The following is a 57,671-nucleotide window of genomic DNA, read 5'->3' on the forward strand; positions in this document are numbered from 1 at the left end:
GTCAAATATGCTCAGGTTGAAGCAAGAGCTCAGAAGAAGTTTGCAGTACTTTATTAAGAAGATGCCCTGGACTTATCAGGACCGTATTTATTACTTCCGCAAGTTCAGAAAGCTCCCGAATCTGCGTGAGCCCAAGGTCTTCAACGAAAAAGTGCTGTATCGCAAGTTTATCCATGGTGATTATCAGCTGTATGCGCGCCTGTCCGATAAGTATTCGGTGCGCGACTATATTGCGGAAAAGATTGGTAATGACTATCTGATTCCGTTGCTCCACGACACCACCGATCCCACCACGTTGAATGATCTTACGCGCTGGCAGGGCACGGTTATCAAACCGAATCATGCTTCAAACATGGTAGAGATCGTGCTGGAAGAACCGGATGCGCTTCGTAAGCAGCAAATCATTCATAACTGCTATTCGTGGTTAAAAACCGATTTCGCCAACGAAGCGCGTGAGATCCACTATCGCTATATCAAGCCACGTATTCTGGTTGAGCAGTATATTGGTGACGGTAAAAGCGCGCCGGTTGATTACAAGTTTCATATGTTCAATAAGCGCGATGGCAATTTTGAGTATGTTCTTCAGGTCATCTACAACCGCTGTCAGCCTCAGCTTTCGATGAATTTTTACGTTAATAACCTCTCCGAGGCTTACCATAAAATTCGCGATACCGGCCTGGATGTTTCCCCGATCATGCCCTCACTGGAGCGGGCACTAGCCCTGAGCAAAACGCTGGCCAGTGACTTTGACTACGTGCGAGTCGACTGGTATATCCACGACCAGCACATCTATTTTGGTGAACTGACGTTTACGCCTGGCGCAGGCATGGTAACCGGACTGGATCGTGGCTTAGACAAGATGATGGGTGAAATGTGGATTCAGGAACGTCGCGGAACGCAGAGACCGGACGTTGACGTACAGGATGTCGCCATTCCTGTCATGTTGAAGAAAATTTGACTTTACACAGCAATATAAAAAACCCCGCTTTGCGGGGTTTTTTATTGGTCATTCAGGGCATTGGCCAGTTCGCAGGCGCACGGCTCATCATGTCAATGAACACTTCTTTAGAGACGCTCAAAAAATGGTGCACGTTTTCCATGCTTAGCGTGATGCCCATTAAACCGGTCACAAACCAGCACGACAGACCAACGCCCACGCCGCCACAGAGAAAGGCCATGACATGATGGCTGTCCTGGCGAAGGCGGGTTTTCAGTGTACTGGCGAAAAACATCATTACAGCGCTCAGCAATTCCCAGCGCATAACAAGAAAACTGGTGGTTAGGGTAGCCATCAATTTTGACCTCAAAATCGGAAAGGACGCCTGACTGTCTGCGAACATCACGTCGGCGGAAAAGTCTGTCAGGTGGGGCTCTTTCGTCGGCAACAAACGTCATAATGTGATGTGGGTCACATTATATCATCTGGTTCTCAATTTTTGTACAGAATTTGTTTGATTTGTCAGCGCAGTGTCAAGCCAGCGGAAGGGTAAAAAAGAGGGGATAAAGCCGTGCGCCCGATCGGGCGCACGCGGGCTGTTAATTAAGCGGACAACATTCACCCGTTGTACGCTGCGTAAAGCTGCTCATCGTTTCCCCACAGTCAAAGCTCAGCAGGCGTGGACGCTGAACCGCCTGGCGACGCATATAGTGACGATACGCCGTAGGCGTCTGGGAAAACTGGCGGCGAAAAACCCGTGAGAAGGTCTGCTGCGAATCGTAGCCATACTGCATCGCAATATCGAATACCGGACGCTGCGTCTGACGCAGGGCTTCTGCGGCCAGCGTCAGCCGGCGTTCGCGGATATAACCACCCAACGTCTGTTTCGTTACGCTACGGAACATACGTTGCAGGTGCCATTTCGAATAACCGGACTTCGCGGCCACCTCATCGATTGACAGGCTTTTATCCAGGTTCTGGTCAATCCAGTGGGTCAGTGAATGAATGATCTCTTCTTGTATCATGGCCTCATCCTTCTGGTGAATGTCCCCGTCACCGTGCATGCCGCAGTTTGTGAGGCTGATAATCAGCCTGCAGGGGGCGTGACGTCGTCAGGGCGGGTGTTGTTCTGATGGGAAAGGAGTATAATTCCTCAAGTTAACTTGAGGTAAAGTGCCAGATGAAAAAAGATCGCAATTATCCAAAACCGGTGCTGACACCGGGGGAAGTCGCGCGGCGAAGCGGCGTGGCCGTATCAGCGCTGCATTTTTATGAAAGCAAAGGGCTGATTTCCAGCACGCGCAATCCCGGCAATCAGCGGCGCTACAGCCGTGATGTCCTGCGCCGTGTGGCGATCATTAAAATCGCCCAGCGCATCGGCATTCCGCTCGCCAGCGTCAGCGACAGTCTGGAAAACATGCCTGCGGATAAACGCATGTCTGCGCAGGACTGGGGCAATCTGACGCAGCACTGGCGGGATGAACTGGATAAGCGCATCGAAACCCTGACGCGCCTGCGTAACGACCTGGATGGCTGCATTGGCTGCGGCTGTTTATCCATGCGTGACTGTCCGCTCCGTAACCCCGGTGATCGGCTGGGACAGCAGGGATCAGGTGCGGTCCTGCTGGATCCCGAGCAGGATGGTTCTCTGCACAAGGTAAAGTGACGTCTATACTGTCTGCATATTCATTCGCAGGGAATCATGATGATTACTGTTCACCATCTGGAACAATCTCGTTCGCACCGCGTACTGTGGATGCTGGAAGAGCTGGAAGTGCCTTATCAGGTTAAACGTTACCAGCGTGAAGCCTCCATGCTGGCACCGGAAGCACTGAAAAAAGTGCATCCCTTAGGCAAATCGCCGGTTATCACAGATGGCAATCGGGTGGTGGCGGAGTCCGGGGCCATACTGGAATACCTCGAAGAAAAGTACGACAGCGAGAAGCGATTACAGCTTACCGACGAAGAGGCGCGCCTCCAGGCGCGTTACTGGTTACATTACGCTGAAGGTTCCCTGATGCCGCTGCTGGTCATGAAGTTGGTGTTTGGCCGGCTGGGCAGCGCGCCCGTGCCCTGGTTGCTGCGTCCCGTGGGTGCCGCGCTGGGGAAAGGCGTACAAAAAGCCTGGCTGGACAAACAGCTCCACGTCCACAGGCAAATGATCGAAGATCATCTCTCGGCCAATCCCTGGTTTGCCGGTCAACGATTCAGCATCGCCGATGTGCAAATGAGCTTTCCTGTTCTGGCGCTGAGCCAGCGCGCCGGCTTGCACAATGCGCCCGCCACGCAAAAATGGTTAACCACCGTTCAGCAGCGCGCCGCATGGCAACGGGCCATTCAGCAGGGCGGTGAACTCACTCTGCCGGGCTGAGGCGATGCGCTCTGATGACGCCGTCCGGCGTCATCTCTCTTCCACCAACATCCTCTTTCATCGACCGGTCACGCTGCCTGCAAGAATGTTACTGGCAGGTTTCCAGCACGTTCCTGATGTTACTAACCTGATCTTTATACGCAGTAATTCCCTCTGAACGGTTGAAAAGCGGCGGTTAAAGACCGGATAATCTGCCCCCTTCAGTCTGGTGGTGCTTGTTACACCCGTTCTGCGTGGCGAAGTAAACGTTTGCCTTTTGTCGGTTGCCCGTGGGTAAAGACATATTCAGGGAATGCAGAACGGTGACCGCGTGAATTACACAATAAAAATTTTTGAGGCTTAACTATGTCAATTGAATCACGCCCGACCAGTGGAAGACTGGATGCCTGGTTCGCCATTTCGGCCCGTGGCAGCAGCGTGCGACAGGAAATCCTGGCCGGGCTGACGACCTTTCTTGCCATGGTCTATTCGGTGATCGTGGTCCCCGGTATGCTGGGTAAAGCGGGGTTCTCTCCTACGGCGGTGTTTGTTGCCACCTGCCTGGTGGCAAGCTTCGGGTCAATCCTGATAGGGCTGTGGGCCAATTTACCCATGGCGATTGGCTGTGCAATCTCGTTGACGGCCTTTACAGCGTTCAGTCTTGTACTGGGTCAGCACATCAGCGTGCCGGTCGCGCTTGGCGCTGTGTTCCTCATGGGGCTGCTGTTTACGCTGATTTCCACCACCGGGATTCGGGCCTGGATCTTACGTAATTTGCCCATGGGCGTCGCACACGGTACGGGCATCGGGATTGGCCTGTTTTTACTGCTGATTGCCGCTGACAACGTGGGGCTGGTGGTCAGAAACCCTGGCTCAGGTTTACCGGTGGCGTTGGGGCACTTTACCTCCTTCCCCGTCCTCATGTCTTTGCTGGGGCTGGCGGCGATTTTTGGTCTGGAGAAGCGCCGGGTGCCTGGCGGTATTTTGCTGACGGTCATCGTGATCTCTGCTCTCGGCCTGGCCTTCGATCCCGCCGTCCGCTGGCAAGGGCTGTTTGCGCTGCCGAGCCTGCGTGATGCGCAGGGGACATCGCTGTTTTTCAGCCTCGACATTATGGGCGCGTTGCAGCCTGCCGTCTTGCCCACCGTACTGGCGTTAGTGATGACGGCGGTATTTGATGCGACCGGCACGATTCGCGCCGTGGCCGGGCAGGCCAATTTACTCGATAAAGACGGGCAGATTATTAACGGCGGACGGGCACTGACCACGGATTCGCTGAGCAGCCTGTTTGCCGGACTGGTGGGCGCGTCGCCTGCCGCGGTATATATTGAATCGGCGGCCGGTACGGCGGCAGGCGGTAAAACCGGCCTGACGGCAATCGTCGTGGGTCTGCTGTTTCTGGTGATTCTGTTTATGTCTCCGCTGGCTTATTTGGTACCAACTTATGCGACGGCACCCGCCCTGATGTATGTCGGCCTGCTGATGCTGAGCAACGTCGCTAAAATCGACTTCGCCGACTTTGTCGATGCGATGTCGGGCCTGCTCACCGCAGTCATTATTGTCCTGACCTGTAACATTGTTACCGGCATCATGATCGGTTTTGCCACCCTGGTAGTTGGCCGACTGTTTGCCGGTGAATGGCGTAAGTTAAATATTGGCACGGTCGTGATTGCCGTTGCGCTGGTGGCTTTTTATGCCGGAGGCTGGGCGATCTGACTGTCTGACCGGACGTGCAGCCGTGCGTCCGGAATTTTCCGCTTTTTCCTCACCGAAGCACACGTAGCTTTTTCCGCGCTTGCCAGTTTGTTTTACACTTTATCTTCACGTTGATTCAAAGATAACAACCCGCCTAAGGAAAGCATGGAAATCTTTTTTACTATTTTGATCATGACGCTGGTGGTGTCGCTCTCTGGGGTCGCCGCGCGTATCTTGCCTTTTCAAATCCCGCTGCCGCTGGTGCAAATTGCCGTTGGTGCGCTGCTGGCCTGGCCCACGTTTGGGCTGCATGTGGATTTTGACCCGGAATTATTCCTCGTCCTGTTTATTCCGCCGCTGCTCTTTGCCGACGGCTGGAAAACACCGGTCAGCGAGTTTCTGCACTATGGACGGGAAATCCTTGGCCTGGCGCTGGTACTGGTGTTGATCACCGTCGTCGGTATCGGCTACCTGATTTACTGGACCGTGCCGGGCATTCCGCTTATCCCTGCGTTTGCGCTGGCCGCCGTGCTCTCACCCACCGATGCCGTGGCCCTTTCTGGTATCGTCGGTGAAGGCCGCATTCCTAAGAAAATCATGGCGATTCTGCAGGGCGAAGCCTTGATGAACGATGCCTCTGGCCTGGTTTCACTGAAGTTCGCCGTCGCGGTCGCGATGGGCACCATGGTATTTAGCTGGGGCGGTGCCAGCGTAGAGTTCCTCAAGGTGGCGCTGGGCGGCCTGGTGGCTGGGGTTGCGGTCTGCTGGCTTTACGGGAAGTCGCTACGTGTGCTGAACCGCTGGAGCGGCAGTGATGACGCAGCCACACAAATTGTTCTGCTGTTACTGCTGCCTTTCGCCTCTTATCTGATTGCTGAGCACCTCGGCGTATCCGGGATCTTAGCCGCCGTCGCGGCCGGGATGACGATTACGCGCTCTGGCATTATTCGTCAGGCACCGCTGACGATGCGCCTGCGCGCCAACAGCGTCTGGCATATGCTGGAATTTGTGTTTAACGGCATGGTGTTCCTGATGCTGGGTCTGCAACTGCCCTCTATCCTGCAAAAATCCATCGCCGAGGCCAATGCGGATCCCAATGTGGATATCTGGATGATTTTTGCCGATATCGTGCTGGTCTATGCGGCGTTAATGGTGGTGCGCTTCGGCTGGTTGTGGATTATGCAGCGCTTCAGTAAACGGTTGCTGAAAAACAAGCCGTTAGTGTTCTCCTCGTACTCACTGCGTGAACTGTTAATCGCCTCCTTTGCGGGCGTGCGCGGTGCGATTACGCTGGCCGGTGTGCTGTCGATCCCGCTGTTTCTGAGCAACGGCAATCCTTTCCCGGCCCGTTACGAACTGGTGTTTATCGCGACCGGGGTGATTCTGTTCTCCCTGCTGGTCGGCGTCATTATCCTGCCCATCCTGCTGCGCGGCGTCGAAACACTGGATAAAAATGCGCATCGCCATGAAATACAGCATGCGAAGGCGGTAATGGCGGGGGCGGCGATTGAGAGTCTGCAAAAAATGGAAGCCAGGCTCGAAAAAGAAACCGATGAAAACATCGATCCAGAGCTGCTAAAAGAGGTAAGCCTGCGCGTGACCGGGAATCTGCGCCGTCGCGCCGAGGGCAAAAATGACCTTGAACATGCCCTGTTTGCCGAAAATCTGGAGCGCCGTTTCCGTCTGACCGCGCTCCGTGCCGAGCGCGCGGAGGTCTATCACCTGCGTGCCACCAAGGCGATTTCGAACGAGACCATGCAAAAATTGCTGCACGATCTGGATCTGCTGGAAGCGCTGTTAATCGAGAAAGAGGCGTAACTCGCCGCCGCTTTCGGGCCCCGCCTGCTTCGCCGTGCGGCGGTGAGCAGGCGGGGGCATCAGACAGACAGGCGGGGTGCATCATCGGGCCAGTGGGCCCGGCAACAGGCGATCCACGCCTGCGCACTGCGCGACAGATAACTTCCTTCCCGCCAAATCAGCCCCAGATGCCACTGAAGTTCAGACGCCAGCGGCAGCCACAGTAACGACTGCTTATCTAAACGCTGACAAATGGGTTCCGGCAGAATGGCCAGGCCCATCTCTGCCTGAACCATGGCGGCCAGAAAATCCCACTGCCCGCTTCGGACGGCAATCGTGGGCGTTATTCCCTGACGCTGAAACGCCTGCATCAACTGCCGGTTCAGTGAAAATTCTTCGTTAAAGATAAGCAGCGGATGCGCCGCCAGCTCAGAGAGTGAAAGCCGGGTGCGACGTAGCCAGGGCGCCTTACGCGGCAGCAACACACAGAGCGGATGGCGCATAAGGGATAAGGTGGCGAGGGGCAGTTCGGGATCGACCGGGAGCGCCGTCAGGGCGATATCCAGTGTTCCGGTCAGCACGGCTTCCTGCACCGTCAGCCCGCCAAATTCAGCAATGTTGAGTTCCAGGCCCGGATAGCGGCGGCGAAACGCGGAGACGGAACCGGCAATCTGCATGCCCACCATTGGGGGAATACCGAGGCGCAACTGGCCGGTTTTCAGATCGTTAATATCGCCTATCTCTGCCTCAAGCTGATGAAACTCTTGCAGAATCGCCAGACCGCGTTGGTAGACCGCCTGACCGCTGTCCGTCAGATGCAGGCGGCGACCATCACGCAGGAGTAAGGCACAGCCCAGTTCCTCTTCTAACTGGCGCACCATTTTGCTGATTGTCGGCTGCGTCACGAACAACGCCTGTGCAGCCCGGGTAAAGCTTTGTTGGCGGACGACCTCGGTAAAGTAACGCAGGGCGCGAACGTCCATAACTATTCCCTTTTGGCATGATTTGGATAATTTTAATTCATTTCTTTCACCCCATACAGCAAATCTATACTGGACGCATTCATTCCAGAGGGGAAAGACAAATGGCACTGGCCTTGCGTCGCCTGAACGTCAGCCACATAAACCGGCTGAGCGTGCCGGTACAACTGGCGCTCTACATCTCGCTGTTTATCGCCAGCGAACAGTTGGTGAACTGGCTGCACTTGCCGCTGCCAGCCAACGTGGTAGGCATGCTCCTGCTGCTGTTGCTTATCGCGCTGCGTATTTTACCCCTGCGCTGGGTAAAGGCCGGGGCAAGCTGGTTGCTGGCAGAGATGCTACTGTTTTTTATCCCGGCGGTGGTTGCGGTCATCAACTACGCGGACCTGCTGCAGGTGGACGGCTGGCGAATTTTTCTGGTGATTGCGGTCAGTACCACGCTGGTGCTGGCGGCAACGGCGCTGGTTGTGGACCGGCTTTATCGGTTTGAAGTGGCGCGCGCGGCGCGTAAGAAGAACAACGATGCCTGATTTGCCGATCAGCCTCCTGTGCGCGGCCGCCACGTTAGTGATCTACTACGTGAATAAACGGCTGTATCGCCGCTGGCCAACGCTGCTGCTGATGCCGTTGATCATGACGCCCATGATTCTGGTGCTGCTGTTGCTGGTCACCCATATCAGCTGGCAAAACTACATTGCCGAAAGTCACTGGTTGCTGTGGCTGTTGGGGCCCGCCACGCTGGCGTTTGCAGTGCCCGTGTACGAAAACATGGACGTGATAAAACGCCACTGGTTATCGCTCAGCGCCGGTGTGCTGACCGCCACCACGGTATCGGTGTGCAGCTCGGTGTGGCTGGCGCGTTTGCTGAGTTTGCCCGAAAGCCTGCAACGCAGCCTGGCGGTGCGCTCCATTACCACGCCTTTTGCCCTGGCGGCCGCCAAACCCATGGGCGCACAGCCCGATCTGGTGGCGCTGTTTGTGGTCATTACTGGCGTATTTGGCATGGCGGTCGGCGACGTCCTGTTTTTACGCATTGCTATCCAGCAAAGCGTGGCGAAAGGGGCTGGATTTGGGGCCGCCTCCCACGGTGCGGGCACCGCGCGGGCTTACCAGCTGGGCCAACAGGAAGGCGTCGTGTCCAGCCTGGTGATGATGTTATCCGGCGTGGTTACGGTGATTCTGGCACCGTTAATCGGGCACATTATGTGGGCACAGTAAGGCGGCAGACGGCACAACGGTGCCCGCCGTCACTGGCCAGCTGACAGACATGATTGTCATGAATGACATCACTTTTTACGTAAAGCTTTCCAAATAAAGTTGTCACCTCGTTTCAGACTGCTACCCTTGAGGCGGAATTATTGGACCCCTCATGGAGTAGAATCATGTTTAAACAACTTGTCACAGGAAGCGCGCTGAGCGTTATGTTGCTGAGCGGCGCTGCGCAGGCTATCGAAGGCAGCGTGGATGTGGGCGAGCACAGTACGAATCTCAATCTCGGACTGGGCACCACGTCACCGGGCCTGTTCCTGAATGGCAACTGGTTACGTAGCGATCATGACGGAAGCACCTACGGTGCAGGACTGGGTTACAACGTTGATGTTGGCGATTTGCGCCTGGCGCCAACCGCAAAGGCGATTTTTACCCATCCTGAAGACGGGAAAGACGGATTTGCGGTGGCGCTGGGCGGCAGCGCGCAGTACAACATCAACAGCATGTGGGGCTTATTCGGTCAGTACTATTACGCACCAGAAGGCCTGACTGACCACCTGGACAGCTATCAGGAGGCAAGCGGTGGTGTGAGCTTCACGCCTGTTTCTCTGCTTAACCTGCGCGTCGGTTATCAGTATATTGAGCTGAATAACAAAGGTGGCCGTAAAGATAACGTACTGGTCGACGGTCCGTACGTCGGCGCGTCACTGCGTTTCTGACAGCGGTCTGAGAAAAAGGGCAGCGACCTGGCGGTGGCTGCCCTTTTTTTATTGCAGGCACTACAGATTAGTGTGCTTTACCCTGCTCAATACCTGAACCCGTCTGGGAACGAATAAACTGTGCCCGGAAACGGGAGCGTTCTTCAGCACCCTGCGGTGAATGGTCGGTAATGGAAAACAGCCAGGTGCCAATAAAGGCGATGGCAATGGAGAACAGCGCCGGATATTCATAAGGGTAAATGGGGGAAGCGTGTCCCAGCACCTGTACCCAGACCGTGGGTCCCAGGATCATCAGCACCACTGCCGTGATCAGCCCCAGCCAGCCGCCCACCATCGCACCTCGTGTGGTGAGCTTTGACCAGTACATGGACAGCAGGATAATCGGGAAGTTACAGCTGGCCGCGATCGAGAAGGCCAGTCCCACCATAAACGCGATGTTCTGCTTCTCAAACAGAATGCCCAGCGCGATGGCTACTGCGCCCAGCACCAGCACCGTAATTTTCGATACCCGAAGTTCGTCGCGCTCGCTGGCCTGGCCTTTACGGTAAACGCTGGCGTACAAATCATGCGACACCGCCGACGCGCCAGCCAGGGTCAGGCCCGCCACCACCGCCAGAATCGTGGCGAAAGCGACGGCGGAAATAAAGCCCAGGAAGGTACTGCCGCCCACGGCGTTAGCCAGATGCACTGCCGCCATATTGGTGCCGCCAATCAGCGCACCCGAAGCATCTTTAAAGGCCGGGTTAGCTCCGACCAGTAAAATGGCACCGAATCCGATGATAAAGGTCAGGAAATAGAAGTAACCCATAAAGCCGGTGGCCCAGAAAACGCTTTTACGCGCCTCTTTCGCATCGGCGACGGTAAAGAAACGCATCAGGATATGCGGTAAGCCCGCCGTTCCAAACATCAGCCCCAGCCCCAGCGACAGGGCAGAGATCGGGTCTTTAACCAGCCCGCCAGGCTGCATAATGGCCGCCCCTTTCGGATGCACTGCCATCGCCTCAGTGAACAACGTATTAAAGCTGAAGCCGGTACTTTTCATCACCATAATCGCCATAAATGAGGCACCGAACAGCAGCAGAACGGCTTTGATGATCTGGACCCAGGTCGTCGCCAGCATCCCGCCAAACAGCACGTACAGCACCATCAAAATGCCCACCAGAATGACGGCGATATGATAGTTCAGACCAAACAGTAACTGAATCAGCTTACCGGCACCGACCATCTGCGCAATCAGGTAAAGCGCAACCACCACCAGTGAGCCGCAGGCGGACAGGGTGCGAATGGGCTTTTGTTTGAGGCGGTAAGAGGCAACATCGGCAAAGGTATACCGGCCCAGATTACGCAGACGTTCGGCAATCAGGAACAGGATCATCGGCCAGCCGACCAGAAAACCGAGCGAATAGATTAAGCCGTCATAACCCGAGGTATAAACCAGCGCAGAAATCCCCAGAAAGGAGGCGGCAGACATAAAGTCACCGGCCATCGCCAGCCCATTCTGGAAGCCGGTAATATTGCCGCCCGCCGTATAATAATCGCTACGCGAGCGGGTTCGCTTTGACGCCCAGTAAGTAATACTCAGCGTCGCACCGACAAAAATGACAAACATCACAATGGCCTGATAATTAACGGCCTGCTTCTGCACCGCCCCGGTAATCGCATCGGCGGCCAGGGCGGAAAAGGGCAGGAGGGCGGCCAGCATCCACAGCATAAGACGCATCATGGTTTTACCTCGCGGAGGATAGCCTTTGTCAGGCGATCAAACTCGCCATTGGCGCGCCAGACATACACGCCGGTCAGTAAAAAGGAGATAACGATCAGGCCCACGCCAATCGGAATACCGCGCGTCACGTTGGTACCGGCATGCAGCGGCGTACCTAACCAGCCGGGAGCAAACGCAATCAGCAGAATAAAGCCGACATAGAGCACCAGCATGATTAGCGACAGCAGCAGGGCAAAGGACTGGCGCTTATGGACCAACTCCTGAAAGCGCGGATTTTTTTCAATTTGTTGGTAGATTCTTTCCTGTTCGGGCAGGGCATCGTTCATCACATTATCTCCAGAAGCTTGCAGGCGTGGACCTCACGCAACGGCGTGAATGCGTTATATTTTTTTGTGACTACAGAAACACACTACGTAGGGAAGCGGTGGCGGAAAGCCTGATGCTTTCCGCCGGCGTGGTATTACGGCAGGGTGATGGATTGTTTCTCTTCAAGCAGTTTCTCAACGACGCCAGGATCGGCCAGCGTGGAGGTATCGCCTAAATTACTGGTATCGCCTGCGGCAATCTTGCGCAGAATACGGCGCATGATTTTGCCGGAACGGGTTTTTGGCAGCGAATCCGTCCAGTGCAGTACATCAGGCGTGGCAATCGGGCCAATCTCTTTACGCACCCAGTTACGGACCTCGGTATAAAGCTCCGGTGAGGGCTCTTCCCCGTGATTCAGGGTGATATAGGCATAAATAGCCTGGCCCTTAATGCTGTGCGGAATACCTACCACGGCCGCTTCGGCAATTTTCGGATGCGACACCAGCGCGGATTCGATCTCGGCGGTGCCCAGGCGGTGCCCAGACACGTTCAGTACGTCATCCACACGGCCAGTAATCCAGTAGTAGCCGTCCTCATCACGTCGCGCGCCATCGCCGCTGAAATAGGCATTTTTAAAGGTCGAAAAGTAGGTCTGCTCGAAACGTTCATGATCGCCAAACAGCGTACGCGCCTGACCTGGCCAGGAATCCGTGATTACCAGATTACCTTCACAGGCGCCGTCCTGAGGATTGCCTTCGTTATCCACCAGGGCAGGCTGGACGCCGAAGAACGGCGTGGTCGCCGAGCCGGGTTTCAGCACGGTGGCACCCGGCAACGGCGTAATCATGAAACCGCCGGTCTCTGTCTGCCACCAGGTATCGACAATCGGACACCGGCTGTTGCCGATTTTTTTGTGATACCACTCCCAGGCTTCCGGGTTAATGGGCTCGCCCACTGAACCCATGATACGCAGGCTGCTACGGTCGGTGCCCTCAATCGCTTTATCCCCTTCCGCCATCAGCGCGCGGATAGCGGTAGGCGCGGTATACAACAGGGTCACCTTGTGCTTATCAATCACCTGGCCCATGCGGGCTGGCGTCGGCCAGTTTGGCACGCCTTCAAACATCAGCGTCGTGGCCCCACAGGCCAGGGGACCATAGAGCAGATAGCTGTGGCCGGTGACCCAGCCCACGTCCGCCGTACACCAGTAAACGTCATCCTGATGATAATCAAAGACAAATTTAAAGGTCGTGGCGGCGTAAACCAGATAGCCCCCCGTGGTATGCAGTACGCCTTTAGGCTTACCGGTTGAACCGGAGGTGTAGAGAATAAACAGTGGATCTTCGGCCTGCATTTCGGCGGCAGAGTGGTTGGTGCTGGCGTTCTGCATCAGCTCATGCCAGTGCCGATCGCGTCCTTCAACCCAGCCGACATCTTTGCCGGTACGTTGAAAGACCACCACGTTTTTCACGCTGTTCACATTGGGATTTTTTAATGCATCATCCACATTTTTCTTCAGTGGAATCGTGCGGCCCGCACGTACGCCTTCGTCGGCTGTCACAATCAATGATGCGCTGGAGTCGATCACCCGGCCCGCGACGGCTTCCGGTGAGAAGCCGCCGAAAATGACGGAGTGCACCGCCCCGATGCGAGCACAGGCCAGCATCGCGACGGCGGCCTCGGGCACCATGGGCATATAAATCGCCACGACGTCGCCTTTTTTGACGCCAAGCAGTTCCAGCACATTGGCAAAGCGGCATACATCAGCATGAAGCTGACGGAAGGTCAGGGTTTTGCTTTCACTGGCATCGTCGCCTTCCCAGATAATGGCGGGATGATCGCCCCGGGTAGCCAGATGGCGATCCAGGCAGTTGGCGGCCAGATTGAGCGTGCCGTCTTCATACCAACGAATTGAAATATTGCCTGGCGCAAATGAGGTGTTTTTGACTTTGCTGTAAGGTTTTATCCAGTCGAGGATTTTACCTTGTTCCCCCCAGAAGGTTTCTGGATCGGTAACAGACTGCTGGTACATCGCCTGATACTGTTCGGCCGTAATCAGCGCGGTTGCTGCGATATTTTCTGGAACAGGATAGTTATGATTTTGGCTCATGGCGATTCTCCTTGAAGATGTTAATCATATGTCAATCAATAGTTAAGTGAAGCAGAGCAACAAGATTTGTTTCTTTTTTGCGCCATAGATCACGCGTTAACCTTGTTGACATAAAAACGTCGCAAAAGAATGAAAAACGCGCTAACGCCATGCAAAGGATAGGGATTTAGATTGCAACATTTTGTGTCTTGCGCTGTTTAAAAAAGCAGCGAACGAACCGCGTAGTGTTTGCCCACAATCTGAATAGCTATGCGAAAAATTATCGAAAGTTTACTTTTCATAACAGCAGGTTAGGAATAAATAGCCGCATCAGCATTTTATGCTTAAGAGATGGTTAAGTTTTAATCGAAGCCACCAAGGGTTGCATTTACTGCAGCGAAAATGGTACTTATCTCGCCCCTGATAATCAGGTATCAACTCAGACCGCGTCTGAAATGGGTTTAGAAATCATCGCATCGCAATGCGGGACGCTGTCTAAAACACCCTCTACTTTACCGGGCTTTTTGCTCACTTCCCTGTGTGTATTGTCTTCTGCACCTTCGCAGTAGAGAGAAACGGGTTTTGACTGAGGAAATTACGCGTTATGAAAGGTTTTAAAATCAGCCTTGCGTGGCAGATTCTGATAGCACTGGTGCTCGGCATCATCGTGGGTGCCGTATTGCATAATCAGCCAGATGATCGTGAATGGTTAGTCAATAATATTCTCAGCCCGGCGGGCGATATCTTTATTCACCTGATAAAGATGATTGTCGTGCCTATCGTGATTTCATCCCTGATTGTCGGTATAGCCGGTGTTGGTGATGCGAAAAAGCTGGGTCGTATTGGTCTCAAAACCATTGTGTACTTTGAAGTGATTACCACCGTTGCCATTGTGGTCGGGATTACCCTGGCAAATGTGTTTAAGCCCGGCACTGGCATTGATATGTCTACGCTGGCAACGGTGGACATCTCTAAATATGAAGCCACGACGGCGCAGGTACAGGAAGGGACGCACAGTCTGGTTGCGACCATCCTTTCTTTGATCCCGCAGAACATCTTTGCCGCGATGGCGAAGGGTGAAATGCTGCCGATTATTTTCTTCTCAGTCCTGTTTGGTCTGGGGCTGTCGGCCCTGCCCTCCGAACAGCGCGATCCGCTGGTCAACCTGTTCCGCGGCGTGTCTGAAACCATGTTTAAAGTGACGCATATGATCATGCGCTACGCGCCAGTAGGCGTGTTTGCTTTGATCGCCGTGACGATTGCTAACTTTGGTTTTGCCTCGCTGTGGCCACTCGCGAAGCTGGTGTTGCTGGTCTATGTCGCTATCCTGTTCTTTGCGTTTGTGGTGCTGGGGGCGGTAGCACGCTTCTGCAAACTGCGCATTACTACGCTGATGCGCATTTTAAAAGACGAGCTGATCCTGTCCTACTCGACCTCCAGTTCTGAAACCGTGCTGCCACGCATCATGGAGAAGATGGAAGCTTACGGTGCACCAAAAGCCATCACCAGCTTCGTCGTGCCCACCGGCTACTCGTTTAACCTGGATGGTTCAACGTTATACCAAAGTATCGCCGCGATTTTCATCGCGCAGCTGTACGGTATCGACCTGTCACTGACTGATGAAATCATCCTGGTGCTGACGCTGATGGTGACCTCTAAAGGGATTGCAGGCGTGCCAGGCGTTTCGTTTGTCGTCCTGCTGGCGACGCTTGGCAGCGTCGGTATTCCGCTGGAAGGACTGGCGTTTATTGCTGGCGTTGACCGCATCATGGATATGGCCCGTACCGCGCTGAATGTCGTGGGTAACGCCCTGGCGGTGCTGGTGATTGCCCGCTGGGAAAACCAGTTCGATGCAGAGCAGGCGAAAGCGTATGAATTGCAGTTACGGACGCAAACCGCGCCTTAATGCGGATTAGCAAATCAAAGGCTCAACGATGGTTGGGCCTTTTTTTTATTCTGTCTGGCTGCACCGCTCACGGCGCCACAAAAAAGCAGCTGGAAAGGATGAATTTTTCATTCGCTGTGTTAAAAATATCCAGAATAAATTATTCCTGTGGAGAACAAGCGTGAAAATCGATCTCAGTCAGATGGTCACGGAAGGGCGCAATCCGGCCAGCCTGAATATTGACGAAATGAGCACGGAAGCGATGCTTCGCGTCATTAATGATGAAGATAAAAAAGTTGCGCTGGCCGTTGAGGCTATTGTGCCGGCTATCGCCCGCGCTGTGGATATTATCTGCGCCGCCTTTCAGGCCGGTGGGCGACTGATATACGTGGGCGCGGGCACCTCCGGCCGCCTGGGGATCCTGGATGCAAGTGAATGCCCACCAACTTTTGGCACACCGCGTGAGCAGGTAACTGGCCTGATTGCCGGGGGCCATCAGGCCATTTTGCAGGCGGTGGAAAACGCTGAAGATAATGTGGCGCAAGGCGCGCAGGATCTGAAAGACATCCACTTCAGCCAGCAGGACGTGCTGGTGGGCATCGCCGCCAGTGGACGCACGCCTTATGTTCTGGGCGCGCTCGAGTACGCCCGGCTATGTGGGGCGACGACGGTTGCGCTGACCTGTAATCCGCACAGCAAAATGGCCGACGTCGCCGATATTGCCCTGACGCCCGTGGTCGGGCCTGAAGTGGTGACGGGGTCATCACGCATGAAGGCGGGGACCGCACAGAAGCTGGTCCTGAATATGCTGACGACCGGCGCGATGATTCGTACAGGCAAAGTCTTCGGCAATCTGATGGTGGACGTTGAAGCCACCAACCAGAAGCTGGTACAGCGCCAGGTCAATATTGTGATGCAGGCTACTGATTGTGACGAAGCCTGCGCCAGTGCCGCCCTGGCGGCCTGCGGCGGGCACTGCAAAACCGCCATTCTCATGGTGCTGGCGGAACTGAGTGCTGATGAGGCAAAAACGTTGCTGACCCAACATCAGGGCTTTATTCGTCGGGCGCTACAGGCTGCGGGAGCACGCTGATGGCGGACGTGACCGATGCACTTCTGCACGCTATCGTGCAGGCAGCAGGCGGCGCAGACAATATTGCCGTTTGCGGCCATTGTATGACCCGTTTACGCCTGACGCTGAAGCAGAATCAGGCTGACATCGCCCGGCTGAAAGGTTTGCCTGGCGTGCTGGGTGTCATCAAGGGTGACGATCAACTGCAGATCGTGCTAGGTCCCGGCAAGGCGCAAACGGCGGCGGAACGGATGCATTTGCTGCTTTCACAGGGTGCACCGAATCTGCAACAGGTGGCTGCGCAACAAAAACAGCAGATAAAGGCCAGACAGACCCGCGCGGTGCATCAGTTTCTGGCACGTTTCGCCACCCTTTTCACACCGCTCATCCCCGGCTTTATCGCCGCAGGTTTACTGCTGGGATTCGCCACGCTGATTGAGCAAAGCCTGCACCTCAGCACGCCGGGCGCACATCCTGCAGGCTTACTGCAGACCGTGGCCTATATGAAAGTGTTCAGTAAAGGGTTATTCACCTTTCTCAGCATCCTGATTGGCTATAACGCGCAAAAAGCCTTTGGTGGCACCGGCGTAAACGGGGCCATTATCGCCTCGCTGTTTCTTCTGGGCTATGTGCCCGATGCGAAGGTCGGCTATTACAGCGGCATGGACAGCTTTTTTGGTCTGGCTATCGATCCGCGTGGCAACATTATCGGTGTGCTGCTGGCCGCAATGTTTGGTGGCTGGCTGGAAAGGCAGTTGCGCAAGGTCATCCCGGATAACCTGGATATGATTCTTACCGCCCTGTTAACCTTATTAATCACGGGCGCGCTGACTTATCTGCTCATCATGCCGCTCGGCGGCGAGCTGTTTAAGGGAATGTCGTGGTTGTTTATCCACCTCAATAACAACCCCTTCGGCTGCGCCCTGCTGGCTGGGCTGTTTTTGATCGCCGTGATGTTTGGCATTCATCAGGGGTTTATTCCGGTCTATTTTGCGCTGATGGAAACCCAGGGATTTAATTCACTGTTCCCTGTTCTGGCTATGGCCGGTGCCGGTCAGGTGGGGGCCGCACTGGCGCTCTGGTGTAAAGCGGAAAAAGGCGCGTTGTTGCGCACCCAGATAAAAGGCGCCATCGTGCCCGGCTTGCTGGGCGTGGGTGAACCGCTGATTTATGGCGTCACGCTACCGCGGCTCAGACCCTTTATTACGGCCTGCGGCGGCGGGGCAGTGGGCGGATTTTTTATCGGTCTGGTGGCCTGGCTGGGGCTGCCGGTCGGCATGAATACGGTGTTTGGTCCTTCGGGTCTGGTCACGCTTCCGTTAATGACCTCGCATCAGGGCATTTTTGCTGGCATGGCCGTGTACCTGGGCGGTTTGATCGTGGCCTGGGTCAGTGGCTTTGTACTGACGTGGTGGTTTGGCTTACGGGATGTCGATTTAAGCTGAATCCATAAGGAATGCGCTATTAACCCGTCAAGCGGTACGGTAAGACGTTAGTCTCACTGCGGATGTCACGCGCCGGGCGCGGGTGGGATGGTGCTGCGCGCTAATCAGTTGCGTTAAAGTAAATCGTTAAAATGTAATGGGTTAAAAATCCCCGTGAGTAAACGAAGCCGCTACTGAGCGGCTTTTTTAATGCAATAAATTAACGCGTAGCACTAAAGTGTAAATGCGCCACTGCCGAAAACATAAAAAAAGGTAAAGCTTACCTTTCACGTGCTTTCATCCATGCTTCTGGTGCAAGTCTGACTGGTACTATCAAGGACTCCTATGCGCAACAACCAACCTGTTTCTCAGCGTGAATATGTGTATGACGATCATGCCACACTGATGACAACGACCGATCTCAACAGCTATATCACCTATGCCAATGATGCATTCGTTGAAGCCAGTGGCTTTTCATCTGATGAGGTCAAAGGGCAGCCGCACAATATGGTGCGTCACCCGGATATGCCACCCGAAGCTTTTGCCGATATGTGGGCGACGTTAAAACAGGGCGAACCCTGGACAGCGCTGGTGAAAAACCGCCGTAAAAACGGGGATCACTACTGGGTGCGGGCGAACGCGATTCCGGTGGTGCGCAACGGTCAGGTGCAGGGTTATATGTCGGTGCGGACGAAGCCATCCGCCCAGGACGTGAAAGCCAGTGAAGCGCTCTACCGTGATTTTCGTGAAGGTCGCGCGCAAGGCCGCCGCTTTCACAAAGGATTAATTGTCCGCAGCGGCTGGCGTCGCCTCGGCTCGATCTTAAAAACGCTGCCACTGCGCTGGCGCATCCGTACGGCGCTGCTGGCTTTACTGCCGCTGTCCGTCGCGGGCGTCTGGGCGCTGGGAATGGCACCGCTGGCGCTGAGCGGATTTGCGGGCGGCATGGCCGTTCTGTTGCTGCTTGCCAGCCTGTGGCTGGAGCAGCAAATTTCCCGTCCTGTTGAGCGCATGTGCAAACAGGCACTGCGCGTGGCCACCGGGGCCAGTCACCAGGTGGAGCAGATGGACCGCATTGACGAGGTGGGGCTGACGTTGCGCGCCATTGGGCAGCTAGGGCTGATGTTCCGCTGGCTGGTGGACGATGTGAGTGGCCAGGCGATTAACGTGCTGAGCGCCAGTGACGCCATTGCCCGCAGTAACAATGAACTGAGCCGCCGGACCGAACAGGCCGCAGCGAACGTGCAGCAAACGGCCGCGACCATGAACGAAATGACCGCCACCGTGAAGAGTAATACGCAAACGGCCCAGGAGGTGAATTCGCTCTCCGTCAATACCAGCGATGCGGCAAGCAAAGGTGGCGAGGTGATGAAAGAGATGATGAGTATGATGGCGGATATCGCCGACAGCTCAGAACGCATTGCCAGCATCACCAGCGTAATCGACAGCATCGCGTTCCAGACCAATATTCTGGCGCTGAACGCCGCCGTTGAGGCGGCACGCGCGGGTGAGCAGGGTAAAGGCTTCGCCGTTGTGGCTGGCGAAGTACGCAGCCTTGCACAGCGCAGCGCAAAAGCCGCCAGCGAGATTAAAGCGCTGGTGGAAACCAGCGCCAGCCGGGTCAGTTCAGGCAACGAGCACGCCGGTGCTGCGGGACATACCATGCAGGATATTGTGCAGCAGGTGCAGAACGTCACTTCGCTCGTTGCCCAAATCAGCGCGGCCACGGCGGAACAGGCGACCGCGCTCAGTGAAGTCAGCACGGCGGTAGAAGATCTGGACGATATTACCCATCAAAACGCCGCCCGCGTTCAGGAAAGCGCAGAAGCGTCGGGTCGTATGACCCATCAGGCTAACCGTCTGGTGGAAGCGATCAGCGTGTTCCGCTAAGTTTTGACCGGCCTGCCACCGGATGGTGTTGTGCCATTCGGCGTGATCACGCTCTTCGCGCGCGCAGGGTGCGAACCGTGATCATGCCGTCTGGTACGGCATGATCGCTAAGAGGCTTTCCCGTCCTAATCGTCTCTTCTGCTGCCCAATTGCGTACCCTCAGCCAACATCCCATCACGGCCTGACTCGTCTCAGAGCATCACGGCGTAACGCCTGTCTTTGCCGTCTTGTGACATAACAGCATAGCGCTGGGCGAAAGTCGTCAGGCGCACAGGTAGTCATTAATACTGCCTGCTATGCAAGGTGTAGTCATTTAACCTTTCGTGTTTAAACAGCGCTAAACGTGCTTTTCATTTTCAGTTTTATTGAACGATATGAGCAAAACCCTCTGCTTTTTCTTGTGCGATATTCCTCCTATTATGCTTTCACACAAGGCATGTAGCCTTATATAAACGAAAAAGACCGAGGAATTGACCATGAAAATTATCAAAACTTTTGCTGCTTTAATCGCCCTGACTATTCTGCCTGCTGCGGCTTTTGCACAAACTGTGACGGCGACCGGCTCAACACTGGACAGCGCAGAAGCGAAAATTGCTGCTCAGGCGCAGGATGCTGGTGCTTCCTATAAGATCACCGAAGCGAACACCAACAACGGTGTGCACATGACGGCTGAGCTGTATAAATAAGCCTTGAACGTCTGTGCTGACAGGACGCCTGATGGCGTCCTGGCTCCGTTTTTAGCGCAACAGAACCTGTCACTTTACTGCCTCTACTCCGCTTTCCGGCATCATTCTGCCCCATCGGGCCTGTCTCTTTGACCAACAGATCGTTCGCTTAACCGTTCAGCCTTTGCCAGAAAAGCCCCTTGTATGCGCGCCATCATCCCTCAATGCTGCGCGTACCGGCGATAACCCGGGCGCGGATGTCGTCCTGAACGGACGTAACACTGCGGCATCATGCGCAATGAATGGCAGGAGAAGGAAAAGGAAAGTGGGGGAGACAATGCGGAATCGACCGCTGGTCGCCTGCGGCAACTACCCCAGGCGACCAGAAAGGTTATGACACCTCTTCTGAAGCGTCGTGCATCATTTCATCGTGCGGCACATCGTCCAGAATCTGTTCAAAACTGCGCAGACGTTTATAGATCGACATTAACTCGACCAGGGTGGACCACGAGGTAATGAGGTACTGGAACGATCCCCGAACCTGGTCAAACACGTTGGTGATCTGGTTCAGCAGGCCCAGCGTAATGGCACCGGCCACAATAGACGGGAACAACAGGAACAGCCCGAACACGTTATCCACCTGCAGATAAAGGATGCGGCTGATATTGAAGTAAAGATAGTGAAAATAGAGACGGAAATAGTTAATCCGCACATTGTGGAACAGCACTTTTACGGTCGGCGGCGTGGCGCGATCGGCGTGATCTTCGCCGTAAACCAGCTCTTTACGGTAAGCCGCTTCGACGCGCTGGTTACGGAACTCCAGGCCGGGAAGCTTAATGCCCACCAGCGCCAGCAGCGCCGTACCAAAGAGTGACCACAACACCGCCGCGATCACCAGCGCATAGGGGATGCTGCCCAGAATCGGGATACTTTTTACATGATGTGAAAGCGCCACCAGAACGGGTAAAAACGCCACCAGGGTCATAATGGCCTGAATGAAACTCACGCCCCAGCCTTCCAGCGTGGTAGCAAAGCGCATGGTATCTTCCTGCACACGCTGTGCCGCGCCTTCAACGTGGCGCAGGCGCTGCCAGTGATGCATATAGTAATTATTCATCGCAGTGCGCCAGCGGAATACCCAGTGGCTGATGAAAAAAGCATTCATCACGCCAATGACCACCGCAATCAACGCGATACCCAGGAAGGCGATGACCTGAGCATAAAATTCGGCAATCTGTACCGAACCGGCTTTCGTCAGCGCTTTTTGAATTAAATCGTAGAACGGGCCATACCAGGCATTGACGGCCACGCCAACCTGGACGCCAAACCAGGTCACAAAAATAATCAGCGCGGAGCCCCAGACCGACCAGCGCTGCCAGGGATGGTTATCAATGATGCGCCACGCAAGAGCGAACAGGGCAACCATCAGCCAGTAATAGCCATAGAACCATAACTCACCCGGCGCAATAAAGCGCATCACCGTCGTGGGCAGGGGCTGCCTGATGGCGGCCCGAAACGCAGGCCAGAAATGGGCCGGTAAATCGCTGGCAAAGCCAAACCAGGCAAAAATCGCCAGTAAACTCCAGATGGCCGCCGAACTGAAAAACGGCCCAGGTCGTGGAAAGAAAGACTTAAACATAGGTACTCCGCTGTTGTGTAATCGCTTTTATAACGTCTTAACGGCCATCTGTCTGTAGCCTGTTGTTTCTGAACATGACATTGACAACTTATATGTTAATGAAATTGTGCTTTTTTGTTTCCTTAAACTAAGTATTTGTCAGTAATGGTGTTACACTTAGCGCCACTGTTACCGGTAACAGCTTGTTGTACCCGAAATCCGCAAATAAAAACCACTACAACGCGCATTCACTTCTCTTTTTCGTACCGCAGTTGATGCGGTGATGAGGCAATGTCATGTCAGACCAGAAAAAGGGTCATTCACGCAGGGATTTTTTGCTGAAGACCATCACCCTGGCGCCCGCAGTGGCGGTAGGCAGCAGCGCATTGGGTGCCTTTTCTGCACCCGCTCAGGCACAGGCCGCAACGCCTGCCGAAAGCCAGGTCGCCCGAGACTATCAACCCAGTTGGTTTACTGCCGAGGAATTTGCGTTTATCAACGCTGCCGTGGCGCGGCTGATCCCCGCCGATGAACGCGGTCCGGGCGCGCTGGAAGCGGGCGTGCCGGAGTTTATCGATCGCCAGATGAATACGCCTTATGCCACCGGGGCCAACTGGTATATGCAGGGCCCCTTTAACCCGGATCTCCCCAAAGAAATGGGCTATCAGCTGCCGCTGGTACCGCAGCAGATTTACCGTCTCGGCCTGGCCGATGCCGACCAGTATAGCCGGCAGCAGTACGGTAAGGTCTTTGCCCAACTGAGCGCTGAACAGCAGGATGCGGCGCTTCAGGCGATGGAGAGCGGCAAGGCCCATTTCAGCCAGCTCCCCGCCAACGTGTTTTTCTCTTATCTCCTGCAAAACACCCGTGAAGGCTTCTTTAGCGATCCGATCCATGGTGGCAATCAGGGCATGGTGGGCTGGAAGCTCATCAACTTCCCTGGCGCCCGCGCCGATTTTATGGACTGGGTAGAGCGCGGTGAACGGTATCCGTTCCCGTCAGTGTCGATTCGTGGAGAGAGAAGCTGAGCATGGCAAATGAATTAAAGAAAGTGGATGCCGTGATTGTCGGCTTTGGCTGGGCAGGGGCCATTATGGCCAAAGAGCTGACCGAGGCCGGTCTGAATGTGCTGGCACTGGAACGCGGTCCGCATCGTGATACCTATCCCGATGGATCCTATCCACAGTCGATTGATGAACTGACCTATAACATCCGAAAAAAGCTGTTCCAGGATCTGTCCAAAAGCACCGTCACTATCCGTCATGATGCGTCACAGACTGCCGTGCCGTATCGCCAGTTAGCAGCTTTCCTGCCGGGCACCGGCACCGGTGGCGCAGGACTGCACTGGTCAGGTGTACATTTTCGGGTCGATCCGGTTGAGCTAAAACTTCGCAGCCACTATGAGGCGCGCTACGGTAAAAAGTTTATTCCTGAAGGGATGACCATTCAGGATTTCGGCGTGGACTACCAGGAGCTGGAGCCATTTTTTGATAAAGCAGAAAAAGTGTTTGGCACCTCCGGTAGTGCCTGGAGTATTCAGGGTAAGGTTGTCGGCAAAGACAAAGGCGGTAACCCGTTTGCGCCCGATCGCTCTGACAACTTTCCGTTGCCCGCGCAAAAGCGCACCTGGTCAGCACAGCTGTTTGCCCAGGCCGCCGAGTCAGTAGGCTATCATCCTTACGATCTGCCCTCGGCGAATACCTCAGGTCCTTATACCAACACCTATGGCGCGCAGATGGGACCGTGCAACTTCTGCGGCTACTGCAGCGGTTACGCCTGCTATATGTATTCCAAGGCCTCACCTAATGTGAATATCCTGCCTGCGCTGCGTCAGGAGCCAAAGTTTGAACTGCGCAATAATGCTTATGTGCTGCGCGTCAACCTCACGGACGATAAGAAACGCGCTACCGGCGTCACCTATGTAGACGCGCAGGGGCGTGAACATGTGCAACCGGCAGATCTGGTCATCCTGTCAGCCTTCCAGTTCCACAATGTCCACTTAATGCTGCTGTCCGGCATTGGCCAGCCTTACAACCCGATCACTAACGAAGGCACGGTCGGACGCAACTTTGCCTACCAGAACCTGTCGACGCTGAAAGCACTGTTCGATAAAAACACCACCACCAACCCGTTTATTGGGGCAGGCGGTGCCGGTGTCGGCGTGGATGATTTCAACGCCGATAACTTTGACCACGGGCCGCATGGTTTTGTCGGTGGATCGCCATTCTGGGTCAATCAGGCGGGCACCAAACCCATCTCGGGTCTGCCCACCCCGCCGGGAACACCTAACTGGGGTAGCCAGTGGAAGGCCGCCGTTGCCGATACGTACACGCATCACCTTTCTATGGATGCCCATGGTGCGCACCAGTCTTACCGCGTGAACTATCTGGATCTGGACCCGAATTATAAAGACGCCTACGGTCAGCCACTGCTGCGTATGACGTTTGACTGGCAGGAAAATGACATCAAGATGGCGCAGTTTATGGTGGGGAAAATGCATAAAATCGCCGAAGCCATGAACCCGAAAATGATCATTGGCGGGGCTAAAAAACCCGGCACACATTTCGACACCACCGTCTACCAGACCACCCACATCAGCGGCGGGGCGATTATGGGTGAGGATCCTAAAACCAGCGCGGTTAACCGCTATCTGCAAAGCTGGGATGTGCCTAACGTCTTTGTGCCTGGCGCATCGGCGTTTCCTCAGGGACTCGGCTATAACCCCACCGGTATGGTGGCGGCATTGACTTACTGGTCAGCGAAAGCGATTCGCGAGCAGTATCTGAAAAACCCAGGCCCTCTGGTGCAGGCATAAGGATGATGGCGATGAAAAACGGCATTTTAGCCCTGATTCTGGGCGGTATTTCCTTTGTTGCCCTGGCCGATGAGAGCACTAGCGATCTGATAAAACGCGGCGAGTATCTGGCCCGCGCGGGCGACTGTGTCGCCTGCCACAGCAGTGAAGGCGGCAAGCCCTTCGCAGGTGGCTTGCCGATGGCCACGCCGATTGGCACGATCTACTCAACGAACATCACGCCGGATAAATCGACCGGGATTGGTGATTACAGCTACGATGACTTTCAGAAAGCCGTGCGGCACGGTATTGCGAAAAATGGCGATACGCTCTATCCCGCCATGCCTTATCCCTCTTATGCGGTGGTCAGCGATGAGGACATGAAGGCGCTGTATGCCTACTTCATGCATGGCGTCGCCCCTGTCAGTCAGGCCAACAAAGCGAGCGATATCCCCTGGCCTCTGTCGATGCGCTGGCCGCTGGCGATCTGGCGCAACCTGTTCGCACCGGATGTAAAAGCGTTCCAGCCTGCCGCGCAGGAGGATCCGACGCTGGCGCGAGGCCGTTACCTGGTAGAAGGGCTGGGTCACTGCGGTGCCTGCCATACGCCGCGTAGCGTGACCATGCAGGAGAAAGCGTTAACCAACGCCGACAGTAACGATTATCTGGCGGGCAGCAGTGCGCCGATTGATGGCTGGACCGCCAGCAACCTGCGCGGGGACAACCGTGACGGCCTGGGCCGCTGGAGTGAGGATGACCTGCGCCAGTTCCTGCGCTATGGCCGTAACGATCACACCTCAGCCTTTGGCGGCATGGTGGATGTGGTTGATCACAGCCTGCAGCACCTGACGGATGACGACATCACGGCGATTGCCCGTTACCTGAAGTCGCTGGGTGCGAAAGATCCGCATCAGGTGGCTTTTAGCGTGGATGACGCGACCGCGAAGGCCTTATGGAAAGGCGATGACAGCCAGACAGGCGCTGCGGCCTATGTCGACAGCTGTGCGGCCTGCCATAAAACGGACGGCAGCGGCTATACACGCTTTTATCCCGCGCTGCGCGGCAACCCGGTGGTGATGGCGGACGATCCGACCTCGCTGATTCACATTGTGCTGGTCGGAGGCGAGCTGCGTGGGGTGAAGGGCGCGCCGTCAACGATTACCATGCCTGCCTTTGGCTGGCGTCTGAACGATCAACAGGTCGCAGACGTGGTGAACTTCATCCGTCACAGCTGGGGCAATAACGTAAAGGGAATGGTCACCGCGAAGCAAGTGGCTGACCTGCGCAAGGATGTGAAAGATCGTCAGGGCAGTGCAGATATCAAGGTGTTAGAAGGCAAGTAACACGTTAGGTTGCAGCCTTACCCCACCGGGGGAAGGCTGCACGATCAAATATTTTCCAGCGTCATACCGCGCGTCTTAGGACCAAAAACGCCCACCGACAGCATCACCATCAGCATGCTCAATACAATAAAGGCGATGACGCCATGCGTACCGGTGTGCTGCAAAATCACGCCGATCAGAAGACTGCTAAAGGCGGTCGATAACCGACTAAAGGAGTAGCAAAAACCTACTGCTCGGGCGCGGATAGCGGTCGGGAAAATCTCGGTCTGGTAAGCATGATAACTGCAGGTAAGCCAGGCATTAGAGAAGGTGATCAAAAATCCGCATATCACCAGCAACACCGGGTTCGTCTGCAGGGCAAACAGCGTACCAAACACCACTGTCATCAGCGAAGAAAGGACGATTTGCCATTTATTCTCAAGCTGGCTGGTAAAGCTGCCACAAATCAACGAGCCGATGGGATAGGCCAGCGTGATAAAAAAGGCATACAGCAGGCTATGGGTAATGGACGTACCCTGCCCGGACAGCAGCGCAGGCAGCCAGTTACCAAAGCCGTAGAAGCCAATCGCCTGGAAGAAGTTCATTATCACCAGCATCAGGGTGCGGTTACGGTAGCGCGGAGCCCAGATGTCGCGGAAGCGGCTTTTCGTGTCAGAGGCTGCCGCAGGCTGTGAGTGCGTCAGGTGTTGGCCGGGCACGATGCCGCAGCGTTTTTCCATGGCCGACATCACGGCATGGGCGTCTTCATGCCGTCCCTGCTGGGCCAGCCAGCGGGCGGATTCCGGCAGGTTTTTACGCACCAGCCAGATAATCAGCGAGCAGACAGCGCCCGCGATGACCACCCAACGCCAGCCCTCCAGGCCCAGAATATGTTGCGGCATCAGCCACCATGACATGAGCGCCACTGTTGGCACCGATAAAAACTGAATAAAAAAGGAGAAGGCAAACGCCCGGTTACGCAGATGCGTGGGCACCCATTCGCTCAGGTAGGTGTCGATGGTTACCAGCTCCACGCCCAACCCAATACCGACCAAAAAGCGACACAGAATCACCATCTCTGCGCTGTGCTGAAACGCCATCAGTAACGAGAAAAATCCGTACCAGGCTAACGCACAGATAAAGGTCAGCCGACGGCCAAACCGATCGGCAAAAGGCGTAAGCAAACTGGCCCCCACAAATAAGCCCAGAAAGGTCGCCGACGCAAATGCGGCCTGATCGGTAATGCCCAGAATACCGGCGCTGCCCGCATGGAAAATGCCGGCGGCCAGTAACCCTGTGCTGATATAGCCGGTTTCAAACAGATCGTAGAGTTCAAAAAAGCCGCCTAACGCCAGTAGCGAGATGAATCGCCACAAACCGCCAGAAGAGGGCAGCGCGTCAATGCGCCCGGCTAAGCTGGTATGGGCAGTCGACGAGGCAGACGTCGGTGCCATCCCTGAAGTCAAGGCTGGTGTCATTTAGAGTAAACCTCATGTAAGGATGATGGCCATTCTCACTACAGGCAATAATCGCTTTGAAACAGGTGCCCGTTCGCGAGCAGGAAGCAGCAGAATAATCAATTCTCTGATTCTTGCCGATAGGAATAGTGGTGAATTTTTAACAGGGCAGAGTCCAGTTATGGCTGGATCGGATGGGCGGTCAGCGTTCAGACGCGGTGCAGAGAGAAATAAGGTCAAGTCAGATGCGATAACAGCCTGTCAGGTGGAGATATCACCTGACAGACTTCCCTGCCCGCCCCGCTTTTTTTCCGGGGTGGGCAGGCGATTAGGCGTCAGCCAGACGGAACGCCGACACGGAATGTGTCAGGTACTGCGCCTGCTCCTCCAGCGACGCGGCCGCGGCGGCCGATTCCTGCACCAGTGCGGCGTTTTGCTGGGTCACGCTGTCCATTTCGGTCACCGCCTTTTCAATCTGGCTGATACCATGATGCTGCTCATTGGAGGCCGTCGAAATGTGATCCATCAGAACGTTGACCCGGCCGACCGAGGCAATAATCGCATTCATCGCTTCACCGGTCTGGCTGACCTGATCGGAGCCGACCCGGATTGTCGCCACCGATTCTGCAATCAGTCCTTCAATTTCTTTTGCCGCCACCGCACTGCGCTGGGCGAGATTGCGTACTTCGCCCGCTACCACGGCAAATCCGCGACCTTGCTCACCGGCTCGCGCGGCTTCAACGGCCGCGTTCAACGCCAGAATATTGGTCTGGAACGCTATGCCGTTAATGACGTTGGTGATGTCTTCGATTTTTTTCGAACTCTCGTTAATTTTTGACATGGAAACGATGACCTGCTGGGACACGTGTTCGCCGCTCTCCGCATTCTTCACGGCTTCGCTGGCCAGACGGCAGGCTTCAAAGACATTGTCCGTATTCTGTTTCACGGTCGCGCCCAGCTGCTCCATACTGGCGGCCGTTTCGGTCAGGGCTGCGGCCTGCTGTTCCGTGCGCGAGGCCAGGTCAACGTTGCCGCTGGCAATTTCCTGCGAGGCGAAAGAGACCGCCTGGGTTGCCTGGCGGACGCGGGTAATAATGCCGGTCAGCGCGGTACGCATGCTTTCCATAGAGGTCATTAACTGCTGAATCTCGCTCTTTGAACCGGTATTGACCGGCACCGGTTTGTCCAGAATTCCTGCGGCAATCTGGCTGCAGTGGGCTTTGGCGTGATCAAGCGGCGATAAAATATAGCGTCTGACAAAGACCAGTATGGCCACGATAATGGCAAGAAACAGCACACCAAATACGACTAACAACAGGATCCCAGAGGAAAAGTTGCTCTGGGCATCCGTATTGAGCTTCTTCGCAAAGGCTTCATGTTGTGCCAGCACCTTGTCCAGGACAATTTCATACTGGCGATCCAGGCGCACGACGTTTGCGATCTGGTTTTTAAAGCGCTGCTGGTCCCCGGCCTCGGCCGCTGCGATTAAAGGCTGAATGCCCTGATCGCGGTAGGCCAGGTAAGCCTGACGATAGCGTTCTGCTTCCGCTTCTTCTCCCGGAATACGTGGCGCGTTCAGATAAGCCTGGAAAGCGGCATCGGCTTTAGCGGCAACGCTTTTTACGCTGTCCAGTGAAGCGGCGCCCTGCGGGCCACCATTCTCCGTCTCTTTCATGTACTCCATCAGACGGACGCGTAAGGTACGACTGTGGTTGATGGGGTCAATCACCGACAGCACCACACGAATTTCTTTATTTACGGCATTGAGTGACGCGTTGCTGCGGGCCAGTAACCAGATGCTGACGGAAATACTGATAAGAAAAAGAATTAACAGAAAAGACAACACCAACAGTGATGATTTTTTTAACGACATAACACAGTCCTGAACAGGGGGGATTATGGACAGATATATCGGCATCCTGGGGCTAAATATTTAGCTGGAACGCACCGAAATAAGCACAGAATTAAGTGCATAAAACATAAGCGAAATAATGAACCAACTGATTCACTATTATCAGGTTGACGTTTCGCTTGCCGCTTCGGTTATTTCATGCTTTAACGCCGGCGGTATGGTTTTCAGGTCCAGTAATAGGTTGAGTCAACGAGGAAGTGCAAAGCAGGAAAGTGCGGTTGTCAGCATTTGTCTGAACAGTTCATTTATTATTTATTTTAAGGCATTGTAATTTAAGGATTAATTCTAATCCTTGCAGTAGTAAATAAAAGTGACTATTGCCTGTGAGATAATATGGTTATTAACACGTAAAACATTATTAGCGTACCAGGCATTGATTTAATTGAAAAAAACGGGGGCGACGTCTCAGGCGATTGGGTAAATCCTCTGAAAGGAGATTCTTTGCGCCGTTATGAATCCTCTTCTCTGCGCTGTCGTCTACACTTATTACTTCTTTATAAGGAAGTTTCTACTCACCTGTATCGAGGTAATAATGCAAGTATGTCCTTATTTGTTTCTCTATGGTCGCTGTGAAGAGGCGATGGAATTCTATTTGCAGGCAACAGGAGGACAGCTGCTGCAAAAAATGACGTTTGGTGATATGCCGGAGCAGGGTGAACAGATTGGCGACCAGTCTGCACCCCCGTTGCCACCTGAAAAAATTATGCATGCGCATCTGCGTATCGGGCAGGGCGAACTGATGATGAGTGACGGCAATCCTGACCAGCCACCGGCGTCAGAGCACGCAGGCTATGCCGTCAGTCTGGCGACCACGGATGCAGAACAGGGTAAAGCCTGGTTTGAAAAGCTGTCGGCAGGCGGGAAAGTCACCACACCGTGGCAAAAAACTTTCTGGTCTGATGGCTTCGCCATGTTTATTGATAAATTCAATATTCCGTGGCGCATTAACGTTGTTAAATCAGACGAGTAATTTGTCGGTGATGCCGTTCAACGGCGTTGGATGGCGCATACAACAGCGGCCTTCCCAGGGGGAAGGCCGCCGTCAATTACCGTGCCTGTCTTGCAACAAACTGATCAGAAGTTATAGCCAGCCACCAGATAGTAACCCCAGCCCGTTGATTTAATTTCAGACGCGCTGCTGCCAAAACCTAACTCCTGACCGTCTCCCCACTGACCGCCGTTATGGAAGTAACGCGCCACAGCAGAGAAGTGCCAGTGCTCGTAGCCCAGTGACAGGATATGACTGGAGGCGATGGAATTACTGGTACGGATCGGCCCGGTCTTATCACGCAAGTCTGAGCCCCAGTCGAAGTTGGTAAAGCCTACATAGCCCAGGTTACCACCCCACAGTGTGGTGATTGGCACGAAATACTTCACCTTAAAGCGATAGCCGTCCCAGCTGTCTTCGTTCGCAGCACCGTAGTTTTCCCACTGGTACTTGGCATAGACGTTCAGTGACAGACCGATATCGCTGTGCGTATCGATGTCGGTGCCCAGGCCCATGTACCAGGTGTTCTGGCGGTTTGCGCTGTTACGGCCCATATCGTAGATATAGTTGTTGGCAAAATACCACTCTTTAAACGGACCGAAAGCCAGGCTGGTGCCGGTCAGTTTATCAATAGAGAAACGCGGTTCGATTTCCATGAACAGCGGTGAACCGTGGTCGAAAATACCGTTGGCGTTGTTGTTACCTACGCCAAAGAAGTTTGGCAGGTCAACGTAGCCGTAAAAATCAAACCAGTCTTTTTTGGCGAACGCTTCGTATTCCAGATAGACATCGTTATTGAACTGGGGCCCGAAGCGGGTGTGGTAACTGCCCACCACGTTGACGCTCTGATGCCACCAGTCGGAAAGGTACTGGGGATCGTTTTCTGCAGCCTGCACTGCACCGTTCAGGGAGCCTGCCAGCAGGGCACCTGCAACTAACGTTTTAAATTTCATTATATTTGACCACTGGTTTTCATACGCAAGACAATCGTTTGCGTGCTGTTTGGAAATCAATCCCAAAGGTTGGGCAGTAATGTACTCAGGCCGCCTGTTTTAGTTAGCGTAGCGTGCCTGTAACAGAGAGATAGAAAATAGCTTTTGATCACATTTGTCAAAATGTGTTGCATAACAATTCATCGTAATTGTGATGATTGTCACAATACAGGGTTGTGGCGAACGGAACCAGGCAACCGTTTACGTTGTCGGGTTCCGAATCGATCGGCAGGAATCAGGGAAAGGTGACGCGCACCTGAAAACCGCAGCGCAGGCCTTGTGCGTCCCGACAGTTGGCAAGGGCAACGTCGATATGGTGTTTCTGGGCGACGCTGCGCACGATAGACAGACCTAAACCGCTGCCCTGAGCTTTAACGTCGGGTGAACGGGCAAAGCGATCGAATGCGCGTTCAAGAAAGGATTCCGGTACACCCGGACCGTTATCAACGATGTCGACAACGGTTTGTCCCGCCACTCGATGCAGCAGCACATCGACCATGCTGCCTTCAGGCGTATGTAACATCGCGTTGCCAATCAGATTATCAAACAGGCTGCGAAGTTCGGAACGCCCGGCCTGCAGTCGATAGTGCGTGGTGCCGCTAAAGCCAATGTCGATACCGCGTTTATCCGCCACAACCATGAGCTGTTCAATACTCTCTTTCAGCACATCTTCCAGATCGATATTTTCGAGGTGCGCGACGACTGACTGATCTTCCCAGCGCGACATATTCAGCAGTTGAGTGACCAGATGGCGCGTGCGGGTCACACCTGATTCCAGTTGAGCGAACTGACGGCTGGCCTCGCCGGGTTGAATGTGCTGACGCAGATTTTCCAGTTGCAGCGTGACGGCGGTGACTGGCGTCCGCAGTTCATGAGCGGCATCTTCCATAAACTGACGTTGTGAAGACCAGGCGGCACGCAGTTTATCCAGTAAGGAGTTGTAGGCCTCAACCAGGGGCTGAATTTCGTCGGGCAGCCGTTCCGGCGATACGCTGTGGGGATGGTGCGCATCCTGCGCGGCGATTTCTCGCGAGGCAACGCGCAAATCCCGGGTGATCTTGCGCACGACCAGCCAGATGACCAGCAGCGACAGCGGCATCATCAAAATCAGCGGAATAATCGCCGATAGCGCCCGTCGCACCATCATCTCTTTCATGTAGCTCAGGTTCAGCATGACCTGAATAGTTTTAATCTCACTGCCTGGCTGACCGGAACGGGTGTAAATACGCCATTCACAGTCGCGGCAGTCACCTATCTGCACGTCTTTGTAGCCATTTTCCGGCTGTAAGGGCGCATGCAGCTCTGGCCATGAGCTGGATCGTAACCGGCCCTGCGCATCCCACAGCTGAATGACAAAGGCACTTTTGATCTTATGCGCAGGCGCAATCACCGGCATCAACGGGGGGATTTCACGGTTAACGGACCACGCATCGGCCAGCTTGGCGAGCTGTTCGTCCTTAATGACGCCAACCATTTCGCCGTAGCAGTTAAAAAAATACCAGGCGACACCGCCAATCATCAGTAAATGAATCAACAGCAGGGTACTGAGTAATTTATTTCGTAATGAACGCATAAAGATTTTCATATTGCCGGTACTCGCCAGCCCAGCCCACGCACGTTGCGAATCACATCATTATCCAGCTTGCGCCGCATCCCGTGGATAAGAACGTCCACGGCATTGCTGCTGACTTCTTCGCCCCAGCCGTAGATACGGTTTTCCAGCTGTTCACGTGACAGAATGGCACCGGGCCGCTCGAGCAGAGCATAAAGCAGGGCATATTCCCGGGCGGTGAGCTGTTCACGCTGCCCTTTGTACAGGACTTCGCGGGTCAACATATCCAGTTGAACATCGCCGCTGCCCAGCACCGAATCGGCAGAACCATGGTGGCGTCGGGTGATCGCGCGCATACGGGCCATGACTTCCTGCAGATCAAAGGGTTTGAGCAAATAGTCATCTGCCCCGTAATCCAGGCCCTGCACCCGCTGAGCGACCGTGTCGCGTGCGGTCAGAATTAATACCGGTGTGGCATCACCGCGCCCACGTGCGCGTCTGAGCACCTGCAACCCGTCGTCGCGAGGCAGACCGAGGTCAAGCAGCACGCAACTGTAACCGCCTTCGCTCCAGGCATTGTGCGCATACACGCCATCGCGTACCCAGTCGACAGACCAGCCCGCGGCTTCCAGCGCCTGCTGTAAATTGGCACCGATCATTTCATCATCTTCAACCAGCAACACGCGCATGGATGACGTCCCCCAGAAAAATGACCCCAGTGTAGCGCTGGATTATTAGCGCAGAATTATTGCTGTTACCAGCCTCAGCACTCTTACCGCACTGGCCGGGAAGGCGACAAAACCTGGCGTCGGTGCAGGCATGGAGCGCTTTGCTAATTCTGCGCTAATTTTCCGCTAATTAAGGGATAAATTTAGCGCGCTAAAGTGTGTTCCTGCACATCTGCTTTAACCAGGAGAACACCATGAATCAGCGCGAGTTTATTCGTAGTTTGCTGGAATGGATAGAAAGCAATTTAGGACACGATCTGCATCTGGACGAAGTCGCCCGCCGGGCGGGCTATTCCCGTTGGCACTTACAGCGTTTGTTTCGCCAGCACACCGGTTTCTCACTTGCCGAGTACATCCGCCAGCGCCGCCTGACCGAATCGGCCCTGACGCTGCTCAACAGCAATGAAGCGATCCTGCAGGTGGCGATGAACTACGGCTTTGATACACAACAGGCCTACACGCGCACCTTTAAAAACTATTTTATGATGACGCCCGGCCAGTTACGACGCCAGCGCCGTGTTGAACCGGATCGCTTGTTGTTTCCTCTCGCCATGGCCAGTTAGTCTCTGTATGGACATTGCCATCCTGATCGCTTGTGGCAATGTCCATACATCGCCCGCGCGATGTTCTGCCTCCTTTCCGCCGTGATGTTGTCAGCTTTCCTGACGTTCCTTTATGCTTAACGCCTGATACATGGCGCGCCTGCCATGTTGCACCCGGCGGCGGCATGCCGCGATGTCCGCAGGAAGCCCATGAATAACAGCGATAACCTCATCGCCATGATGGTGTTTGCACGCGTGGTTGAATTAAAAAGCTTCACAGAAGCCGCGCGCGTACTCGGCGTGTCAAAATCCCACATCAGTCGGGAGATCGCCGGACTGGAACAACGGTTGGGGATCCGTTTACTGCAGCGCACCACCCGCAGGATGACCCTGACCGAATTAGGCCAGGCTTACTATCCCTACTGCGTGCGCATGCTGGATGAAATGCAGCGGGCAGAGGCGTTTGTTCAGGAGACGCATCAACATCCCGTTGGACATGTGCGCCTGCAGGCTCCCGTTACCTTCGGCTGTCAGTGCATCGTTCCCATCTTCAATCGCTTTCTGCGCGGTCATCTGCACATCAACGTCGACCTCAGTCTGACGGATAACAACGACGAGACGATGGACGAAGGCGTGGATGTCGCGGTTATCATCCGCGCTCATGCGCCACGTCAGGGCAATTTCCGGGTACTGAACGATATCCACTGGGGGCTGTATGCCGCCCCGGCTTATCTGGCGCAGCATCCTGCTATCTCGCATCCTCGCCTGTTACCACGCCATGATTTATTGATGTTCCACGGTCCGGCACATACGGCTGCGCTGCCTTTTCGCCGTGATAAACAGCGCCTGGCGGTGGATGTCCGCAGCCGCTTTCGCGCTAACAACAGCATGGCTTTGCTGAATGCCGCGCTGGCAGGCACGGGTATTGCCTATTTGCCTTCGTACATGGTGCAGGAAGCCTTGGCGCAGGGCACGATTGTGCAGGTGCTGTCAGAGTGGCAGATGGATCGCTTGCAGAGTTACCTGCTGGTGCATCAGGACAGTCTGGCGGTTTCCGCGGTCAATCTGCTCTGTGATGTGCTTATCAGCCAGCTCAGTGGTCGCTGATTGTTGCAATACAGCAACAAACTATGCCAGCAGACAAATATCCCGCCCTCACTGTTGTTGTCTTGTGACCATTGGTAGCCTGAATCCCTGAACATAAGGGGGATATCGCATGGCAACCGCGTCGGAAGCACCTGACTCTGAACACTGGCAACGCAACTTGTGGGTTTGCGTATTCGGCTCCTTTACCACACTGGTAGCGATGACGCTTCTGCTGCCGTTTTTGCCGTTGTATGTGCAGCAGCTTGGCGTCAACGCGCCTGCTGCAATTGCGCGCTGGTCGGGCATCGCCTATGGTGCCACCTTCTTCAGTGCGGCCTTAACCGCGCCGTTGTGGGGGAAACTGGCCGATCGCTACGGACGTAAGCTGATGCTCATCCGCGCCAGTCTGGGTATGGCAGTAGCCATGGCGCTGACGGGCATGGCGACGGCGGCCTGGCAACTGGTGGCGCTGCGTTTACTGGCGGGATTACTGGGCGGTTATGCCTCCGGTTCGACCATTTTGATTGCGGCACAAACGCCCAAAGCTCACACCGGATGGGCTCTGGGTGTGCTGGCATCCGGCATGATGGCCGGTAACATTGTTGGTCCGCTGCTGGGTGGCGTCCTGCCGCCGCTGATAGGGATTAGAGCGACCTTCTGGCTGATGGGGGCGATCATCTTTGTGGCCTTTCTGGCGACGACCTTTTTACTGAAAGCGCGGCCGCCGGTGCGAAAAACCGACCAGGAGCTGTCTCAGCCGGTTGACGACCTGTCGCCGCACAAGCTTGTTAACGTCAGGCTGATGTGGCTCTCAGGCATGCTGCTGATTTTTGCCAACATGTCGATTGAGCCGATCATTACCCTGTATATCGGCCAGTTTTTACATGAGCAGCATGCCATAACGCTGATGTCGGGTGTGGTCATGGCGGCAGCCGCGCTGGGCAGCATTCTTTCCGCGCCTTATGCCGGCAGGCTGGCCGACCGTATCGGCCACTGGCGCGTACTGAGTGGCGGATTGCTGAGCTGTGCGCTGTTACTCATTCCGCAGGCGTTTATTACCGACGCCTGGCAACTTCTGCCTCTGCGCTTTTTGATGGGGCTGGCGCTGGGCGGATTGATGCCCTGTATTACCGCCATTATTCGTCACACTGTTCCGGCCACGCAGGTGGGGCGGATGCTGGGCTATTCCACCTCGGCGCAGTATATCGGGCAGGTAACGGGGCCGGTGTTCGGCGGGTTTATTGGCGGCGCATGGGGCATGCGGCCCGTCTTTCTGGCGACCAGCCTCGTGGTGGGCGTGTGCGCCTGGCTAAACTGGCGGCAGGGCAGAAAGGGCGGAAGGTCGGCATAAAAAAGGCGGACCGGAGTCCGCCTTGTTTTTACAGGTCCAGGTTATTTCTGGTCCGGCAGTGCATAGGCAATGACATAATCGCCCAGTTTGGTACCAAATGAACCATGGCCACCGGCAGCAATCACGACGTACTGCTTACCGTTAACTTCATAAGTCATTGGTGTCGCCTGACCGCCTGCGGGCAGACGCGCCTGCCACAGCAGCTCACCGGTATCGGTGCTGTAAGCACGCAGGTAGTTATCGGCCGTTGCGCCAATAAAGAACACTTTACCGGCTGTGGCGACCGGGCCACCCAGCATTGGCATACCCATTTTGAATGGCAGCGGCACTGGCGCACTGTCACGAACGGTACCAATACGTTGCTTCCAGACGACCTTATTGGTTTTCAGGTCAACCGCCGATACATAACCCCATGCAGGCTGTTTACAGGGCAGACCAAACGGTGACAGGAACGGATTCAGTTCCACGCCATACGGCACGCCGTACTGCGGCTGAATACCGGTTTCGGTACCGGAACCGCCTGTTGCGCCGGCTGGTGGCTCTTCCGGGTTACCCGGTCCGCGCGGAATCAGCTTGGACACAAACGGCAGTGCCATTGGGTTGGCAATCGCAATCTGACGATGCGGATCGACCGAAATCCCGCCCCACTCAAACATGCCCAGGTTACCCGGGAACACCAGCGTACCTTGCTCAGAAGGCGGGGTGAACGGACCTTCATAGCGCAGGCGTTTGAAGATCACGCGGCACACCAGTTGGTCGTACATCGTGGCGCCCCACATGTCCTTGTCCGTCAGATTCTGTTTTGGACGGAAGGTCAGTTCAGAGTAAGGCTGAGTCGGAGAGACGTGGTCGCCTTTTGCGGCACCCTGCGGAACCGGGGTTTCGGGGGCCGGTACAACGGTTTTACCGGTACGGCGGTCCAGGACGAAAATGTTCCCGGTTTTCGCTGGCGCATAAATCACCGGCACGGTGTTACCGTCTTTATCGGTAATATCGGCCAGCGTCGGCTGCGACGGCAGATCCATGTCCCACAGATCGTGATGCACGGTCTGATAAGACCACACCAGCTTACCGGTGGTGGCATTCAGGGCCAGGACGCTGCTCGCATAACGCTCCTGCTCTGGGGTGCGGTTACCGCCCCAGATATCAGGCGTTGTCACGCCCATAGGCAGATAAACGATATCCAGTTTCGGATCGTAGACCGCAGGTGCCCAGGAGTTCGGCGAGTTCATGGTGAACGTGTGTTCATCCGCCGGAATCGCGTTGGGATCTTTCGCTCCCGGATCAAATACCCACAGCAGTTTGCCGGTATTAACGTCAAAACCACGGATAACGCCGGATGGCTCACGGGTTGAGAAGTTATCGGTCACCGCACCCGCCATCACGATGGTGGTGTCGGTAATCACTGGCGGAGAGGTCGGCTCATACATGCCAGGCGTAGTGACCGGCTGTTTGTGCTGAAGATCCAGCTCACCGTTATTACCAAAGGCCGGGCAACGTTCACCGGTTTCCGCATCCAGTGCAAACAGGCGACCATCGTTCACAGGCAGGTAGATACGACGCGAGCACAGCGCAGGCTGCGTATTCGCGGCATCTTTAGCTGCCGGGAACTCGTGGTAGGACACACCACGGCAGGTAACATGCTGGAAGGTTGGGTCAGTTTTCAAACCGGGATCAAATTTCCATTTCTGCTTACCCGTTGCCGCATCCAGGGCGAACAAAATCTGGTGAGGTGAGCAGAGATACAGCGTGTCGCGGATTTTAATCGGCGTCACTTCATCGGTGATTTCACCGGGATCGCTCGGCTTTTTCATATCGCCGGTCTGGAACTGCCAGGCAACCTGCAGCTCTTTCACGTTATCGTGATTGATCTGCTTCAGCGGTGAATAGCGTGTACCTTGCTGATCGCGTGCATAAGCTGGCCAGTCAGCATCGGCAACATTGCTCAACGGCTGAGCCTGCGTCGCCGTATCTGCTGTGGCAGGCACGGCGCCGTTAACAACCTGCGGATCGTTAAAGACGGCATAGGCTAATACGACTGCACTGGCCACCAGGGCAACCGCCATCGCACTCAATGGGCCTTTGCCTGGACGATAAAAGACCCGGTAAACAAAAGGCAACACCAGCCAGACGCCAAAAATGACCAGGACATCGGTGCGAGGTGCCAGCGCCCAAAAGTCAGTACCGACTTCCCAAACGCCCCATGCCAGGGTCGCCAGCAGCAGTAATGCATAGACCAGCAGCGCAGCACTGTTTCGACGCCAGAGCAGAAAAGCGGTAAGCAGCATAGCTGCACCACCAATGATGTAGTACCAGGAACCACCAATCGTGGCTAACCAGATACCACCAATTAACATGAACGCACCCGTTAGCACGGCGAACAGCACCGTTAAAAAACGGACCACGCTAAAGGATGAGGAGTTTTTCCCCATAATGTTGACCTCATTTCGTTGCCATAAAACACAAGAAAACAATCAGATAGATTGTTTTCAGTCATAAAGTACAAAAGTTAAAGGCATTCTTAATTAGGCTCTTCCGTTAAGCTTGATGATCCAGATGTGTTAAATGTTATAGCAAAATTGGTATGAGTTTTGATTTTTTTGGCTTAAAACTCTTAACAACGCACCTAAGGCAACACTTTAGAAGGGGTTAATGGTTCATCTCGATATGATCCATTACTAATCGAACGCAGGAAAGGTTAAAGCGTAAAAGGAATGAGATCGCCCGATAAACGCTGTAATTGCCAGCCGCTGATGTTCACGGCTGCGAGTTGTTCTGCGCTTAACGTTGGATCATAACCGCGGACGAATATCTCGGCGCCTTTTTCCCTTAACGATTCAATTAAGAAAGGAAAACTAAATTTCCGATAGTTGTCATTAAAGAAGGTTTCACTCAGGACAATTGCGGAAAAGGGAAAAGATTCGACTAAATGCCACTCTGCGCCAGGCGGTGCGAAATCAAAAAGCCAGAAAGCATAGGTGTTAATTAATTCCAGTAATCTTTCCCGGTAAAGCAAAAGACTGTGATAATTAATACCAATACGCACCCGTGAATCCTGCAAAGGTAAATAACGCGCAGGCTGATTCATCCATTCCTTTAACTGGCGATCGCACAGCGGAATAATCATTAATGCTGCTTCAGTTGCAAGGTGATTGTGTAATGAAATAATGTTGTCGTCATTAAGTATCATTTTCTCAGGACGTGCAAAGTCCGCATTGGGAAGATGATAGCAAATACCGGCCACCTGGCTCGTGACGTGATGAATAGGCTCAGTAATATAAGGGTTATATAAGCTATTTTTCATTATCTCTTCGAAACGTTTTTTATGTTTGCTGTGCGTTATATTTTTTCATTAACAAAGTGAAGTACGGCAATGAATATACGCTATTCTGTTGGCAAACACATTATCTCACTCTTCTTATTAGGCATTCATTTAACTTTATATGACATCTAATTATAACGTTGAATGGTTTTTCCAGACGTGATTACTGCACGCATGTTAATTTAGCAACACGCGATAACTTTACGAAATCGGGAAAGTCCGCAGTTAAGATTCACAGAATAAACTGTCGTGTTTTTGCCTGACTTACCGCTTCGGTTATGGCTTTATTTTCTCCTGGCTAAAGTTAGCAGCAGAGTTATCGGTTTTTTTTATCGTTCGCACGTAATTATGATTGTGATAATCGTGACAGAAAACGCGACCAGATTGCTAAATAGCGGGACGAATTGAGGGGCGTACGAAACGGTATGGCACGCCGGACAGGGCGGGTACAGGCATTGTCCTCAACGCCCGAAGAAACCGGGCTGTGGCTGACTGGTCCCTGACGCCGCAAGGCGCGTGCAGCGCCGAATGGCCTGCTTACAGGAGCCACTCTGAATGTGGCTCCTGTAAGCAGGCAGCCACACTGGCGTGCCTCAGCGTGAACCTGATGAAGGCGTCGCAGATGCGGAGCGTCGTTCACGCACAGGCTGTCAGCAACCTTTCGTATCGGCGGGCAGGCTGGTAAGAAACGGTACGTTTCCCTTTGCCCTAAAAAACCGGCCCAGAGGGCCGGTTTGAGTGAGGTACCAGTCAGTGATGCTAGCGATCAACCTGATGCTCTCGGGGGAGAAAAGATCAGGAGGGAACTAAGGCGTTCCCGTTTTTCCCAGGTTGGCGTCAAAATTTTTCCAGCTTTCGGTCAGATCGATGACGCTGCGGGTTTTGCGCGCTTCGTCAATCTTAATGGCCGTCAGGCCCGCTTCCAGTGCATCGATCACAGAAACTTTAAGCGGCGTGCCCTGCTTAATATGTTTCACGATCTCTTCAGCCATCAAGGCATCGGCCCCGTAGTGGCCATCGTAGGCATTACCGTTATAGATGGTTTCAACCTCTTTTTCGCCGGTACGTGCGTTGTGCACGCGGAAATAGTTACGGACAAAATCGCCCTCGGCCATGCCGTCAGTCCCGATCACGCAGAAGCGACGGAACTCGTCCGGGACATTCAGGTTGGCGTGAAAGGCGAGCGTCGCGCCACTGGCATATTCAATCAGGGCCGTCTGGTAATCGACGATGTCCGCATCGCTGTCAAAGACCGCGTCGGTACTCGCCCAGCCACTCGGTTTAGTATGGTAAATCTCAGACTGCGCATTCACTGCGCCCTGCGGCGCATGTTGCGGTGTAAAGGATTTGCGTCCACCAAAGCTGGCAACCCGCACAGGACGTTCCTGCATTAATCCCTGATAGAGATCGATGTCGTGACAGCATTTTTCCAGAATATAGGGGCCGGCATATTTTTCCAGCCTGCGCCAGTCGCGCTGAAAGAACGCGCCATGGTAAGGCTTGATATGCTCAGTGGCTTCAATTGAGGTAATTTCACCCAGTCGACGATCGTCCCGTGCGGCCAACAGATCGTGGTACAGCGGTGAATAACGCAGCACCAGCCCAACCAGGATTCGGTCTTCACCGTACTGGCGCACCAGTCTTGCCATCGCCATCGTCTGTTCTTCATTGATCACGACAGGCTTTTCCGTAAATACGGTATAACCTGCTGCCAGCGCCTGCGTGACATGCTCAAGATGCATAAAGTTTGGCGAGCCCACCAGCAACAAATCAAAGCCGCCGTGCTGCAGCAGCGCGTCAATGGAGTCAAACGCCTTGCCGGGATCGATACCAAAACTGTGCAGATTCGGCAGCCCGGCAGGTGCGGGATCGCAATAGCCTACCAGCGAAAATGCGGGATCGGCTTTGTGAAACTCTTTAACCACGTGAGAAAGACGAAAGCCGAGACCAATAATGCCTACTTTCATGGGAAACCCCTGATCCTGAGTTCTGACAACGGTAATCACGCCGCTGACCGGACGTTATGGTTGAGATGCTGACCACCAACTTATTACGATGGAAAAAGTAATGTCAATAACGGGTTGTGTGATTTGCGTACGTATTTTTTGTTATTTAACTGATTTTAAATAAAAAATAGTTATTGTTTTTTCCCTATATTTATTTGTTATTGCGATTTAAGTTTTTTTCACCTATCGTTCGCAGATTACAGAATCGAGATGAGTTAAGGCGGGAGGAAGCGCGTGCAATCACACTATCTCCTTGGTATTGATGGCGGCGGCACCCAGTGTCGCGCACGGTTAACCGACAGCGAGGGCACGCTCCTGGCCCAGGCTGTGGGCGGTCCCGCTAACGTCTGGTCCCAGTTCGATGCCGCACTGAACAGCGTTGAACAGTTAATCGCGGCGGTGCTGTCTCAGGCCGGTCTGGCCCCCGAGGCGCTGTCTCACACGTCGCTGGTAGCCGGTTTAGCGGGGGCCAATGTGGCCTCCGTTCAGGCACGTCTGGCACAATGGCAGCCCGACTGCGCGGCCCTGCAGGTCGTCAGTGATGTGGAAATCGCCTGCGCCGGTGCGCATGCGGCGGCACCGGGCGCGGTCTTTATTACCGGCACCGGGAGCCAGGGCGCGGCATGGGATGGCGAACGCTTTACGCTGCTGGGCGGCTGGGGATTTGCGCTTTCCGACCAGGGATCGGGCGCTGAGCTTGGTCGACGGGCACTGCGACTGGCGCTGCTGGCGCATGAAGCCATTGTTGAACGTACCGCATTGACGCACAGCCTGATGGCGCGTTTTGATCACAGCCCGGAATCCATGCTGCTGTGGACGCGCGATGCCATGCCGGCCGACTGGGCGCGCGTGGTGCCCGAGGTTTTCGCCGCGGCACATGCAGACGATCCTCATGCGACCGTCTTACTGCGGCAAACCGCTCACGATATTGGTTTGATGGTGAATCGTCTTTCCGCCATCAGTCAGGGGCAGGTTGCGTTAATGGGCGGGCTGGCAACCCCGATTTTGCCCTGGCTGGCAAGCGATGTGCAGGCTCGCCTGGTCGCTGCGCAATACGATGCGCTGGACGGCGCATTAATGATGGCACGATCAAATCTGAGGACTTTATGATCGCTCCCAACGTCACCGCGCGCATTCTGCGACTGATTGTGGAACATGCGCCCATCAGTCAGTCTGACCTGAAGGTTCGCAGTGGACTCAGTATGTCGACCGTGTCTCAGGCGACCAACCGCCTGCTCGCCCAGGGCATTGTGCAGGAGCTTGGCCTGCGGCGGGTCTCAATGGGGCGGCCTAAAACGCTGCTGGGGCTGAATCCCGATCGCGCCAGCGTCATCGGAATCCAGCTGAATGCCGAACGTAACCTGATCGTCATGACGGATCTCAGCGGCAATTTGCTGGGGGAACAGCAGATGCCTGCGGGCGCGATCACGCCGCGTCAGTTAGGCGACGCGCTGGCCAGGTTTTTACGCGGTGTTGAAGAAAAACACGTCGGCGCGATTGGCCTGGCCCTGTCCGGTTTAGTCGATGCCGAAAACGGCTACTGCATCCGGTCTAAAGTTCTCGACTGGGAAAATGTCCCCATTGCGCAGCTACTGGAAACGCGCTTTTCTCTGCCGGTCTTTATCGAAAACGATGCCAACGCGATGGCGATGGCAACGATGGTCTTTGGGCAACTGGGTCATGCACAGTCTGCCGTTATCGCCACGTACGGCAAAGGCATCGGTGCGGGCATCATTCTCAACCGGCGACTGTACCGTGGACGGCACGGCAAAGCGGGCGAAATTGGCAATGGTCTGGTCGGTGATGGCTCGATGCGCCTGCTGGAGGATGTGGCCTCGTCCCGCGCCATTCTGCAACGTGTGGCGCAGGATGAGGAGGGCGGTCCGTTAACGCTGCAGGCGCTTGATCAGCGTCCGACGGCCGATGTGCTGGCGGCGCTGGAAGAGGCCGGTCGTGAGCTGGGAATTTCACTGGCAAACCTGTCGGTCGCCTACGATCCGGATATCGTTTATCTGGCTATGGAGCCGCATATGGCCTCGCGTATTCTTTTAGACCATATCACCCAAAGCTTTCAGGCCTATCGTCTGAAGCTTACGCCTCATATGACACCGCTGCAGTTTCTCACCGAATCCAACCGGATGTGGGCCCTGGGCGCGGCGGGTTTCGCCGTGAACATGCTGCTCGACCTGCTGGCTGCACAGGCAGACGAAGAACCGGTGACCTGACGAGGGGCGCGCAGGCCGCTGGTATGATGATGCGGCCTGCACTGGTGAAGCTGGAAAAGTCATCTGACGGCGCCGGGGCGCCTCCGGTTTAGCGCAGACGCTGCCCCTGCTCATCAAACAGCAGGCAGTGATCGGTTGACAGTCCCAGCCTGACCGCCGTCCCCAACTCACGTGGCTGAGCCTCACGTTCTTCTACCACCAGCATCTGTTCAATGCCCACATCCAGATAAAGGTAGCTGGTATGGCCCAGCATTTCGGCAAAGGACAGCGTTCCGCTAAATTGCTGTGCAGATGGTGTGGCGGCAGCGGGCTGAATATGTTCAGGGCGAATGCCCAGCGTTACGCGCTGACCTTCATGGCAGGGCGCCTCAATCTTCAGTACCAGCTGCGTGATGGCCAGATCAGGGACGGTTAACTGCACTTCGCCCTGACGCGTCGCCGTAATCTCAGCTCGCAGGAAATTCATCTTCGGTGAGCCAATAAATCCGGCCACAAACAGGTTGTCGGGATCGCTGTACAGGCTCAGCGGCGCGCCCACCTGCTCAATCTTGCCTTTACGCAGCACGACGATGCGATCGGCCAGCGTCATTGCCTCAGACTGATCGTGAGTAACATAGATCATGGTATTGCCCAGTGAGGCATGCAGACGGGCGATTTCAATGCGCATCTGCAGACGCAGTTCGGCATCCAGGTTGGACAGCGGCTCATCAAACAGGAAAATGCGGGGATGACGAATGATGGCCCGGCCAATGGCGACGCGCTGGCGCTGACCACCGGACAGTGCGCGCGGCAGGCGGTCTAACAGTTCTGTCAGGTGTAAGCGCGCGGCGGTCTGTTCAATGGCCTGGGCAATCTCCGCTTTTGATTTCTTCATGACTTCTAACGGATACGCCAGATTGCCGCGCACGGTCATATTGGGATAGAGCGCGTAAGACTGAAAGACCATGGCAATGCCGCGTTCGGTGGCAGGCTGGCGGGTCATGTCTTTGTCGTCGATGAGCAGCTTTCCGTCCGTAATCTCTTCCAGTCCGGCGATCATGCGTAGCAGGGTGGATTTGCCACAGCCGGAAGGCCCGACAAACACAACAAACTCGCCGCTGTTTATGGTGAGATCGACCCCGTGAATCACCCCGATGTTGTCATAGGACTTCTTAACGTTCTGTAAGCGCAGGCTGGTCATAAGCTTCCCCTGATCAAAGTAACTGGCCCATATAGATGGCGTTGCTGCGCAGGATATGGCTGAATCCCAGGCGTTGATAAAACGCGCAAACCTGCTCATTTTGCAGGCTGACGCCAAGATGGACACCGCGCACACCCGCGTTGCGCAGGGCTGCCAGTTCATGTTCGATCATCCTGCGTCCCCAGCCGCCCGCCTGAACGGGCGGCAGAAGATTGATATGCAGATGGGCAGGCCACTGCGTCACCAGCGCCTGTGCGGCAGGCTCAGGCTGACGGATACTGTCAAGAATCTTGCTGTCGTAAGGGGCGACAGGTGTGCGATCGCGGTATTTCTCCTGCAGCCGGGGCCACCAGTCGCGTGCAAGCTGCGCTTCAAAGGCGACGGTATCCGGTGTGGCAACGACATATCCCATCACCTCACCGTCAACCTCCAGCACAAAGGCAAAATCCGGGGCAAAGCGTGCATAGGGCACGGCAAAGCGCTGCCCGGGATACTCAGGGTCGGAATAGCAGTGACTGGCATCTTTTCCAGCATTGGCCGTTTCCAGACAAATACGGTAGAGCGCGGGATAATCCGACGCGGTCGCCGGACGAATGACACCTTGATTCACCATCGTCATTTCTCACAGGTCAGTCATTGAACAATCTCACGTTAATGAAAGCTGACTTAGTTTTCAAGATGGAATAATTACCGTGCTGTCAGTGGGCTTCCCGTTATGTCCGCGCTCTGCCTGACCAGACCAGTCTCCGTGCGCCCTTGTGGCGTGCTACCGCAAGGCCTGCGCGGATTACCCGTTTAAATTAAAAGTTAAAAATGTGAGCGTCATAGGATTTTCATATTTTTTATCAGCAGGTTATTACGTCATTTTGGCGGTGGTTTATTGTGCTGCCGCGGAAAAGATCAGCATGAATATTACGCTGTATTTCTTTTTATCACCCCGCGCTTATTCGGATAAGTGGTCTGCCAGGTTGATTTTTTGCGCAGGCTCACAACCTGGCAATTCCGCCGGCCCGGTGTTTGACTTTATTTTTTTATTAAAGTAACTATGGATGTGAAGGTGAGTTATGCGGCTTCAGTCTGCGGGAGTGCAGACCGTGTGAAGAAAGGATGCCCGTCCTCTATTGGAGAAAGTGAGCATGATGTCTGATTCCTCAGTTCGTTCGTTCCGTTTTCGCACGTCGGTTCGTAGCCTCCTGGCGGCGGGCTTGCTGATGGGCAGCGTTGCGCATGCCGACAGCAAAGTCACGCTGAATGAGTGGGATATCTATACGTATCCTCAGCAAACGGCGGCAGTCGATGAAGGCATTAAAGAATTCACTCAACAAAACCCCGGCATCGTCATTAATCGCTCCGTGCACTCTTTCGAAGATACCCGAATTCCCCTGAAGCTGGCGTTAACCGCAGGCGAAGGGCCACAGATCGCACAGGTGAACCAGGGCGGCGGCGATATGGGATCGCTGGTAAAAGACAAACTGCTGCTGCCGCTGGACAGCTATGCGGCCGAGTACGGCTGGACCAAACGCTTCCCGGACTCCATTCTGAAGCGTAACCGCTGGTCTGACAGTGGTCAGTTTGGCAGCGGTAAGCTGTACGGTGTTGCCAGCCTCGGTGAAATGGTCGGCCTGTATTACAACAAAGCGCTACTGGATAAAGCCGGTATTGCGGTGCCGAAAACCCTGAGCGAGCTGGAAGCCGCCATGGCAAAACTGAAGCAGCAGGGCACGCCGCCAATGATGTTAGGTCTGCTGGACGGCAATATGGGTCAGCAACTGCTCAGCACCTTGTGGGAAGCGCAGATTGAAAGTCACGATCGTAAAGCGCTGGATGACCTGATTTATGACGTGGGCGGCACGTTCAAAGATGAAAAGCTGATTAAGGCCGCCACGATGATGAAAGGCTGGGCCGATAAAGGTTACCTGTTCCCTGGCTATCAGGGCATTGGCCACGATGATGCCGCCACGCTGTTCCAGAACGGTCAGTCGGCTTTTCTGGTCAGCGGCACCTGGTATCTGGGCCAGTTTAAAGACAATAAAGATATTCACTTTGCCGCGATGCCGGCGGGTGAGGGTGTGAAGCAGCCGTTGATGGTCGGCGGGACTGACCTGGCCTTCTCGATGACCAGCATGGCAAAAACCAAAGCGCAGCAGGATGCCTCAGCCAAATTTATCAACTATATGGTGTCAGACAGCATGGCAAACCGCTGGCTGAGTGTGGGCTTCCTGCCCGCCAGCACCAGTAAAGACGCAAAAATCCCGGCCGACAATCCGCTCTTAGGCGAGGCCTATCAGGTCTGGCTGACGCTCAATGCCTATGACGGACTGGGTCACTATGTGGACTGGGCCACCCCGACGATGAACGCCGAACTCAATCAAAACGTACAGCTGCTGCTGGCGGGACGACTCACGGCGAATCAGATGGTCACTAACTTCGATAACAACTATCAGCGTTATATAAAAACCCTGAAACACTAAGCCGGGTGCCCGGCAGCATATCTGCCGGGCCTGAATGTCGATCTCACTACGACGAGTACGGTTATGTTGAATCAAAGCAGTTGGCGCAATTTTCTCTATCTTCTTCCAGCCGTGCTGGTTTATGGACTGTTTCTGTTATTGCCGCTGCTGGCGTCACTGGGAATCAGTTTTACCGAATGGGATGGCATATCCATGCCGGTTTTTGCCGGCGTCGCTAACTACCTGCGCATGTTCAGCGATCCGGTGTTCTGGATTGCGCTGGGCAACAACGCCATCCTGATGCTGTTTTATACGCTGCTGCCGATCAGCGTCGGACTCCTGCTATGCAGCTTTTTGTATGAAACCCGCAACAATACCGAGCGCAGCGTGCTGCGGATTCTGTTCTTCCTGCCCTATATCATGCCGATGGCGGTGCTGGGCGTGGTCTGGCGCTGGCTTTATAACCCGGCATTTGGCCCGATCGATCAGTTCCTGCGTGCTGTCGGTTTACCGCAGCTGGCAATGTCGTGGCTGGGGGATTTTACCTGGGCACTGCCTGCCGTGGGCATGGTGGCCACCTGGTACTTCTTTGGCTTCTGTCTGGTGCTGTTTATGGCGGGCCTGCAGCGTATGGACCCGTCCCTGCTGGAAGCGGCCGATCTGGATGGCTCGTCGCGGCGGCGTAAGTTTATACGCATCACGCTGCCGGGTCTGCGCCCGGAGTTGCGTATCGCGCTGCTCCTGACGGTGATTGCCAGCTTAAAAGCCTTTGATCTGGTTTATGTGATGACCCAGGGCGGGCCGGGCACTTCCACGATGGTCACCAATATCTTTATGTATAAGCAGGGTTTTGATCTGCACTACTTCGGCTATGCCTCATCGGTCGCCGTATTCAGCATGGTGATTGTGCTAGGGATTAACTACCTGATTCATCTGGCCCTGAAGGAGCGTTACTGATGAAAAGCACTCCGGTTATTTCTCGTGCGCTCATCTGGGTCGTCGCGTTGCTGACCATCATGCCGTTTCTGATGGCGTTTATGACCTCATTTAAGACTCAGACAGAGCTGTTTCAGGGCGTGTTTACGCTGCCCGCGTCCCTGAATATCAAAAATTACGTGACCGCCTGGCAACAGGGGCATTTTAACGTTTACTTTATGAACTCCGTGCTGGTCGTGATTCCGGTGGTGCTGTGCAGTATTTTGCTGGGTATTCTGGCCGGATTTGGCTTTGCCATGCTGAAAATCCCCGGTAAAAAGCTGGTGGCGGCGATGCTGGCGCTGGGCATGGTATTACCAAGTGAAGCCTTTATCATTCCGCTGTATCACGAACTGCACTGGATGGGATTAACCAATACCACTCTGGCCCTGATCCTGCCGCAAATTGCGCTCTCGTTGCCCTTTACGACGCTGATGATTGCCAGCGCCTTCCAGCAGGTTCCGAAAGAGCTGGTTGAAGCGGCCGTAATGGATGGTGCGTCGCGCGTCAAAATCCTGTGGGGCATTTTAGTCCCGGCTATCTGGCCGACGATCTCCACGCTGGCCTTGCTGCTATTTATCTGGACGTGGAACGAATTTCTTATCCCGTTAATTCTGGTGAATAAAGACGAACTGCGTACCCTGCCGATTGGCATGATGTTTTTTCAGAATAAAAACACCATCGATATCCCGGTACTGATGGCAGGGGCGATGATCGTCATTATGCCGCTCATTCTGGTGTTCCTGTTCTTCCAGCGCAAATTCATCAGTGGCGTGACCGAAGGCGCGGTGAAATAACCCCACCAGGTCACACTTCACGACGGAGGCCGAAAAATGGATCTTTCTCTTGCTGATTTTCATCCGGCTGCGGACGGTGAAACGCCGGACACGCAGGCACTGCAACGCGCGATCAATCAGATTGCCGAAGCGGGCGGCGGTCGGCTGACGTTGCCACCGGGGCGTTATCGCAGTGGCAGCCTGAATCTGCCTTCCAATTTTGAGCTGCATCTGGCCGCCGGGGCGGTGCTGATTGCCAGCCGGCACCTGGCAGATTATCAGCAATGGAAGACGCTTAGCAGTGCTGAGAAATCGCATAACGTCCTGCTGTATGCGTTGGGGCAGCGCAATCTGACGATCAGTGGCAAAGGCCGTATAGAAGGCGACGCCGAAGCCTGGTTTGCGGCAGAGGCCGACGAACAGGGCTATCGCATGCCCAGGGCAGACAGACCGCGCATGATCGTCTTTGAGGACTGCGAGCAGGTGACGCTCAAGGACTTTACCCTGTTCCAGGCCCCAATGTGGACCGTGCACCTCGTCAGCTGCCGCCATGTACACATTGACCATCTGACCATTGATAACGCCATGACGCTGCCCAACACGGACGCGCTGGATATCGACAGCTGCGAGGCCGTGTTGATTAGCAACAGCTACTTCAGCGCCGCTGACGATGCGATTTGCATTAAAACGACCTTGAAGCCTGGCAGTCTGCGCCGTCCGGCCCGGCGCATCGCGATCAGCAACTGCCTGCTGCGCAGCGACAGCTGCGCGATTAAAATCGGCACGGAAACCTGGGATGACGTCGAAGATATTACCGTGACCGGCTGCAGCATATTTGATTCCAACCGCGGCATTGGCATCGTCTCGCGGGACGGCGGTGCGATACGGCGCGTCCTGTTCAGTCACATCACCTTTCACTGTCACCATGTTGCCGCCTGCCACTGGGGCAAAGCCGATCCCCTGTTTATTTCTGTGCGCACGCGCGATCCGCAGGTGCCACCGGGGATCGTTGAACAGGTTCAGTTCAGCCATCTCAGCGGTGTGGCAGAAGGAGCGATCAACCTGCATGCGGCGCAGCCGGGTTGGATCCGCGACATCGTCATCAGCCAGCTACAGCTGCGTCAGACAGTCGCGCAGGGCGTACAGGGTCAGTTCGACGTTCGCCCGCCCTGTAATCCGGACTCACCGACCGGGATGGGGCTGGACAACGCGTACCGGGTGGATGTGGCCACGGGCGAGGCGTACGGCGTGGAGCGCTATCCGGGCGGGCTGCCGGGCCTGTTCGCGCGCGGCGTTGAACATTTGCACCTGCACCATCTGGCGATTCAGCGGCCTGAGCCACTGCCGCCAGGCTGGCATCCGGACAGCGTGGTGCTGCTGGCGGAGTAACTTACAGCGCCGCTGCGATAGCGTCGCCCAGTTGCTGTGTATTGGCGCTGCCGCCCAGGTCGCGGGTTAAGTGCTCGCCTGCGGCCAGCGTGCGTTCGATGGCATCCAGCACGGCATCTCCTGCCGCCTTGTAGCCCAGATGCTCCAGCATCATCGCACCACACCAAATCTGACCAATCGGGTTCGCGATGTTTTTACCGGCGATATCGGGCGCGGAACCGTGTACCGGTTCAAACAGGCTGGGGAAGTTGCCTTCCGGGTTAATATTGGCGGACGGCGCGATGCCGATGGTGCCGGTACAGGCAGGGCCCAGATCTGACAAAATGTCGCCGAACAGATTGCTGGCCACCACGACATCAAACCAGTCGGGATGCAGAACAAAATTCGCGGTCAGAATATCAATATGATACTTGTCGACCTTAACGTCAGGATAATGCGCCTGCATTGCCTGAACGCGGTTGTCCCAGTAAGGCATGGTGATGGCGATGCCGTTTGATTTGGTGGCAGAGGTCAGGTGTTTTTTAGGCCGACGCTGCGCCAGGTCAAAGGCAAACTTCAGGATGCGGTCAACGCCCACCCGGGTCATCACGGTTTCCTGAATGACCACTTCTCGTTCTGTGCCGGGGAACATCGTGCCGCCGACGCTGGAGTACTCACCTTCCGTGTTTTCGCGCACGACGTAAAAGTCGATATCACCGGGATGCCGGTTGGCTAACGGCGCTTTCACGCCGGGCATCAGGCGGACCGGACGCAGGTTAACATACTGATCGAACTCACGACGGAACTGCAGTAACGACCCCCACAGAGAAACGTGATCCGGCACGATATCGGGCCAGCCGACCGCGCCAAAATAGATCGCATCAAAGGTTTTCAGCTCAGCAAACCAGTTATCAGGCAGCATTTTGCCATGCTGTTGCCAGTATTCCGCGCTGGCATAATCGAACCACGTCCACTGCAGCGGAATATTAAATTTCTCTGCTGCGGCATTCATCACGCGAATACCTTCTGGCATCACTTCCTTACCAATGCCGTCGCCGGGAATCACGGCGATACGATGAATTTTCTCTGTCACAGGGTACCTCTGAGGTTGATGTTGTAGGGGCCCGTCAGTGGGTGAAGGCTGTCGATATGCAGCTTGATTAATGATCGGGCATCGGCGCAGTATAACTCTCCACCTGAGGTAAATAATTAGCCTGGAAGTTAATCCCATGTTGAATCAAAGTAGAGAATCACGCACCTCCAGTGATGACTTAGTGTTCTTTCTGCGCGTCGCTTCTCTGGACAGCTTAACGGCGGCGGCGCGCGAGCTGGGATTATCGCTGGCGGCCGTCAGCAAACGATTAAGCCAGCTGGAGCAGCGGCTGGGCGTACAGTTACTGCGCCGCACCACGCGCAGGCTGGAGCTGACGCCGGAAGGGCGGCGCTATCTGGACGGTGCACGTCCGCTGCTGGAGCAACTGGCGGCACTGGAAGAGGCGGTCAGTGGTGAAACGACGCAGTTACGCGGCACGCTGAACATCAACGCCTCCTTCGGCTTTGGCCGTCGCCATATTGCACCCTGCGTGTCAGCTTTTGCCGCCCGCCATCCTCATCTGGCCCTCTCCCTGCAGCTCAGCAGCCAGCCGCTGAATTTTCTTGATGCGCATGTGGATATTGATATTCGCGTAGGCGAGCCGCCGGATTCGCGGCTGATCGCCCGTAAGCTGGTCCAGAATCCGCGTGTGCTGTGCTGCTCGCCAGGCTATGCGGCGAAGCACGGCCTGCCAGACAGTATCCGTGCGCTGGCGCAACATAACTGCATTTTACTCAGGCAACATGACAGCGACTTCGCTCTGTGGCGCTTAGTCAGCGGCGCTGAGAGCCTGAGCCAGAAGGTGCGCGGTAATCTGGTGACCAACGACGGGGAAGTGGCGATGCGCATGGCGCTGGATGGTCATGGTATTTTGCTGCGCTCATGGTGGGACGCAAAACACAGCATTGCGGCGGGGGAATTGCTGCATGTTCTGCCTGCCTGGCATGCGCCCGATGGCGATATTTTTGCCGTCTGGCAGGCGCAGCGGCAGCCGCCAGCACGCATCTCGGCGTTTGTGACTTTTCTGCAGGAAAATTTGCAGATGGATGCATCGTTAACGAATCTGTGAGGTTTTGAAAAATCGCCCTCAGTTATGCATTACCCGCCATAAAGTATTTACGGAACGCGTCGATACCAATCTTATGTGTCTGCGCCCGTTGCGCCGACCAACTCTGGGCACGCCTCAGGTCTGAGGCGCGGTGCAACCTCTGGTGGATGCGTACCTATGAATACAGATTTAACCCGCGTCGGGGAGGGGGTTTCCCCTCAGCGTATTGCGAAGCAGGCCGACAGGCTGATTGTTATGCTGTGCTGGGCCCTGGTAGTGATTTCCGCTATCGTCGGCAGTCTGTATCAGTCAACGTGGCTGGCCATAACCGTGGGTACCGCGCTGGCGCTGGTCGCCACGCTGGTGGGATGGCTGGCAAACGGAACGCTGTTTTCCCGACTCTGGCTGGCCTTCACGCTGATTGGGTTTGCGGGGCTGCTGATTCAGTTGGGCCGGGGCGAAACCGAGTTTCACTTTTCGGTGTTTGTTTTACTGTCGGTCTTGCTGGTTTACCGCGACAGCCGACCGCTTCTGATGGCAGCCGCGACGGGCGCGGTGCATCACCTGGTATTCAACTATCTGCAGGAGCACGATCGGTTTGGCATCGTGGTCTTTCACCATCCAGGTCTGGAGATGGTGCTGTTTCATTCACTGTTTGTGGTGGCGCAAACCGCGATGCTGGTGCTTATTGCCCGGCAGATGGCTGCGGATTTGCGCGCCTCCAGCGAAGTGGCGCAACTGGCTGCCCGCATTAACCGCGAGCCTGGTTGCCTGACGCTGTTTGCGGACAGTCAGCAGAGCGAAACGCCCTTTGCCCGCACCTTTAGTCAGACGCTGGGGACGATGCGCGGTACGTTAAATCAGGTCAGCCACGGCGTTGCGGAACTGCTGCAGGAATCAGACAGTATGCTGTCTCGTAATGCCGCGCTGTCACAGCGCACTGACGAGCAGGCGCAGGCGCTGGATGTTGCGACCAGTGCAATGTCACAAATCAGCGTGGCGGCAAGTCTTGCGCGGGACAAAGCGCAAACGGCCTGCGATCTGGCCCGGGAAACCCGCCAGGTCGCCAGTAAAGGCCAGGAGAATATTCAGCAGGCCATGCACTCAATGGCCCAGATTAATGTCGAGTCGGGGCGGGTAAAAACCATTCTTGAACTGATTGACGGCATTGCCTTCCAGACCAACATCCTGTCGCTGAACGCCTCGGTGGAAGCCGCACGAGCCGGTCAGGAAGGACGCGGATTCGCAGTCGTTGCCAGTGAGGTGCGTACCCTGGCGTTACGCTGTGAGAATGCGGCACGGGAAATCCGGCAACTGATGGATGCCTCCAGCTCCAGCGCCGGTCAGGGCACCGTTCAGGTTGACCAGGCCGCGCAAACCATGCAGGCCATTCACGTAAGTATCGACAGCCTGTCACAGCTGGTAAGTGAACTCTCTGAGATGAGTGTCCAGCAGAATCAGAGCATTGCGCAGATTCAGCAAAGTATTAGCAGTATCGATCACAGCGTGCAGCATAACGTCAAACATGTGACCGAAACGCTTCAGGTTGCGCAGCAGCAACGGCAGCAGGCAGGCGCGTTGCAGCAGGCGATTTCGCTGTTTCGTTTTAGCTGATTAAAGACAGGGGAACCATCCCGGGATGAGGTTCACAAGGGCAGGGGTTACGTTGGCTGGCTAAGTGGGCAGCCGCCGGCCTGCGGGTCCGTCAGGATGACGTCGTGATCCGCAGGACGACAGCGGCCCCAGGCCGTTAGCTGTCCACGCCTTTCACTAACAGTACACGGTAGTTGGCGCCTTTCAGGCGATGCTGTTTCGCCGCCTGGTATTCCGGACTGTCATACCAGGCATGCGCCGCCTCAGTCGTCGGGAACTCAATAATCACAACGCCCTCGGCTTCAGGCCCTTCCAGCGTTTCCAGTTCGCCATAGAACGCCAGCGGTTTGATGGGATGGTCACCCCGTGCTTTGCCCGCTTTTTCCGCGTAGGCAGCCATTTCATCCTGATTCAGGGTGTTATCACGAATAAATACGACATATGCACTCACTGTCTTTCTCCTCAGGCCTGCTTGTCTTGGGTTTGGGTATCAAAGTCCGATGCATCATGGCGTTCACGCAACTGGTCGGCGGGATCGCCCATCACGCGGTTAACTTTGCGACCACGCATTACAGCCGGACGTTGGGCGATCTCTTTGGCCCAGCGCACCACATTTTTATAGGACTGAAGATCCAGGAATTCGGCCGCGTTGTACTGGTTGTACAGCACCATGCTGCCGTACCACGGCCAGGTGGCGATATCAGCAATGGTGTAGTCATCACCGGCCAGATAGCGGTTATTGGCCAGCTGACGATCCAGAACGTCAAACTGACGTTTGGCTTCCAGTGAGAAGCGGTTAATGGCGTACTCAATTTTCTCTGGCGCGTAGTAATAGAAGTGACCAAAACCGCCGCCCAGATAAGGGGCAGAGCCTTGCAGCCAGAACAGCCAGTTCAGCGTCTCGGTGCGCTTCGCAATGTCTTTTGGCAGAAAATAACCGTATTTCTCTGCCAGATAGAGCAGGATATTACCGGATTCAAACACCCGAATCGGCGGCGTGGCAGAGTGGTCACTCAGGGCCGGGATTTTGGAATTCGGGTTGATATCAACAAAGCCGCTGGTGAACTGGTCGCCTTCGCCAATGTTAATCAGCCAGGCATCGTACTCCGCATCATTTACGTTCAGCGCCAGCAGCTCCTCCAGCAGAATGGTGACTTTCTGGCCGTTTGGCGTACCAAGGGAGTAAAGCTGCAAAGGATGTTTACCGACCGGCAGGGCTTTTTCATGCGTTGGGCCTGCGGTTGGGCGATTTGTTTTGGCGCCGTTACCTTTGGCTTCCGGGTCCCACTTCCAGACTTTAGCGGGCTGATAGTGTTGTTCAGACATGATGAGGTTCGCCTTTTTGTGTTTGGAGTGTCACGAGTGTAGCAGTTGCCAGCACGCCGGTTTAACCCTGGTGGCGGTGACTTTGTATCGCTTTACTACAATGCTTAAGGCAATTGACCGTCAGCCCTGTGTCTGTTTTCTCTGCCTAAATCACATTGATGACGGCTGAGCATTGCTATGCTAAAACGGTTTAGTAAAATTTAGCTATAGCTGAGCAGGAGATAACGATGACAGCGCGAGTCTGGTGTCTGGGTGACGCCGTGGTGGACCTGCTTCCGGACGGACCGGGGCATTTAATTCAGTGTGCAGGCGGCGCGCCCGCCAATGTGGCCGTCGGCATTGCCCGCTTGCAGGGCAAGAGCGGATTTATCGGCCGGGTCGGGGACGATCCCTTTGGCCATTTTATGCAGCAAACGCTGGCCAGTGAGCAGGTTGAGACGGCGTATATGACGCTGGACAGCGCGCATCGCACGTCAACGGTCGTGGTCGCGCTCGACCATGAGGGCGAACGCTCCTTTACCTTCATGGTCCGGCCCAGCGCAGACCTGTTTCTTGAACAAGGCGATCTGCCGCCGTTTCAGCCGGGCGAGTGGCTTCACTGCTGTTCCATTGCGCTGGCCGCCGAACCGTCCCGTTCCACGACCTTTACGGCGATGCAGCGGATTAGCGAAGCCGGGGGATATGTCAGCTTTGATCCCAACATTCGTCACGACCTGTGGCGCGATGACGCGCAGTTACGTGACTGTGTGAACCGCGCGCTGCAACAGGCAGATGTGGTCAAGCTGTCGGAGGAAGAGCTGGCCTTTCTGACCGAAGAGGCGCAGGGCGGTGACAGCCTGCAGATGCTGGCAGAACGCTATGCGATCAGTCTGCTGATGGTTACCCAGGGCAAAGCCGGCGTAAAAGTCTGGCACCAGGGCCAGCATTATCACTATCCCACGTTACCCGTGGTGAGCGTGGACACCACCGGTGCCGGTGACGCTTTTGTCGCGGGGTTATTGTGGGGACTGGCAGAAAAAGGCCTGCCCACCAATGAAACGGAGCTGGCGGCATGCTTAACCAGCGCTCAGCAATGTGGCGCACTGGCGACGACCGCCAAAGGCGCGATGACGGCGCTGCCCTATCGTCATCAGATTGCGGGCTAATGCCCACTGTCGCCGCGCTCAGGCCCGCCCGGCGGGCAGCAGAACCCATACGGGGCAGGTGACCGTTGGCGGAACGCCCAG

At 55.2% G+C, this 57,671-nt stretch carries 49 protein-coding genes; 29 read left to right on the forward strand and 20 right to left on the reverse strand.

Annotated elements, in window-relative coordinates; translation table 11 throughout:
- The first annotated feature begins 7 nt into the window (after positions 1 to 7).
- Positions 8 to 958 carry an ATP-grasp fold amidoligase family protein gene (locus RAC90_RS09085; RefSeq protein WP_039339061.1) on the forward strand — a complete coding sequence of 317 codons (951 nt, stop codon included), beginning with the start codon at positions 8 to 10 and terminating at the stop codon, positions 956 to 958.
- Positions 959 to 1,010: 52 nt separating this feature from the next.
- Here RAC90_RS09085 and RAC90_RS09090 read toward each other — a convergent pair whose 3' ends face one another.
- Positions 1,011 to 1,292: a YjcB family protein gene (locus tag RAC90_RS09090; protein WP_006121568.1), complete on the reverse strand. Its 282-nt coding sequence runs from the start codon at positions 1,290 to 1,292 to the stop codon at positions 1,011 to 1,013.
- A 244-nt stretch (positions 1,293 to 1,536) separates the two neighbouring features.
- A complete protein-coding gene (gene soxS / locus RAC90_RS09095; protein WP_006121570.1) occupies positions 1,537 to 1,962 on the reverse strand; it encodes a superoxide response transcriptional regulator SoxS in 426 nt (141 codons plus the stop codon).
- A gap of 155 nt (positions 1,963 to 2,117) precedes the next feature.
- Here soxS and soxR point away from each other — a divergent pair, with 155 nt between their 5' ends.
- The 4 genes from soxR (at position 2,118) to RAC90_RS09115 (ending at position 6,800) form a co-directional block, all read left to right on the forward strand.
- On the forward strand, positions 2,118 to 2,603 hold the full coding sequence (gene soxR, locus RAC90_RS09100; RefSeq protein ID WP_006121571.1) for a redox-sensitive transcriptional activator SoxR: 486 nt from the start codon (positions 2,118 to 2,120) through the stop codon (positions 2,601 to 2,603).
- Positions 2,604 to 2,642: 39 nt separating this feature from the next.
- The gene (locus RAC90_RS09105; RefSeq protein ID WP_033738991.1) at positions 2,643 to 3,308 is read left to right on the forward strand and encodes a glutathione S-transferase family protein; all 666 of its coding nucleotides are present in this window, start codon (positions 2,643 to 2,645) and stop codon (positions 3,306 to 3,308) included.
- Between the two features lie 345 nt (positions 3,309 to 3,653).
- A complete protein-coding gene (locus tag RAC90_RS09110; protein ID WP_033738992.1) occupies positions 3,654 to 5,003 on the forward strand; it encodes an NCS2 family permease in 1,350 nt (449 codons plus the stop codon).
- 144 nt (positions 5,004 to 5,147) lie between these two features.
- Positions 5,148 to 6,800 (forward strand): Na+/H+ antiporter, encoded by a 1,653-nt coding sequence (locus RAC90_RS09115; RefSeq protein ID WP_375124259.1) that lies wholly within the window; start codon positions 5,148 to 5,150, stop codon positions 6,798 to 6,800.
- Between the two features lie 59 nt (positions 6,801 to 6,859).
- Here the strand turns inward: RAC90_RS09115 and RAC90_RS09120 are convergent, their stop codons facing one another.
- Positions 6,860 to 7,762, reverse strand: coding sequence for a LysR family transcriptional regulator (locus tag RAC90_RS09120; RefSeq protein ID WP_367143484.1), 903 nt, complete (start codon positions 7,760 to 7,762; stop codon positions 6,860 to 6,862).
- Between the two features lie 101 nt (positions 7,763 to 7,863).
- On the opposite strand from RAC90_RS09120, the gene RAC90_RS09125 reads away from it, so the two are divergent.
- The 3 genes from RAC90_RS09125 (at position 7,864) to RAC90_RS09135 (ending at position 9,687) form a co-directional block, all read left to right on the forward strand.
- Positions 7,864 to 8,289: a CidA/LrgA family protein gene (locus RAC90_RS09125; protein WP_039339056.1), complete on the forward strand. Its 426-nt coding sequence runs from the start codon at positions 7,864 to 7,866 to the stop codon at positions 8,287 to 8,289.
- Complete coding sequence (locus RAC90_RS09130) at positions 8,282 to 8,977, forward strand: LrgB family protein (protein WP_033738999.1); 696 nt, start codon at positions 8,282 to 8,284, stop codon at positions 8,975 to 8,977. The genes RAC90_RS09125 and RAC90_RS09130 overlap by 8 nt, the downstream gene beginning before the upstream one ends.
- Positions 8,978 to 9,141: 164 nt before the next feature.
- Entirely contained in the window at positions 9,142 to 9,687 is a 546-nt protein-coding gene (locus tag RAC90_RS09135) for a YfaZ family outer membrane protein (protein ID WP_006121584.1), read from the forward strand.
- A gap of 67 nt (positions 9,688 to 9,754) precedes the next feature.
- Here RAC90_RS09135 and actP read toward each other — a convergent pair whose 3' ends face one another.
- The 3 genes from actP to acs form a co-directional block, all read right to left on the reverse strand.
- Positions 9,755 to 11,410 carry a cation/acetate symporter ActP gene (gene actP, locus RAC90_RS09140; protein ID WP_369974375.1) on the reverse strand — a complete coding sequence of 552 codons (1,656 nt, stop codon included), beginning with the start codon at positions 11,408 to 11,410 and terminating at the stop codon, positions 9,755 to 9,757.
- Complete coding sequence (locus RAC90_RS09145) at positions 11,407 to 11,736, reverse strand: DUF485 domain-containing protein (RefSeq protein WP_006121586.1); 330 nt, start codon at positions 11,734 to 11,736, stop codon at positions 11,407 to 11,409. The genes actP and RAC90_RS09145 overlap by 4 nt, the downstream gene beginning before the upstream one ends.
- Before the next feature lie 134 nt (positions 11,737 to 11,870).
- A complete protein-coding gene (gene acs / locus RAC90_RS09150; protein ID WP_110268077.1) occupies positions 11,871 to 13,826 on the reverse strand; it encodes an acetate--CoA ligase in 1,956 nt (651 codons plus the stop codon).
- A gap of 583 nt (positions 13,827 to 14,409) precedes the next feature.
- Here acs and gltP point away from each other — a divergent pair.
- The 5 genes from gltP (at position 14,410) to RAC90_RS09175 (ending at position 20,762) form a co-directional block, all read left to right on the forward strand.
- Complete coding sequence (gltP, locus tag RAC90_RS09155; RefSeq protein WP_006121589.1) at positions 14,410 to 15,711, forward strand: glutamate/aspartate:proton symporter GltP; 1,302 nt, start codon at positions 14,410 to 14,412, stop codon at positions 15,709 to 15,711.
- Between the two features lie 160 nt (positions 15,712 to 15,871).
- Positions 15,872 to 16,783, forward strand: a complete 912-nt coding sequence (gene murQ, locus RAC90_RS09160) for an N-acetylmuramic acid 6-phosphate etherase (RefSeq protein WP_375124260.1) — start codon at positions 15,872 to 15,874, stop codon at positions 16,781 to 16,783.
- Complete coding sequence (gene murP / locus RAC90_RS09165) at positions 16,783 to 18,207, forward strand: PTS N-acetylmuramic acid transporter subunit IIBC (RefSeq protein WP_325991882.1); 1,425 nt, start codon at positions 16,783 to 16,785, stop codon at positions 18,205 to 18,207. Before murQ ends, murP begins: the two co-directional genes overlap by 1 nt.
- Before the next feature lie 324 nt (positions 18,208 to 18,531).
- Positions 18,532 to 20,076, forward strand: a complete 1,545-nt coding sequence (locus RAC90_RS09170; protein ID WP_133745486.1) for a PAS domain-containing methyl-accepting chemotaxis protein — start codon at positions 18,532 to 18,534, stop codon at positions 20,074 to 20,076.
- 476 nt (positions 20,077 to 20,552) lie between these two features.
- Entirely contained in the window at positions 20,553 to 20,762 is a 210-nt protein-coding gene (locus RAC90_RS09175) for a DUF1471 domain-containing protein (protein WP_375124261.1), read from the forward strand.
- Between the two features lie 370 nt (positions 20,763 to 21,132).
- Here RAC90_RS09175 and sbmA read toward each other — a convergent pair whose 3' ends face one another.
- Entirely contained in the window at positions 21,133 to 22,380 is a 1,248-nt protein-coding gene (gene sbmA / locus RAC90_RS09180; protein ID WP_375124262.1) for a peptide antibiotic transporter SbmA, read from the reverse strand.
- 275 nt (positions 22,381 to 22,655) lie between these two features.
- On the opposite strand from sbmA, the gene RAC90_RS09185 reads away from it, so the two are divergent.
- The 3 genes from RAC90_RS09185 to RAC90_RS09195 are packed head-to-tail and all read left to right on the forward strand — an operon-like array spanning position 22,656 to position 26,496.
- Positions 22,656 to 23,387 (forward strand): gluconate 2-dehydrogenase subunit 3 family protein, encoded by a 732-nt coding sequence (locus tag RAC90_RS09185; RefSeq protein WP_054634656.1) that lies wholly within the window; start codon positions 22,656 to 22,658, stop codon positions 23,385 to 23,387.
- A 2-nt stretch (positions 23,388 to 23,389) separates the two neighbouring features.
- Positions 23,390 to 25,174, forward strand: coding sequence for a GMC family oxidoreductase (locus tag RAC90_RS09190; protein ID WP_006121596.1), 1,785 nt, complete (start codon positions 23,390 to 23,392; stop codon positions 25,172 to 25,174).
- A gap of 11 nt (positions 25,175 to 25,185) precedes the next feature.
- A complete protein-coding gene (locus RAC90_RS09195; protein WP_375124263.1) occupies positions 25,186 to 26,496 on the forward strand; it encodes a c-type cytochrome in 1,311 nt (436 codons plus the stop codon).
- A gap of 44 nt (positions 26,497 to 26,540) precedes the next feature.
- On the opposite strand, the gene RAC90_RS09200 is transcribed toward RAC90_RS09195, so the two are convergent.
- Together RAC90_RS09200 and RAC90_RS09205 are read right to left on the reverse strand one after the other, a co-directional pair.
- The gene (locus RAC90_RS09200; protein WP_039339046.1) at positions 26,541 to 27,953 is read right to left on the reverse strand and encodes an MFS transporter; all 1,413 of its coding nucleotides are present in this window, start codon (positions 27,951 to 27,953) and stop codon (positions 26,541 to 26,543) included.
- A gap of 307 nt (positions 27,954 to 28,260) precedes the next feature.
- Positions 28,261 to 29,805, reverse strand: coding sequence for a methyl-accepting chemotaxis protein (locus tag RAC90_RS09205; protein ID WP_033739011.1), 1,545 nt, complete (start codon positions 29,803 to 29,805; stop codon positions 28,261 to 28,263).
- 571 nt (positions 29,806 to 30,376) lie between these two features.
- Between RAC90_RS09205 and yjdN the strand changes: the two genes are divergently transcribed.
- The gene (yjdN, locus tag RAC90_RS09210) at positions 30,377 to 30,814 is read left to right on the forward strand and encodes a VOC family metalloprotein YjdN (RefSeq protein ID WP_039339045.1); all 438 of its coding nucleotides are present in this window, start codon (positions 30,377 to 30,379) and stop codon (positions 30,812 to 30,814) included.
- A 104-nt stretch (positions 30,815 to 30,918) separates the two neighbouring features.
- On the opposite strand, the gene RAC90_RS09215 is transcribed toward yjdN, so the two are convergent.
- The 3 genes from RAC90_RS09215 to RAC90_RS09225 form a co-directional block, all read right to left on the reverse strand.
- On the reverse strand, positions 30,919 to 31,785 hold the full coding sequence (locus tag RAC90_RS09215; protein ID WP_006121691.1) for a nucleoside-specific channel-forming protein Tsx: 867 nt from the start codon (positions 31,783 to 31,785) through the stop codon (positions 30,919 to 30,921).
- 274 nt (positions 31,786 to 32,059) lie between these two features.
- Positions 32,060 to 33,409: a HAMP domain-containing sensor histidine kinase gene (locus tag RAC90_RS09220; protein ID WP_006121690.1), complete on the reverse strand. Its 1,350-nt coding sequence runs from the start codon at positions 33,407 to 33,409 to the stop codon at positions 32,060 to 32,062.
- Positions 33,406 to 34,065 (reverse strand): response regulator, encoded by a 660-nt coding sequence (locus RAC90_RS09225; protein WP_033739018.1) that lies wholly within the window; start codon positions 34,063 to 34,065, stop codon positions 33,406 to 33,408. Before RAC90_RS09225 ends, RAC90_RS09220 begins: the two co-directional genes overlap by 4 nt.
- A gap of 233 nt (positions 34,066 to 34,298) precedes the next feature.
- Between RAC90_RS09225 and RAC90_RS09230 the strand changes: the two genes are divergently transcribed.
- The 3 genes from RAC90_RS09230 to RAC90_RS09240 all read left to right on the forward strand — a co-directional run bounded on the left by RAC90_RS09230 (position 34,299) and on the right by RAC90_RS09240 (position 37,083).
- A complete protein-coding gene (locus tag RAC90_RS09230; protein WP_006121688.1) occupies positions 34,299 to 34,667 on the forward strand; it encodes a helix-turn-helix domain-containing protein in 369 nt (122 codons plus the stop codon).
- Positions 34,668 to 34,856: 189 nt separating this feature from the next.
- Positions 34,857 to 35,753 (forward strand): LysR family transcriptional regulator, encoded by an 897-nt coding sequence (locus RAC90_RS09235; RefSeq protein WP_375124264.1) that lies wholly within the window; start codon positions 34,857 to 34,859, stop codon positions 35,751 to 35,753.
- Positions 35,754 to 35,862: 109 nt separating this feature from the next.
- On the forward strand, positions 35,863 to 37,083 hold the full coding sequence (locus tag RAC90_RS09240) for an MFS transporter (RefSeq protein WP_205952494.1): 1,221 nt from the start codon (positions 35,863 to 35,865) through the stop codon (positions 37,081 to 37,083).
- Between the two features lie 41 nt (positions 37,084 to 37,124).
- On the opposite strand, the gene RAC90_RS09245 is transcribed toward RAC90_RS09240, so the two are convergent.
- The 3 genes from RAC90_RS09245 to RAC90_RS09255 all read right to left on the reverse strand — a co-directional run bounded on the left by RAC90_RS09245 (position 37,125) and on the right by RAC90_RS09255 (position 42,372).
- Positions 37,125 to 39,515, reverse strand: coding sequence for a glucose/quinate/shikimate family membrane-bound PQQ-dependent dehydrogenase (locus RAC90_RS09245; protein WP_039339042.1), 2,391 nt, complete (start codon positions 39,513 to 39,515; stop codon positions 37,125 to 37,127).
- Positions 39,516 to 39,781: 266 nt separating this feature from the next.
- Positions 39,782 to 40,387 carry a hypothetical protein gene (locus tag RAC90_RS09250; RefSeq protein ID WP_033739027.1) on the reverse strand — a complete coding sequence of 202 codons (606 nt, stop codon included), beginning with the start codon at positions 40,385 to 40,387 and terminating at the stop codon, positions 39,782 to 39,784.
- Positions 40,388 to 41,211: 824 nt separating this feature from the next.
- Positions 41,212 to 42,372, reverse strand: a complete 1,161-nt coding sequence (locus tag RAC90_RS09255) for a Gfo/Idh/MocA family protein (RefSeq protein WP_006121682.1) — start codon at positions 42,370 to 42,372, stop codon at positions 41,212 to 41,214.
- A gap of 273 nt (positions 42,373 to 42,645) precedes the next feature.
- Here RAC90_RS09255 and RAC90_RS09260 point away from each other — a divergent pair, with 273 nt between their 5' ends.
- Together RAC90_RS09260 and RAC90_RS09265 are read left to right on the forward strand one after the other, a co-directional pair.
- Positions 42,646 to 43,521: a BadF/BadG/BcrA/BcrD ATPase family protein gene (locus RAC90_RS09260; RefSeq protein ID WP_039339041.1), complete on the forward strand. Its 876-nt coding sequence runs from the start codon at positions 42,646 to 42,648 to the stop codon at positions 43,519 to 43,521.
- Positions 43,518 to 44,636: an ROK family transcriptional regulator gene (locus RAC90_RS09265; protein ID WP_033739033.1), complete on the forward strand. Its 1,119-nt coding sequence runs from the start codon at positions 43,518 to 43,520 to the stop codon at positions 44,634 to 44,636. The genes RAC90_RS09260 and RAC90_RS09265 overlap by 4 nt, the downstream gene beginning before the upstream one ends.
- Before the next feature lie 88 nt (positions 44,637 to 44,724).
- Here the strand turns inward: RAC90_RS09265 and RAC90_RS09270 are convergent, their stop codons facing one another.
- Complete coding sequence (locus RAC90_RS09270; RefSeq protein ID WP_033739035.1) at positions 44,725 to 45,816, reverse strand: ABC transporter ATP-binding protein; 1,092 nt, start codon at positions 45,814 to 45,816, stop codon at positions 44,725 to 44,727.
- Positions 45,817 to 45,829: 13 nt separating this feature from the next.
- Positions 45,830 to 46,429, reverse strand: a complete 600-nt coding sequence (locus tag RAC90_RS09275; RefSeq protein WP_375094000.1) for a GNAT family N-acetyltransferase — start codon at positions 46,427 to 46,429, stop codon at positions 45,830 to 45,832.
- A 526-nt stretch (positions 46,430 to 46,955) separates the two neighbouring features.
- Here RAC90_RS09275 and RAC90_RS09280 point away from each other — a divergent pair.
- The 4 genes from RAC90_RS09280 to RAC90_RS09295 all read left to right on the forward strand — a co-directional run bounded on the left by RAC90_RS09280 (position 46,956) and on the right by RAC90_RS09295 (position 51,406).
- Positions 46,956 to 48,287: an ABC transporter substrate-binding protein gene (locus RAC90_RS09280; protein ID WP_054688500.1), complete on the forward strand. Its 1,332-nt coding sequence runs from the start codon at positions 46,956 to 46,958 to the stop codon at positions 48,285 to 48,287.
- Positions 48,288 to 48,350: 63 nt separating this feature from the next.
- Positions 48,351 to 49,223, forward strand: a complete 873-nt coding sequence (locus tag RAC90_RS09285; protein WP_054688400.1) for a carbohydrate ABC transporter permease — start codon at positions 48,351 to 48,353, stop codon at positions 49,221 to 49,223.
- The gene (locus tag RAC90_RS09290; RefSeq protein ID WP_039339038.1) at positions 49,223 to 50,038 is read left to right on the forward strand and encodes a carbohydrate ABC transporter permease; all 816 of its coding nucleotides are present in this window, start codon (positions 49,223 to 49,225) and stop codon (positions 50,036 to 50,038) included. Before RAC90_RS09285 ends, RAC90_RS09290 begins: the two co-directional genes overlap by 1 nt.
- Before the next feature lie 36 nt (positions 50,039 to 50,074).
- Positions 50,075 to 51,406, forward strand: coding sequence for a glycoside hydrolase family 28 protein (locus RAC90_RS09295; RefSeq protein WP_375124265.1), 1,332 nt, complete (start codon positions 50,075 to 50,077; stop codon positions 51,404 to 51,406).
- Position 51,407: 1 nt separating this feature from the next.
- Here the strand turns inward: RAC90_RS09295 and RAC90_RS09300 are convergent, their stop codons facing one another.
- Positions 51,408 to 52,478, reverse strand: a complete 1,071-nt coding sequence (locus RAC90_RS09300) for a tartrate dehydrogenase (protein ID WP_058702348.1) — start codon at positions 52,476 to 52,478, stop codon at positions 51,408 to 51,410.
- A gap of 136 nt (positions 52,479 to 52,614) precedes the next feature.
- Between RAC90_RS09300 and RAC90_RS09305 the strand changes: the two genes are divergently transcribed.
- Positions 52,615 to 53,547 (forward strand): LysR family transcriptional regulator, encoded by a 933-nt coding sequence (locus RAC90_RS09305; RefSeq protein ID WP_054634645.1) that lies wholly within the window; start codon positions 52,615 to 52,617, stop codon positions 53,545 to 53,547.
- Positions 53,548 to 53,703: 156 nt separating this feature from the next.
- Positions 53,704 to 55,140, forward strand: coding sequence for a methyl-accepting chemotaxis protein (locus RAC90_RS09310; RefSeq protein ID WP_033739053.1), 1,437 nt, complete (start codon positions 53,704 to 53,706; stop codon positions 55,138 to 55,140).
- Positions 55,141 to 55,276: 136 nt separating this feature from the next.
- On the opposite strand, the gene RAC90_RS09315 is transcribed toward RAC90_RS09310, so the two are convergent.
- Positions 55,277 to 55,570, reverse strand: coding sequence for a DUF1330 domain-containing protein (locus RAC90_RS09315; protein ID WP_006121667.1), 294 nt, complete (start codon positions 55,568 to 55,570; stop codon positions 55,277 to 55,279).
- 11 nt (positions 55,571 to 55,581) lie between these two features.
- Positions 55,582 to 56,445 (reverse strand): glutathione-dependent disulfide-bond oxidoreductase, encoded by an 864-nt coding sequence (yghU, locus tag RAC90_RS09320; RefSeq protein WP_375124266.1) that lies wholly within the window; start codon positions 56,443 to 56,445, stop codon positions 55,582 to 55,584.
- A 227-nt stretch (positions 56,446 to 56,672) separates the two neighbouring features.
- Here yghU and RAC90_RS09325 point away from each other — a divergent pair, with 227 nt between their 5' ends.
- Entirely contained in the window at positions 56,673 to 57,590 is a 918-nt protein-coding gene (locus RAC90_RS09325; RefSeq protein WP_058702349.1) for an aminoimidazole riboside kinase, read from the forward strand.
- Positions 57,591 to 57,671 lie beyond the last annotated feature (81 nt).

This window comes from Pantoea sp. CS_6, assembly GCF_041954745.1.
In the GTDB taxonomy this organism is placed as follows: domain Bacteria; phylum Pseudomonadota; class Gammaproteobacteria; order Enterobacterales; family Enterobacteriaceae; genus Pantoea; species Pantoea stewartii.

Bases quoted from the DNA above. Each gene is read 5' to 3' on its own strand.
- RAC90_RS09235 (WP_375124264.1), top strand. From the start codon at position 34,857: ATGAATAACAGCGATAACCTCATCGCCATGATGGTGTTTGCACGCGTG.
- acs (WP_110268077.1), bottom strand. From the start codon at position 13,826: ATGAGCCAAAATCATAACTATCCTGTTCCAGAAAATATCGCAGCAACC.
- actP (WP_369974375.1), bottom strand. From the start codon at position 11,410: ATGATGCGTCTTATGCTGTGGATGCTGGCCGCCCTCCTGCCCTTTTCC.
- RAC90_RS09275 (WP_375094000.1), bottom strand. From the start codon at position 46,429: ATGGTGAATCAAGGTGTCATTCGTCCGGCGACCGCGTCGGATTATCCC.
- RAC90_RS09280 (WP_054688500.1), top strand. From the start codon at position 46,956: ATGTCTGATTCCTCAGTTCGTTCGTTCCGTTTTCGCACGTCGGTTCGT.
- RAC90_RS09200 (WP_039339046.1), bottom strand. From the start codon at position 27,953: ATGACACCAGCCTTGACTTCAGGGATGGCACCGACGTCTGCCTCGTCG.
- RAC90_RS09295 (WP_375124265.1), top strand. From the start codon at position 50,075: ATGGATCTTTCTCTTGCTGATTTTCATCCGGCTGCGGACGGTGAAACG.
- RAC90_RS09325 (WP_058702349.1), top strand. From the start codon at position 56,673: ATGACAGCGCGAGTCTGGTGTCTGGGTGACGCCGTGGTGGACCTGCTT.
- RAC90_RS09085 (WP_039339061.1), top strand. From the start codon at position 8: ATGCTCAGGTTGAAGCAAGAGCTCAGAAGAAGTTTGCAGTACTTTATT.
- RAC90_RS09255 (WP_006121682.1), bottom strand. From the start codon at position 42,372: ATGAAAGTAGGCATTATTGGTCTCGGCTTTCGTCTTTCTCACGTGGTT.
- RAC90_RS09240 (WP_205952494.1), top strand. From the start codon at position 35,863: ATGGCAACCGCGTCGGAAGCACCTGACTCTGAACACTGGCAACGCAAC.
- RAC90_RS09305 (WP_054634645.1), top strand. From the start codon at position 52,615: ATGTTGAATCAAAGTAGAGAATCACGCACCTCCAGTGATGACTTAGTG.
- RAC90_RS09190 (WP_006121596.1), top strand. From the start codon at position 23,390: ATGGCAAATGAATTAAAGAAAGTGGATGCCGTGATTGTCGGCTTTGGC.
- yghU (WP_375124266.1), bottom strand. From the start codon at position 56,445: ATGTCTGAACAACACTATCAGCCCGCTAAAGTCTGGAAGTGGGACCCG.
- soxS (WP_006121570.1), bottom strand. From the start codon at position 1,962: ATGATACAAGAAGAGATCATTCATTCACTGACCCACTGGATTGACCAG.
- RAC90_RS09170 (WP_133745486.1), top strand. From the start codon at position 18,532: ATGCGCAACAACCAACCTGTTTCTCAGCGTGAATATGTGTATGACGAT.
- RAC90_RS09115 (WP_375124259.1), top strand. From the start codon at position 5,148: ATGGAAATCTTTTTTACTATTTTGATCATGACGCTGGTGGTGTCGCTC.
- RAC90_RS09215 (WP_006121691.1), bottom strand. From the start codon at position 31,785: ATGAAATTTAAAACGTTAGTTGCAGGTGCCCTGCTGGCAGGCTCCCTG.
- RAC90_RS09110 (WP_033738992.1), top strand. From the start codon at position 3,654: ATGTCAATTGAATCACGCCCGACCAGTGGAAGACTGGATGCCTGGTTC.
- RAC90_RS09310 (WP_033739053.1), top strand. From the start codon at position 53,704: ATGAATACAGATTTAACCCGCGTCGGGGAGGGGGTTTCCCCTCAGCGT.
- RAC90_RS09090 (WP_006121568.1), bottom strand. From the start codon at position 1,292: ATGGCTACCCTAACCACCAGTTTTCTTGTTATGCGCTGGGAATTGCTG.
- RAC90_RS09145 (WP_006121586.1), bottom strand. From the start codon at position 11,736: ATGAACGATGCCCTGCCCGAACAGGAAAGAATCTACCAACAAATTGAA.
- RAC90_RS09220 (WP_006121690.1), bottom strand. From the start codon at position 33,409: ATGAAAATCTTTATGCGTTCATTACGAAATAAATTACTCAGTACCCTG.
- RAC90_RS09205 (WP_033739011.1), bottom strand. From the start codon at position 29,805: ATGTCGTTAAAAAAATCATCACTGTTGGTGTTGTCTTTTCTGTTAATT.
- gltP (WP_006121589.1), top strand. From the start codon at position 14,410: ATGAAAGGTTTTAAAATCAGCCTTGCGTGGCAGATTCTGATAGCACTG.
- RAC90_RS09135 (WP_006121584.1), top strand. From the start codon at position 9,142: ATGTTTAAACAACTTGTCACAGGAAGCGCGCTGAGCGTTATGTTGCTG.
- RAC90_RS09245 (WP_039339042.1), bottom strand. From the start codon at position 39,515: ATGGGGAAAAACTCCTCATCCTTTAGCGTGGTCCGTTTTTTAACGGTG.
- RAC90_RS09175 (WP_375124261.1), top strand. From the start codon at position 20,553: ATGAAAATTATCAAAACTTTTGCTGCTTTAATCGCCCTGACTATTCTG.
- RAC90_RS09185 (WP_054634656.1), top strand. From the start codon at position 22,656: ATGTCAGACCAGAAAAAGGGTCATTCACGCAGGGATTTTTTGCTGAAG.
- RAC90_RS09120 (WP_367143484.1), bottom strand. From the start codon at position 7,762: ATGGACGTTCGCGCCCTGCGTTACTTTACCGAGGTCGTCCGCCAACAA.
- RAC90_RS09250 (WP_033739027.1), bottom strand. From the start codon at position 40,387: ATGAAAAATAGCTTATATAACCCTTATATTACTGAGCCTATTCATCAC.
- RAC90_RS09105 (WP_033738991.1), top strand. From the start codon at position 2,643: ATGATTACTGTTCACCATCTGGAACAATCTCGTTCGCACCGCGTACTG.
- yjdN (WP_039339045.1), top strand. From the start codon at position 30,377: ATGCAAGTATGTCCTTATTTGTTTCTCTATGGTCGCTGTGAAGAGGCG.
- RAC90_RS09225 (WP_033739018.1), bottom strand. From the start codon at position 34,065: ATGCGCGTGTTGCTGGTTGAAGATGATGAAATGATCGGTGCCAATTTA.
- RAC90_RS09195 (WP_375124263.1), top strand. From the start codon at position 25,186: ATGAAAAACGGCATTTTAGCCCTGATTCTGGGCGGTATTTCCTTTGTT.
- RAC90_RS09230 (WP_006121688.1), top strand. From the start codon at position 34,299: ATGAATCAGCGCGAGTTTATTCGTAGTTTGCTGGAATGGATAGAAAGC.
- soxR (WP_006121571.1), top strand. From the start codon at position 2,118: ATGAAAAAAGATCGCAATTATCCAAAACCGGTGCTGACACCGGGGGAA.
- RAC90_RS09130 (WP_033738999.1), top strand. From the start codon at position 8,282: ATGCCTGATTTGCCGATCAGCCTCCTGTGCGCGGCCGCCACGTTAGTG.
- RAC90_RS09125 (WP_039339056.1), top strand. From the start codon at position 7,864: ATGGCACTGGCCTTGCGTCGCCTGAACGTCAGCCACATAAACCGGCTG.
- RAC90_RS09290 (WP_039339038.1), top strand. From the start codon at position 49,223: ATGAAAAGCACTCCGGTTATTTCTCGTGCGCTCATCTGGGTCGTCGCG.
- sbmA (WP_375124262.1), bottom strand. From the start codon at position 22,380: ATGTTTAAGTCTTTCTTTCCACGACCTGGGCCGTTTTTCAGTTCGGCG.
- RAC90_RS09265 (WP_033739033.1), top strand. From the start codon at position 43,518: ATGATCGCTCCCAACGTCACCGCGCGCATTCTGCGACTGATTGTGGAA.
- RAC90_RS09270 (WP_033739035.1), bottom strand. From the start codon at position 45,816: ATGACCAGCCTGCGCTTACAGAACGTTAAGAAGTCCTATGACAACATC.
- RAC90_RS09285 (WP_054688400.1), top strand. From the start codon at position 48,351: ATGTTGAATCAAAGCAGTTGGCGCAATTTTCTCTATCTTCTTCCAGCC.
- murP (WP_325991882.1), top strand. From the start codon at position 16,783: ATGGCGGACGTGACCGATGCACTTCTGCACGCTATCGTGCAGGCAGCA.